The sequence below is a fragment of the Pseudomonas sp. GM48 genome, assembly GCF_000282335.1.
Lineage (GTDB): Bacteria > Pseudomonadota > Gammaproteobacteria > Pseudomonadales > Pseudomonadaceae > Aquipseudomonas.
Map to the genome: position 1 here is coordinate 55,935 of NZ_AKJM01000038.1, position 40,964 is coordinate 96,898.

Sequence of the window (40,964 nt, forward strand, 5' to 3'; positions counted from 1 at the left end):
AAGGGTTCGCCCAATCGCGCCAGAACGGCGGCCTCTATACCGCCGCCACTGTCACTGACGCACAGGCGCAGGTTGTTGCCGCGGGTGTAGAGGTGAATCTTGAGGCGCAATTGACTGGCACTGGCCTGAATGGCGTTTTCGATCAGATTGAGGATCGCGCCGACCAGCGTGTCGCGATTGCACAGCAACTCCCCCGAATGACTGTCGCACTGCCAGCGGATCGGCAGATCCTGCACGTGGGTCAGCGCTGCCGCTTGCAACGACTGCATCAATTGACCGGGTGTCACACGGTCGGTCAGCGGCAACTCGCCACGGGCGAAGACCAACATGTCGCGCACCTGGTGCTCCAGCTCGTGCAGGCGCTCCTTGAGGCGCCCGGCAAAACGCTGCTGGGTAGCGACCGGCAGCTCTTGCTCGGTCAAATGACTGGCGTACAGCAACGCGGCGGACAATGGCGTACGTATCTGATGAGCCAACGAAGCGACCATGCGCCCCAGCGACGACAGACGCTCATGGCGGGCCAGTTGATCCTGCAGATGGCGGGTTTCAGTCAGGTCGTTGAGCAACACCAACTGGCCGGGCTCGGCGTCCAGCGAGCGCGTGGCGATCGACAGACGCCGACCATCCTTGAGGGAGATTTCATGACCATCGTCTTCGCGAGGTGCAAAACAACGGGCAATGACGTGGCGCCACAATTCACCTTCGAGCGGCAGCCCCAGCAACTCGCACGCCGCCGGATTGGCTTCGCGCACGATGCCCTGGGCGTCAATGACGATGACACCGCCGGGTAACAGATCAAGGAGGTTTTGCAGGCGGTTGGCCAGGCGCTCTTTTTCCGCCAGCTCCTGCATGCGCTGGGCGCTGACCACCGCCAGTTCACCCTTGAGCTCGGTGACCCGGGCTTCAAGCATGCTGTAGGAGTCGGTCAACTGGCTCGACATCTGATTAAACAGTGCGAATGCCTGCTCAAGGCCAAGCCGGCTCGCCTGCTCTACGGACGCATCAGGGACAGGAGACATCTGGGCGGCTTGGGGCATCGTGCTCTCTCGCTTGGCTGACCGTCAGTTAAACGGAACGTTGCGAGGGACGTAGCAATACCCGTGCCTAAAAAAAGCTTCTTATAAATCAATGGATTGAAAAACAGGCGTCAATCATCCGCCTGCTCATCTCCATCTCGACGGCTCATGCCGTACTTGCGCATCTTTTCTACCAGCGTGGTACGACGGATACGAAGCCGCTCGGCCGCGCGCGCCACAATGCCATTGGCGTCATCCAGCGCCTGCTGAATCAACCCCTGCTCCAGACCGCCAAGGTAGTCCTTCAGGTCCAGGCCTTCCGGCGGCAACAGGGCATTGGCCGTGAAGTCTTGCGAATGACCGTTGATGGCCACGCGCTCTTCCAGATCACTGCGCAGACTGTCGACCATTTGCTCGTCTTCATCGTCGACGTAGCGGAACTTCTTCGGCAACTCGACCACGCCGATCACGCCGTACGGATGCATGATCGCCATGCGCTCCACCAGGTTGGCCAGTTCACGGACGTTGCCCGGCCAGCCATGGCGGCACAGCGACATGATCGCCGCCGAGTTGAAGCGAATTGAACCGCGCTTCTCGTGCTCCATGCGCGAGATCAGCTCGTTCATCAGCAGCGGAATGTCTTCGACGCGTTCACGCAGCGGCGCCATCTCGATCGGGAACACATTCAGGCGGTAGTACAAGTCTTCGCGGAACGTGCCGATCTCGATCATGCTTTCGAGATTCTTGTGGGTCGCCGCAATGATGCGCACGTCGACGCTCTGGGTCTTGTTGCTACCCACGCGCTCGAAGGTGCGCTCCTGCAACACGCGCAGCAGCTTGACCTGCATCGGCAGCGGCATGTCGCCGATTTCATCAAGGAACAGGGTGCCGCCATTGGCCAGTTCGAATCGACCTGCGCGGCTGGTGATTGCGCCGGTGAAGGCACCCTTCTCATGACCGAACAATTCGCTTTCCAGCAACTCGGCCGGGATCGCCCCGCAGTTGACCGGCACGAACGGCGCCTCGCGGCGCTTGGAATGGTAATGCAGGTTGCGCGCAACCACTTCCTTGCCAGTGCCGGACTCACCGAGGATCAGCACGCTGGCATCGGTGTCGGCTACTTGCTGCATCATTTGGCGAACGTGTTGAATCGCCCGACTGGTGCCGACAAGACTGCGGAAAAGATTGGGTTCGCGATGACGACCGCGCTCGCGGGCCTGGTCGTACATCTCGCGATAGACCTGGGCACGGTGCAGCGAGTCGAGCAATTTGCTGTAGCTGGGTGGCATTTCGAGAGTCGAAAGCACTCGACGACGCTGGTCTTCCGGCAAGTCAATGGAAAAATTATCACCCATTAACAAAACCGGAAGGAACTCATCCCAGGTCGAGAGTGTCTTTAACAAGCCCAGAAGTGCACCAGGAGCATTTACCGTCCCGATGAGGACACAGATTACTTCACGACTTGACGACAAAGAGCCGACAGCCTGCTGCCAGTCATGGCTACCGCAGGGTAAATTTTCTTCGCCGAGAAAATTCAAAATCACCGCCATGTCGCGGCGGCAGACGCTATCGTCATCAATAAGCAGAATTTTGGTTTCACGCCACATGCAATAGCAACTTCCCTAGTCAACTCAATGCCCAAAATGCTGGGGCAAGCTAGACGCTTGCAGACACGTTATGCCTGAAGACGACTGAAATCTGGAACCAGCCACTAGTTAAGTCAAAAAACCGTGCACAGTCAAATTTATGGCGCACATGTCTGGATTAACTTGAGGTTAATTATCCAAACAGATGGTAAACCTTTGCCGCGTTTCGCGCTTGCTGGATCTGAGACATTTCGTCGACTATCGCCTGCCTCTCACCCATCGCTACCTCAAGCAGCTGCTTGTAGACATACAGCAACTCCTCAAGGTTGTTGCGCAGTAACTCCTCGTCCAGCGAAGCCTCGCTCAAGACGTCTTCCATGCAGGAACGGCAATCCAGGTCCAATTGACCGATGGCTTCCCAGTTGCGCTCGGCCAGAGCACCGACCAGCGCTTCGCGAGTTTGTTCTATTCGCTGCAATACAAGACTCATGGCGATCTCCTTAGAACTGCGGACCTGGCTCAGCAATGCCGTCCCAGCCTTCTTTCACCGTGCGCAGCAAGCCTGCGACCTCATCGAGAATTTTCGGATCGCTGCTGACGTTCGCCTCGGCCAGGCGCTTCATCATGTAGATGTAAAGACTGTCGAGTTCGCCCACGGTATCGGCGCAGTTTTCAAGATCCAGACCTTCACGCAAGCCACCGATGATGCCAATCGCCTTGCTGATCGACAGGCACTTGCCGGGAATGTCCTTGCGCTCCAGGGCACCTTTGGCCTGGGCGATACGGTCCAGGCCACCTTCCATGAGCATTTGCACCAAACGATGCGGACTCGCTTCGGACGTCTGGGCGTGTGCGCCCACTTTCTGATACTGCCGAAGGGCTAACATTGGATTCATGTTCTACCTCATTACCACAATGACTCGTATGACCAGTGTATCGTCCGCGAACCAAGGAACTTTAGATCAAAAGACAAAAACCCGGCACACGCGAAAATGCGTAGCCGGGTTTTTGTCGTCAGCTCATGACTAGCTGTTGGACTTCTGGGCGTTCAAGGAAGTGAAGAACGAGGTAATGCTCGTCGCTGTCGCTTTCATTTGCCCGACCAAAAGGTCCATGGCGTTGTATTTGGCGGTCAACGTCTTGGTCATGTTGGCGACGCGCAAGTCCAGTGCAGACTGCTGATTTGAAAGGTTCTTGCTCACGCTCTGCAGGTTGGTATTGCGCTGATCGAGCAAGCCACCGGTCTGCACATAAGGTTTGATTGCAGTGCCCATGCGCGCCAGCAGGCCGTTGGTCGCGTTGGTTCCGCTGAACAACTGCTGCACCTGGCCACTCATACCGCCGACGGACATCGACTTGCCGAACGCGACAGTGTCGAACGCCAGATTTCCGGTTTTCTGGTCTGTCATCACACCAATCTGCGACAGCACGGCCAATGCCCCGCCCGCTCCGGGAGCCGTCAGCACGCCGCGGATATCGGAGATCAGCGCACGCGGCATCGAGTCACCGGTAAACGCCGCCTGAACCGTCAGATTGCCATCGGCATCCGCTGTCGCCTTGGACAGGGAATTAATGGTGTTCATCAGGGTGTTGTAGGAATCAACGAACGACTGGATCGACGTTTGCAAGCCGGTGGTGTTAGTCGCAACGGTGACGGTCGCCGCCGCCGGTGGCGTACCCGGGCTCACGGACGCCAGGTTCAGGGTCAAACCACTCACTGCACCGGTCACCGTATTGCTCTTGCTGGTCACCGCCAGACCATCGATGGTCAGCGACGCATCCACAGCAATCCCGTTGACAGCGCCCGAAGCGGACGCCGAAGGGTTAGCGCCCATCGGTTGGGTACCGTCGATTGCAAGGCCGGCGATACCGCTGACGGTCAGGTCGGAACCCGCACCGGTCTTGCTGGAACTGATCACCAGGCGCGACGCACCGCTGCTGTCGGTCACGATGTTGGCAGAAATACCATTACTCGCCTGCGCAGAGTTGATGGCATCCCGGGTGCTCTGCAAGGTCGCATTGGCTGGAATCGTGACATCGTAATCAGTGCCATTCTGACTGATTTTCAAAGTACCACTCGGAATGGCACTGGCGGCACCGCCGGCAAAAGAAGCACTGGCTACTTTCGAGCTGGTGGCCAGGTTGTTCACAACAACGCTGTAGGTACCGGCAACTGCGGTATTGTCGGAAGTTGCGCCCAGAATCGACGGGGTACCCGAAGTGGCGGTGAAACCCGCAAACGCTGGATTGGTCTTGCTACCGAGATTGGTCAGCGCCGTCTGAAAGGCCGTCAGTGCGCTTTTCAGGGAACCGACACCGGAAATCTTCAGCGTGTTGGTTTTGGTCTGAGTATCGATCTGCGTCTGTTTCGCCGACTTGTCGGCGTTGACCAGCGCAGTAACGATCGCACCGATATCCAGGCCAGAGCCTAAGCCCGTACCCGGTAAAATTGGACTTGCCATTTTGCGTCTCCCTTCAGGTTGCTGCCGCTCTTTTGACCAATACCTGCGCCAAAGAACGTACAAACACTATTCATGCCAGCTATCAGACTTTGGCGTCGAACAATACATGGCTCGCATTGCTCAGGCTTTCCGCCAGCTTGAGGGCCTCTGCGGAGGGAATCTGGCGCACGACTTCACCCGTTTCGCTTGCAATCACTTTGACGACGACCTTTCCGGACTGCTCATCTATCGAGAATTCCAGATTGCGCTTGATCGACTGTACAAACTTTTCGATCTGCTGCACCGCCTGTTTCAAATGGGTGTCATCCGCTTCCAGTTTTTTATCCGCCACTGGAGTCACGCTCTCGGTTTCAGGCTTTTCCGGCGCTTTATCCGAGACAGTGCTCGCTGGCTGGGGAGCCGGATAAGACACGCCAAGCTTTACGCTCATCTCCATGCCCATCACCTCTTAACGTAAAAAGCGAGAGAGCGTGACCAGCACACTCCCCCGCCTAAACTCATTCCGAAATTACTGAAGCAGTTTCAGTACAGCGGAAGGCAGTTGGTTGGCTTGAGCCAGAACCGAGGTAGAAGCCTGTTGCAGGGTTTGCTGCTTGGTCAGGTTCGCGGTTTCTGCGGCGAAGTCGGTGTCTTGTACGCGACCTTGTGCAGCAGTGGTGTTTTCCACAATGTTCTGCAGGTTGGAGATGGTGCTGGTCAGACGGTTCTGCGAAGCACCCAGGTTTGCGCGGGTGGCGTTGATTGTTGCCAGAGCAGCGTCGATCGCGGTGATCGCGTTGTCGATGTTGGCAGACAGGGTAGCGGAAGTCGCACCGGTCAGAACAACAGTACCGCTGCCTACGGACAGGGATACGGCGTCGAACTTGGAGCTCAGCACCAGGTCGATGCGGTTGGCCGAGCCAGTGTTGGCGCCGACCTGCAGTTGCATGGTACCAGCCGTACCGTCCAGCAGGTTTTTGCCGTTCAGGTTGGTGGAAGCAGAGATACGAGTGATCTCGTCAGACATCTGAGCGAATTCGGAGTTGGTAGCGGTCTGGTCAGCAGTGCTGTTGGTACCGTTACGTGCTTTAACAGCCAGTTCACGCATACGCTGCAGAATGTCGGTCGAAGCTTGCAGAGCGCCTTCAGCGGTCTGGGCAACGGAGATACCGTCGTTGGCGTTCTGCACTGCCTGATTGCCACCACGGATCTGTGCAGACATGCGAGTTGCGATCTGCAGGCCAGCGGCGTCGTCTTTGGCGCTGTTGATTTTCAGGCCGGAAGACAGGCGAGCCATCGAAGTCGACAGAGCGTCGGTAGCACGGTTCAGGTTTTTCTGAACGTTCAACGACGTGGTGTTGGTGTTTACTGTTAAAGCCATGACGAATTCCTCGTTGGTTGGGTACTGCGGCTTCCGGCCCTGGCAACCGCCGGGTATGGCCTAGAGAACCTTCGTAATAGTTATCGTCGGGTTGGCAGGTTGCTTGAGGGCTTTTTTGAAAAAAATTGCCATCACCCTGCCACCCCCGAGAAAACAAGGGTTTAGTGCCCCTCAACCGCGAAAAAATGACGCCATAAAACCGTCCAGCCCACAAACGCCTGTGCCAAAGCTGTTGCCGCCCCTCAGGCCGGCATGTTTTCGAGCAATTCGATCAACTCATACTCAATGAAGTCGGCGAGCCCCAGCCAATCCTGGCGCTCCTGACAGGCCAGCATTTGCCTGAGCATCAAGGCCCAGGCCTGCTGAACATCCTGAGGCGCCTGTGCAATCTGCCGTTGCGTCTCATCGAACAGATCAACCATGTTCAAAGCCGCTTCGACATCACGCCCCAGGCGAAACAGTCCTGCGCACTGTCGGCACTCGTCGACGCCTTTCACTAGAGGCTTCATTGCACGAAATCCTGATTGAACTGCGTACCGGCAATCATTGCCCCAGCCCGGCTGCTATTGAAAAAAAGCACCTCGGGATGCCTGGCAATGTAACGCTCCAGCTCGCACAGGTAACTGCGGAAATTCAATTGCGTCTTCACCTTCTGTCCATGACCATCGTGCACCCAGTGCCTGGCCTGGTTCACTGGCGGCCCCAGATCACCATCATTCCAACCGGTATGGGTCCTGTTCATTGGAAAGGAAAAATCCGCACCGAAAAGTGTGATGCGCTGTGCGCCCATCTTCACCGCCAGATCGACCGCTGGATGGATCACGCTACCGCTGACGTATAGCTGCGCACGCGGGTGTTGCTCACGCAACGCGGCATAGATCGGGCTGGCGGAGTAACCGCCATAACGCTTGCCTTTCCAGCCCTTCAACATGTGCGGATCGCTCAACGGCAAGTACACCAGCGGAATGCCTTCGGAGTCCTCGCCCGGCAAGTGCAGCACGCTGATGCGCTGATCGATGCTCACGACCAGGTCAGGTTTGATTCCGTGCTCGCGAAGGGGTCTGTAGGCGGTATCCACACTGATGAACAGCGGTCGCGGTGTTTGCTTGCGCATGGCTGCCAGACGCTCGAAACTCCCTTCAAGGCTGGGCCCTGTGCCGATCACATAGATTTCACGCTCAGAACAGGTGCCAAACAGCTGTGCCACATCATCATCGGCCAGCAGCACTTCGAGGGTGTCCTGCAAGCGCTGCTGAATGACCGGTGACTGCGGATCGAATTCCCGATTGTTGAAACTCAGGTGCACTTCGCTGACCAGGCGATCACGAATCTTCGCGCTGAAGTCGTCCGCCAGCAGCATTTCGGCCGGCAATGCAAAAAACGGTGTGCAGATGTCCGACATATCGCCGGCATACAGCAGTTGCACGCGCGGATCGCCCAGCCACTGACGCTGATCGATCAGTTGCAACACCAGTGCGAACAGCGCGCCGTTGAGAATGTGGACATAGAGTTTTTCAAGCCCGGCGCGCTCCAGCAAAACCGTTGGCAAATCGCCGAAGCCGGTGCCGTAAACGTGCAACTGTGGCTTGTCGAGCGGGAGGCTGGCGGCCTGCAAACGGGCCTCGTGGAGGCGATCATGGCGGCTGGTGAGCTGGATGCCCCCCACGCACAACGTCGAGTCCCTCCCCTCGATCAGGTCGACCTCGACGGCCAGGCGATCTTCCGTTTTCAATCGCGCATACAGCGACGGCCAGCGCCGCTGGATAACCTGAGCATTGTCTTCAAAGCATTCGCTCATGCTACCTCGCATTCCTTACAAGCAAAAAAGCGCTCAAGGTTAACCCTTGAACGCTTTTTTGTACCGGCCTTTTTATTAAAAAACTTTCACTCAAGGACGATAGATGATCGCCGAACCCCATGATAGCCCCACACCGAAACCGCTGAGCGCAACGCGCTTCCATTCGGAATCGAGAATATGTTTTTCCAGCAGCAATGGGATGCTCGACGACACCGTATTACCGGTCTCGACCATGTCCTTGATGAACTTCTCCGGGCATTCTTCGAAGCGCCGCGCGACCGCATCGACAATCGCCGCGCTGCCCTGGTGAATGCAGAACGCATCGATGTCACCAGCGCTCAGTTGCGACTCGTCCAGCAACTCATGCAAATGTGCCGGCACCTTGAGCAGTGCGAAGTTGAACACCTGGCGGCCGTTCATGAAGAACACGCCGTCGCTGACTTTCAAATGTGGAGCACCGGAACCGTCGGTGCCGAACTTGGCCTTGCCCAGTGCCCAGACCGGGTTTTCACCCATCCAGGTCGCGGTGGCGGCATCACCGAACAGCATGGTGGTATTACGGTCTTCCGGGTCGACGATCTTCGAATACGGGTCGGCGGTGATCAGCAGGCCGTTCTTCAGGCCCGCGGCCTCCATGAAGCCCTTGATCGCGTAGATGCCGTAGACGTAACCGGAACAGCCCAGGGAAATATCGAACGCGGCGACGTTGGTCGGCAGGCCGAGTTTGTCCTGCACGATGGCCGCAGTATGCGGCAGGCCTTCTTCGTCGCCGTTCTGGGTGACGACGATCAACGCATCGATGGATTCACGTTTCAGATCAGGGTTGCTGGCAAACAGCGCATTGGCCGCTTCAACGCACAGATCGGAAGTTTCCTGATCAACGCCTTTGCGCGGCAGGAAGGCCGAACCGATCTTGCCCAGGATGAACTCTTCATCCTTCTCGAATTTTGCACCTTGTGCGTAATTGTCCACGCCGGCTACAGGAACGTAGCTCGCAATGCTTTTTATGCCAATCATTACGGCTTCCCAATAATAAACAGCCCAATACCACCACTCGCAAGGAATCGAGGGGCGCCGACAAACCTGGATTTCCGTCACCCCAAGGCGACGGCCGGGAAGCGTAAAGGGCTATCACTGAACCCGATAAAGGGTCAGGCGCCATCTTCCCGGTCAATACAATACAGTGAAGATGCGCGTTATGACTCGTAGGTCACGCGATTTTGCCGAATCAGCCCGGCAATGGGTCATTCGACCAACGACCAATCCAGCGCTGTTCCACGCTTGATGGCCTGACGGGCACGGCGTCCCAGGAGGCTTTGCGCATGCCTGGGCGCCAGCCCGAGACCCGGACGGATGGCTCTCAGATTGGTCGCATCGAAGAGCTCGCCGGCCGCCATATCCTGGGTGACATATAACGATCGACGGTATACCAGGGATTGGCCCTCAGCCTCGGTGACGCCGTAATGCACCTGTCCCATGGCTTGCCAGGCGCGCTCGGTTTCAATCACCAGGCTGGCCAGTTCAGAGGGTTCCAGAGAGAAACTGGCGTCGACGCCACCCGCCGCACGCTCGAGGGTGAAATGTTTTTCCACCACCGTTGCGCCCAATGCCACCGCCGCCACGGACACACCAACGCCCATGGAGTGATCGGACAGCCCCACCTGGCAATCGAATAACTCGCGCAAATGCGGGATCGTGCGCACGTTGCTGTTCGCGGGTGATGCCGGATAGGTGCTGGTGCATTTGAGCAGCACCAGATCCTTGCACCCGGCCTCGCGGGCGGCGCGCACGGTTTCATCGAGTTCGGCGATGCTGGCCATGCCGGTGGAGATGATCAGCGGCTTGCCCGTCGCGGCTACCCGGCGTATCAGCGGCAGGTCGGTGTTTTCGAAACTGGCGATCTTGTAGGCCGGCACGTCGAGGCTTTCGAGAAAGTCCACGGCGCTGTCATCGAATGGCGTGGAGAACGCCAGCAGGCCCAGTTCTCTGGCGCGAGCGAAAATCGGCGCATGCCATTCCCACGGCGTGTGTGCCTTTTCGTACAGCGCGTACAACGAAGTACCGGCCCACAGGCTGTTCGGATCCTTGATGAAAAACTCGCCCTCGGCCAGGTCCAGGGTCATGGTGTCGGCGGTGTAGGTCTGCAACTTCAACGCATGGGCACCGGCCTTGGCCGCGGCCTCGACGATTTGCAGCGCCATGTCCAGGGACTGGTTATGGTTGCCGCTCATCTCGGCAATGATGAATGGCGGCGCATCGGCACCGATCAGGCGCTCGCCAATCTTGAAGCTAGTCATTTGCGTGATCCTTCAAAACGCGCGTGAACGCGCAGGCACTCTGGGTAAAACCGGCCTCGCGAAAGACGTTCAGCGACGGCTGATTAGCGGGCAAGACCTGGGCGGTGAGCGACTCCAGTTCCGGCCAGTGGGCCTTTACAAAAGTTTCTCCACGGGCCAACAGCGCCCTGCCCCAGCCCAGGCCGAACCGGCCTTCGAACAGATAAATCGACACCTCGGCGTTAAAACCACGCACGTCATAACGCAGCACACCGACCGGACCGTCATCGGCCTCGGCGATCAATAACAGCCGCCGGGGATTGCTCAGGCTCGCGGCCAGCCAGTTTTGATGCGCGGACCATTCGATCACGCCGGTTTCCAGCGACCAGCGGCGCACGGCCTCGGTGTTGCGCCCGTCGAACAACAGCTGCGCATCACCCAGGGTCGCCGGGCGCATCTTCAGCACCGCACCGGCCAGCGCAGCCGCAACCCGCTGCGCTCCCCGGCCATCGACAAGTTGTCGCGACTGCTGTGCCAGGCTCTGGCGCAAACCCTGGTTACCCGCGACAAAGCCGATGGCCAGGCGCAGTTGCTCGACACTGACGTGCTCGCGAGCCCCCATGAACACATGGGCACCCGCGGCCGCCATGACCTCGCCGTTGGCTTGCTGGTTGTTCGAGACGGCAATGCAAATCGTCGGCAGCCCCATGGCCGCCCGCTCCCAACTGGTACCGCCACCCGCCCCGACAAACAGGTCGGCTTGGGTCATCAATCGATAAAAGTCGCTGACAAAACTGTGCAGGCGCCAATGCGGGCGACTTGCCGCCAACGCCTGCATCTGCGTCCAGGCCGGATTACCCGCACCGGCGACAAAATCGACTTCCAGTTCAGGAAAATCCGCCAGCGCCAGCATCGCATGGTGGGTCTGCATGGCCGCGTCGAAACCACCAAAATTCACCAGCACTCGCCGGGCCTGAGGCTTGATTTCGATGGCCGGGCAACGGAACTCGTCGCGCAACATGGCAAACCGCGGACCGAACAAAGTCCGGCAGCCTGGCGCCAGCAACGAGGCATAAGCCTCTGGCGTACCCGAGAGATTCTGGTTCAGCAGCAAATCGGCGCTGTAGGTCCGCGTGGCGAGGTCATCCACCACGGCGATCCGCGGCGCCCAGCGCCGGGCGGCCGTTTGCCAGTGATGATCGAGGCCGTAGTGGTCGACAATGATCCAGTCAAACGCCGGCTGGTGTTCCAGCAACGGTCCGAGCGCGGCGATGTCCGCCTGCCATGGCAGCATGGATTCGATGGCCTGCTGCGGATCTTCATTGTTGTAGCGCTCGGGCAGCGCGAAGGTTTCGAAACCTTCGGCCCGCAGGGCCTCCAGTCGATGTCCCGGTAACTGGCGGCAGGCGAAAGCCACATGACTGCCCTGCCTGCGCAACACGCGGGCCAGGCACAGGCAGCGCGCGATGTGGCCACTGCCGATGGTCGGCGAAGCATCGGAGCGAATCAGCACTCTCATTGCAGCTCTCCCCCGGCCTTGAGCGCGGCATACAGGTATTCCGCGCGTTTCCAGTCCTCCGGTGTGTCGATGTCCTGCACCAGATGCCGCGGCAGGATGACCGGCAGGCTGTACGGTGAATACAACACCTCGCCCCGCAGCCAGGCATCGCTGCGGCCCCAGTAGAACTGTCCGGCATCCTGATAGGCGATCGATAAGTCCTGGGAGCGGGTATCACGATACTGCGGATACAGTGCCGTCAATGCACCCTGATCATCAAGAGTCAGGGCTCGCTGAACCGGAAAACCGAAGTCGCACACCGAGAATGCGAAAGACTTGTCGGGATGCCGCTCCAGCAGGCTCAGCCCTTGGGCAAGAAATCGCGATTGCAACAACGGCGCGGTCGCGTAAATGCAACAGGCGCGATCAAACTGGTCGCCCTGTTCGCGCAATGCTTGCAGGGCATGGGCGATCACCGCTGCGGTGCCCGTGAAGTCGTCGGCCAGTGCCGCCGGGCGCATGAAGGGCACCTGGGCACCACAATCGCGCGCCAGTCCGGCGATCTCCTCGTCGTCGGTGCTGACCACCACCCGGGAAAACAACCCGGATTCGAGAGCAACCTGAATCGAGCGGGCAATCATCGGCACGCCGGCGAACGACTTGAGGTTCTTGCGGGGTATGCGCTTGCTGCCTCCGCGGGCCGGTATGATGGCGACGTTGTTCAACGGCGTTTTTCCAGGACAAACCAGGTGATGTCATCCACCGGGAATTGCGGATCGCGGTGGTAGCCAAAACCGTAGTCGAGCAATTGCAGGTCGTCATAACGATCGAGCATTTCGCCAGCAAAATCGCGCTTGAACAATTTGCCGCTGTTGCCGCGATATGGAACCTCGACCGGTGCCGGATTGTAGTACTCGGCGATCAGTATGTAGCGCTGGCTCAACTCATACAGTTGCGCGTACGCGGCCGGCAGCAACTCCGGCGCCAGGTGAATCAGCACGCCTTTGCTCAGGGTCAGGTCGAAGGTGCGTTCGCGAGGAAAATCGAACAACGAACCGTGCCAGATCTGCGCAATACCCAACGCCTGGGCAGCGGCACAAGCACTGGCATTGATCTCCACGCCGAACAACTCGCAACGGGGCAGCAACTGACGCAGTGCCTGCAGGTTGTTGCCGGCATTGGTGCCCAGTTCCACCAGGCTGTCGATGCACCCGACCCGTGTCAGTGCCTTGGCAAACAGCGCCAGGTTTGCCGCCACCAGCGGCTGCCCGACATTGCGGTCAACGTACTGGTTACCGAATTCGCCCTGCCAGAATGTTTCCTGCTCGGTCAGTTCACGCATCACACATTTCCCACCCGGCGCAATGGCTGGATTATTTCGATCAGCTGCCGCATCTGCTCGACCACATAGTCCTGTTGTTCATCACTGAGCAACGGATACAGGGGCAGGCTGATGGCTTCGGCGTAGTAACGCTCGGCCTGCGGAAAATCACCCTCGACAAACCCGAGATCACGATAATAAGGCTGCAAATGCACGGGAATGTAGTGCAGGTTCACACCGACCCCGGCGGCTCGCAATCCCTCGAACACCTCGCGGTGAGTGAGATTGATCTGATCGAGTTGCAGCCGCACCACATACAGATGCCATGACGACTCGGCCTCAAATTGTGCACTGGGCAGGGTCAGCGGCAAATACGCCAGCAAGCGGTCATAACGAGCCGCCAGTTCACGCCGACGCTCGATAAACTCATCCAGTTTGTTCAACTGCGACAAACCAAGGGCTGCTTGCAGGTCGGTAATGCGGTAATTGAAACCCAGCTCCACCTGCTCGTAATACCATGGGCCGTGGCTGAGTCCGGTCATCTGCTGCGGATCCCGGGTCATGCCGTGGCTGCGCAAGCGTTGCAAACGCTCGGCAAGTTCCGGGCTGTTGGTCATCACCATGCCACCTTCGGCACTGGTGATGATCTTCACCGGATGAAAACTGAACACGGTCATCGCCGCGAACTCGCCGCAACCCACCGGGCGCCCGGCGTAGGACGCACCGGCGGCATGGGCCGCGTCTTCGATCACCGTAACGCCATATCGCCTGGCCAGTGCGGCAATCCTGCGCATGTCGCAGCTCTGCCCCGAGAACGCCACGGCCACGAGCACTTTCGGCAGCCTGCCTTCACGCTCGGCCCGTTCCAGTTTGACAGCCAGCGCAGCGGCATCGAGGTTCCAGGTCAGCGGGTCGATATCGACAAAATCCACCTCGGCACCGCAGTAGCGACCACAGTTTGCCGAGGCGAGAAAGGTGTTCGGTGTCGTCCATAGCCAATCGCCCGGACCGAGCCCCGCCGCCAGACAAGCGATGTGCAGGGCCGCCGTGGCATTGCACACCGCCACGGCAAAACCGGCCTCGCAGCGTTCGGCCATCGCGCGCTCGAAGCGTTCGATGGTCGGCCCCTGGGTCAGCCAGTCCGACTTCAATATCCCGACAACGGCGTCGATATCCGCCTGATCGAGGCTTTGCCGAGCGTAAGGAATCATGCTTGCAACCAGGCATGGGCGAGCGTGTCCCGCCTACGACGGACGAAATGACGCCCGAACGAACCGGTGCCGCCTGAGATGAAAATCGATTTTCCGTAGAGCATGCCTTGAATCCTTATACCTGTTCGCCGGGCCTAGCCGAGCAACTGCGCCCAGTTCACCGAAGCACTTTCGCCCAGGGCAAAGCCTTTGCCGCTCAAGGCCAGATTGGCGTTATAGGCCTGGTCTTGCGCAAAGGCTGGCGCCCACTTGTCACGCAGCGCATCGAGGACCTGGGGTGCCTGCGGCACTTCACCCGAATGAATGACCTGTACCAGCGGCGTCCACACGGTGAGGTAACCGGCCTGACCGACCCGCAGACACAGGTCGACGTCGCTCAAGCCGTCGGCGAAGGTCACGCTGTCCAGACCGTCCAGCTCGTCGAACAACGCTTTACGCACCATCAGGCACACCTTCGACACCGCCGAGTAGTTCTGCTCCAGCGCCAACCGGTGCAGGTAACCTTCGGCGTCGTGTTTTTCCCCGACAAAGGCTGAGCCCACACCACCGTTCATGCCGAGAATCAGGCCGGCCTGAGTGACCTTGCCATCGCGGTCGATCAACTTGGGACCGACCACCCCGACTTCCGGACGCTGGGCGTGATTGAGCAACGACTCCAGCCAGTTCGGGTTCACCACTTCACTGTCGGCAGCCAACAGCACCAGGTACTCGCCCTGCGCCTGCTGGCTGGCCGCGTTGTACAGCGCCGCCGGGTTCATAAGCTGATCGGCGCGCAGAACGGTGACTTTCGGATGCTGATAAGTGCCGAGCCAGTCATTGACCTCGGCCGACTGATGCTGATTGACCGCAATCAGGACTTCGTACTGGATGTAGCGGGTTCGCAGCAACACAGCTTGCAGGCACTGTTGCAATGCCGCCAGGTCATCCCCAGCCGGCAGGATGATCGACACCAGCGGGCGTTCGGTGTGGCGATAGTCGATCTGATAAGTGCCTGGCACCGTCGAAGTGATCTTGGCCTTGTAGCCACGATTGCCCAGGTGGCGCAACAACGCCAGGCGCTCATCGGCGTTTTCTTCCAGTGCCGGCGCCCGGGCGATCAGCAGCGGTTCATCCAGGTGGGCCAACCCGTTGAGGCCACCCTGCTCGATGATGCGCAGCAGCAAGTCGAATTCCAGGGCCTTGCTGAAATCGGGCTGGTAGCCACCGACTTCAATGAACACCTCTCGGCGGATCAACCAGTGACGCGCCATCAAGGCCGGCAGGCTTTGCAGCAAATCAAGATTGAAGCCTGGGCGGAACACGTCCACCAGTGCGCCTTCTGGGGTGCGCTGGATTTCGTCGGTGGCGACGGCGCGGCACTCTGCTGCAGACAGCAATTCCAGGCTGGCGCGCAACAGACCACCGGCGGTGAATTCGTCGCCGGCTTCAGCCAGCAGCAACCAATCGGCAGTCGACTGACGAGCACTCTGGTTCAGTTTGTCGACGTAGTTGCTTTGCGTGACCCGGACAAAATGCAGGGTGTTCTGCGCCGTCGTCGCCGCCGGTGCTTCACCGGTGGTGAAGACCACAATCCTGAACGCCTTGCTGTGACCTTCGAGCAGGCTATCGAGAGAGACTTGCAGCTTGTCGATATCGTTGTCCAGGTCCAGCAGGAAGATCCCGAACTGCGGACCACCGTCGTTGGCCGCCAGGTGTTGGGCGATCGACTCAGCCTCATGCGCATCGGGCTGACGCGGTGCAAGCCACTTGAGCAAGCGACCGGACAGCATCTTGTCGAACATCGCACGATTACCCTCGACCGACACCGCCTCAAGACGCACAGCCCAGTCTCGCAGGGTCTGTGCCTCTTCGTCTTCACCCAGCAGTTCCAGCTGAGCCACCAGACGCTTGACCACCGCGCGGTTGAAGACGTTGCTGTCGTGGGCTTGCCACAAACGGTCGACCACACTTTCCGGCGTGTCATTGTTACGCGCCAGCATCAGGCTTTGCTGACGGGTCCAGATGCCCTCCAGGCCTGCCAGTTGAACGCGTCCGGCCGGCATGGCGTGCAACAGGAATTCGAACTGGGTCAACTGATCGAAAAACACCTGGTTGTAGAACGGCATTTCGACATATTGCTTGGGGCCGAAACGGCGCACAGGGCCTTTTTCGACATCGGTCCAGGCGGACTCGATAATCAGCTCGGTCGTCAGTGCGCGACCGGTGCGCAAGCTATCGGCCAAGGCTTCAAAGCTTTGCAGTGCGAACTGCTGGCCTTGCTCCGGGTCGTCGCTTTGAACTTGAGTCGGCAGCCCGAAGAGGAAAGCGGCAAAGGCCTCGCGCTCGGCGACCGACTTGGCGTCCATATGAGCCAGCGTGTGAAAGATCTCGGTGTTGTGGTCCGAATACCCGTAGTTCATCTCACGCACGACATACGGGATCGGCAGAATCCGCGCCTTGCCCCGTGCCAGCATGTAATACGTGTGTCCGATTTCCTGCCATTGAAAGGACGTATCGTGAGGCATGACCTGATACCAGTCACGTACCAGGTCTGTGCGCTGTACGGCATAAAAAGGCGGGAGGTACTGGTGCATGTAATCCAGCACGCGCTCCTCGGCATGCTCGGACGAATAGTCTTCGCAGACCTTCTTGTCACGCCGCAAGTAGCTGACGCTGTTGGGTTGCGACAGGTACATCATGCTGTAACCGTGGCACAGGCCGTAGTCGGGGTTGGCATCCATGAATGCCACCGCTTCGCGCAAAGCATCATGCACATGGAAGTCATCGTCGGCGGCGAACACCATGAACGGCGTGGTCACTTGTTCCACGCCAAAGGCCAGCTTGGCGCGAACTCCCCAGTAGCCGAACTGCGGGACATGCTGGTAATCCACATTTTCAAACTGCCCGGCCAGGCCTGGCTGACCTTCGGCCGAAGAGTCCAGCACCAGAATCCTGCAAGGCAAGTCGCTGTAGAAACGTGCCGCCCTGCGCAAAAATGCCGGCCGCTCGTGAGACATCAGCACCACGGTCAACTGTTCGTTGAGTGCCAACCCGTGTTCAGAATTATTCTTGCCTTGCATACATTTCCCCACAACGGCGAATCGCCGAAAAACCCAACGATGTCTTGTCGATTACCGCACGCGACGCAGATAGCCATCCGGTGCGACGGTGATCAGCAACTTGCTGTGAATGGCCTGGTCGATTTCAAAATCACGGTTTTCTTCCAGGTAAGCCCATACCGCGGTTTTCGGGTTGTCGCCCTTGCCCCACGGGCGATCCGGGAAGGCGTCTTCCGGCATGTCTTCAACCACGGTATCCATCACCACGCAGTAGCTGCCCACCGAGGTCATCGGCGCATAGGCCCGCAGTTCTTCCAGTACGTGCTCATGGGTGTGGTTGGAGTCCAGAACCACCAGCACTCTCTTGCCTTCGACACGCTGGCGAACCTGATCGACGATCGCAGGGTCAACGCTCGATCCCTGGATCATCTGGATCCGCTTGCTCATCGGGTGTGCTTCGATCGCCTCACGGTTGTGCTGGCGGATGTCGATGTCGACACCCAGCACTTCGCCATGGCCGATCAGTTCCAGCATCGAGGCATAAAACACCAGCGAGCCGCCGTGGGCGATCCCGGTCTCGACAATGATGTCCGGGCGCAGTGACCAGATGATCTCCTGCATGGCAACCATGTCCTGGGGGAACTGAATGATCGGGCGGCCCATCCAGCTGAAGTTGTAGGTGTACTTATGCCTGGCGGTCGTGCCAACCCAGTCCAGCGACGTGGCTTGCAACGCTTTGTCTTGCTGCAGGCCTTCGATGTTCTCTTTTACTTCTTCACGAAACTGCTCATGAGGATTCATTACAGACTCTCCGGAAATTAGTCGCGGGGGTTACTTGAAAACCCGACCGTCTTGAAAGGAAGCAGGATTGGTCTTGATGGTCCTGGCGGGATTGCCCACCACAACCGCATAGTCTGGAACGTCCTTGGTCACCACGGCGCCCGCACCGATGGTGACCCAACGGCCGATGCGCAACCGCGGCAGGATCGTGGCGTTGGTGCCGATGAAGGTGCCGTCACCGATCTCGACACAACCGGCAATGCAGACACCCGGCGCCATGAACACCGAATGGCCGATCTGCCCCTCATGCCCGACGACGCTGCCGGCGCTGATGCTGGTGTTATCACCCAGGCTGACTTGCGCCTGCATGATCACGCCCTCTTGCAGATAGGTGCCGACGCCCATCGTGATCATCGTCAGATCGACGCCCGGATGGATGAAGTTACCCAGCGTGCCACCGGCCTCGACGATCTCGCAGGTGGTCCGGTAACGCAGCGCCGTGCTGCCAGTGATCAAATTGACAAAGCGTGCGTCGGGGCCTTTCAGCTCGGGCACCTTGTCGGTACCACCCACCACCGGCACGCCATAAAACAGCGTGCCTTGCTTCGCCGGGTCGTTATCGAGAAAGGCGAATTGCACGTGCGGCTGGCTGCGTTGCAGGGTGAGGATCATCCGTACCGCTTCAGGATTGGCCGCCCCCAGCAGGTAAACCTTCATAGCCGGGTCCTTTTGAGTACCAGCGCTCGCAGCACCTCGATGACCCGACGCTGATCGTCATCGGTCATGTCGTGGTAGCTCGGCAGATTGATCGCCCGCTCCGGCAGCGCATGCGCCACGGGCGAGTCGGCCGTCAGTTCGCTGAACATCGGCAAGGACGACAGCGGCCAGAAGAACACCCGTGCGTCGATATCGGCGGCCTGGAAGGCTGCTATCAACATGTCCCGCGTGATCCCCAGCTCGCGGTCAAAGACGACGGTGGGCATCCAGTAACCGTTACGCGAATGTTCCGGTTCGGGGTTCATGGACAACCCCGGCAACGATGACAAGGCGTCGGCGTAGTGGGCGAATATCGCTCGCTTGCGCTGGATAAGCTCGTCGATCCGTTCAACCTGCGCGCAACCGACGGCGGCTTGCAGGTTGCTCATCTTGTATTTGAAGCCAAGGAGGTCCGGCCAGAACTGTTTGCTGCTGCCCGCCACCCGGCCATGGTTGGACAGGGTCAGTACGCGGTCAAACAGGGCCTTGTCCGACGTTACGAAGATGCCGCCTTCGCCGGTGGTCATGGTCTTGGTGCCGTGAAAGGAAAATGCGCCGAACGCCCCCAGCGAACCGGCCGCCTGACCACGCCACTGCGAGCCGATCGCCTCGGCTGCGTCTTCGATGACCGGCAGGCCAAACTCGCGACCGATGGCCAGCAACGCATCCATGTCGCAGAGATTGCCGTAGAGATGCACCGCCAGAATCGCTTTGGTTCTTGGGGTAATCGCCCGTCGAACCTGCTGCGGGTCGAGGCACCAACTGTCTGCCAGCACGTCGACGAACACCGGCGTCGCACCCAGATAGGTGATGGGCGCGGCCGAGGCGATCCAGTTGGTATCGGCGAGGATCACCTCATCGCCGACACCGATGCCCAGCGCCGCCATACCCATGTGCAGCGCGCCGGTGCAACTGGACGTTGCAATCGCGTACGTCGTCCCCACATGCTCGGCAAAGGACTTTTCGAAGCGTGTCAGGTACTCGTAGCAGCGCTCTCCCCAACCATGGCGGACGGCATCGAGTACATAGTCAGCTTCCAGCTCACCGACACTGGGCTTGGTGTAATGAATTCGGCTCATCGAATGATCAACTCGGGAATGGCAATGACAAAACGACCGTCCCATGCACGAATGCCGGCAAAGGCCTGGGTGATCTCATCCAGCAGGTTCCACGGCAGTACCAGCACGTAGTCCGGTTTTTCGAGGTCGATCTGTGCTGGCGACACGATCGGAATGCGGCTACCGGGCAGGTACTTGCCTTGCTTGTGCGGGTTGGCATCGGCAACCCAGGCCAGCAGATCCGGCTTGACCCCGGCGTAGTTGAGCAGGGTGTTGCCCTTGGCGGCTGCGCCGTAGCCGACTACGCGCTTGCCATCGGCCCTGGCCTGCAACAAAAAACGCAGCAGGTCATGCTTGATGCGCTCGGCGGCGGGCGCCAGGGTCGCGTAGTACTCCGGGGTTTTCACCCCGGCGGCGAGTTCGGCCTGCAGCTGTTGCTGAACCGCCGGTTGCACGTTGCGACGTTCGCCGTCCAGCCGCTGAACGAACACCCGCAGCGAACCGCCATGGGTTGTGAGCTGACTGACGTCGAACACTTGCAGGCCATTGCGCTCGCACAACGTCTGCACAGCGGTCAGCGACAGGTAGGAATAATGCTCGTGGTACAGCGTGTCGAACTGCTGGCCGGCCATCAGGGCCAGCAACTGCGGGAATTCGAAAGTCGCCACGCCCGCCGGTTTGAGCAACGTCGCGAAACCGCCAAGGAAATCGTTGATATCCGGGACGTGGGCCAACACGTTGTTGGCGGCCATCAGGTCGGCGCCCCAGCCTTCGCTTTTCAACTGCGCGGCGGTGTCGCGACCGAAAAACAGCTCACGAATCTCCAGGCCTTTTTCCCGCGCCGCTTGCGCGGTACTGCGGGTCGGCTCGACACCCAGGCAAGGGATGCCGCGCCTGGCTACGTACTGCAACAGGTAACCATCGTTGGCAGCCACTTCCACTACGCGGCTGTCGGTGGTCAGGCCGAAGCGCTCGACCATCTCACCAACATACTGCTCGGCATGGGCCAGCCAGGTACTGGAGAACGAACTGAAATAGGCGTACTCGGCATCGAACAGGCTGTCGGCACTGGTGTAGTCCTCGGTTTGCACCAGCCAGCACTGCTGGCACACGGCAACCTTCAACGGCACCCAGTGTTCGGCCTGCTCCAACTGATCGACACGCACGTAGGCGTTGGACGGCGGCGAGGTGCCCAGGTCGATCAGCGGCAGGGTCAACGCAGCGGCGCAACCACGGCAGTTCATAGACGCACTCCGGCGAAGTGTTCATCGAGCGCTGGATGACTGGCATCGCGCACCGACAGATTATTGACAGGCAACGGCCAGGCAATCGCCAGCCGTGGATCGAGCACCGACAACCCGCCCTCATGCTCCGGCGTGTAGTCATTGCTGTGCAGGTAAAGCAGCTCGGCATCGGCGCTCAGGGTCTGGAAACCATGGGCGAATCCGGCCGGAATCAACAGACTGCGGCCATCGCCGGCACGCAGATGTTCGGCGTGCCAATGCAGAAAGGTCTCGGAGTCGGGACGCAAATCCACCGCGACATCCCAAACTTCACCGCGCAGGCAGGTGATCAATTTGGCTTCCGGCGCTTGGGCATTCTGGTAATGCAGGCCACGCACGCTGCCGCGTTCGCGGGTGCAGGAGTGATTGATCTGGCGAATATGAAACGCCTGGCCAAACGCACTGAGACTGCCTTCGCAAAACAACCGGGAAAAGTGCCCGCGCTCGTCCTCGAAGCGTTTGTGCTGGACGCTGAACAACCCGTTCAACGGCAGCGCCTTCAACAGAAATTCGCTCACAACGCGCCTCGGTACAGGTTCAATTGCGCCAGGCTGATGGCGCGCATGTCATCGCCGTTCTGCCACGCCAGATGCCAATCCAGGGTCTGGGTCAGGCACTGCCGCAACGACCAGCGTGGTTGCCAACCCAGCAATTGACGGGCGCGGCTGCTGTCCAGGCGCAACAGGCCGGCCTCATGCATATCGCTCGGTTCGATGCGTAGGCCGCGCGCTTGCGGCCAGCGACCGGCGAGCAACTCGACCACTTCGCCGACGCTGCACATGTCCGCTTCACCGGGACCGAAATTCCACGCCCCGGCGAATTTCGGGCCTTGCTCATACAGCCCGGCAGCCAGTTGCAGATACCCGGCCAACGGTTCCAGGGCGTGCTGCCATGGGCGCACCGCCTGCGGATAGCGCAAGGTCACGGGCTCATCCGCCGACCACGCCCGCAGCACGTCGGGAATCAACCGCTCCGGAGCGAAATCGCCGCCGCCAAGCACGTTGCCGGCACGGGCCGTGGCCAACGCCAGGCCATGCTCGACGTACTTTTCAGGCGCAAAGAACGAAGCGGCATAGGATTGCGCCAGCAGTTCGCAGCAGGCCTTGCTGCTGCTGTAAGGATCGTGACCGCCCAACGCTTCGTTTTCGCGGTACGGCCACAGCCATTCCTGATTGGCGTAGACCTTGTCGGTTGTCACCAGCACACAGGCACGCACACCACCGACCTGCCGGATCGCCTCGAGCAGGTTGAGCGTGCCCATGACGTTGCTGGAGTAGGTGCCCAACGGGTCGCGGTAACCTTCGCGCACCAACGGCTGGGCCGCCAGGTGCAGGACGATTTCCGGTCGGGTTTCAGCGATCAGTTCCAGCAAGGCCCCCAGGTCACGCAGGTCACCGCGCTGATCATTGATGCCCTCATGCACCCGCGCCAGTTCGAACAGGCTCGGTTCGGTGGACGGATCGAGGGAAAACCCGCTGACCTCGGCACCCATACTTTGCAGCCACAACGTCAGCCAACTGCCCTTGAAACCCGTATGGCCGGTGACCAGCACCCGCTTGCCGCGCCAGAATTGCGGGCTCAGTCCCATTGCTTCCATGGGGCCTCCCCGCTCTGCCACAACGCTTCCAGATGATTTTTGTCCCGCAGGGTATCCATCGGTTGCCAGAAACCGTCGTGCTGGAACGCCATGAGTTCGCCGCGCTCGGCCAGGCCATCCAGCGGGCCGGATTCCCAAGAGGTCTCGTCGCCGTCGATCAACGGCAGCACCTTGGGCGACAGGACAAAGAACCCGCCGTTGATCCAGCCACCATCGCCACGAGGTTTTTCAGTGAAGCCCAGGACATTGTCGCCATCGCGATTGAGCGCGCCGTAGCGGCCTGGCGGTTGTACCGCGGTGACGGTCGCCAGTTTTCCGTGCTTGAGATGAAAATCAACCAACGCACCGATGTTGAGGTCCGACACGCCGTCGCCATAGGTGAAGCAGAACGCCTGTTCGTCTTCGAGGTAGCGGCGGGCACGGCGCAACCGGCCGCCGGTCATGGTCTCTTCGCCGGTGTCGATCAGCGTGACGCGCCATGGCTCGCTGTAGTTCTGGTGAACATCCATACGGTTGTTGCACATGTCGAACGTGACGTCGGAGGTGTGCAGGAAATAGTTGGCGAAGAAGTCCTTGATCGCATAGCCCTTGTAGCCAAGGCAGATCACGAAATCGTGGATTCCATGAGCGGAATACTGTTTCATGATGTGCCAGAGAATTGGCTTGCCGCCGACCTCGATCATCGGCTTGGGCTTGAGGTGCGACTCCTCGCTGATCCGCGTACCCAGGCCACCCGCCAAAATAACTGCCTTCATCCCTTCCCCTCTTGTTCGTCACAGGGCTCAGCCAAGCTGTATCAAGCTTTTGCGGGCCATCTGGGTTAAACCTGCCGCCGTTCAGGGCGCATCCGGACTCACCGGAAGTGCTCGTTTTATGGCGATATAAGGGGGACTTGCAGGAAACGCGCCAGCTCTTTCAATCCGCTACCGGGCAAAGCCTGGCGGGTATCTTCAACGGTGATTGCAAAGTCTGGCGGCAAAAAAAAGGCAGGCGACTCATCGTCGCCTGCCGGGTCGGGATCAATGTGCGACGGTCAGTCCGCCAGCCAGCCATTCTCCCAATAACGCAAATTGTCGCCGCGCAACACGTAGTCACGCAGCACGATCTCACGCAACTCATCGCCCATGCGATAGCTGGCGTCCGGATCGGTCAGGTGCATGCGGATCGCCTGCAGCCATTCATCCGTAGAGTTGGTTTTGATCCGGGTGCACGGCAGGTAGCCGCGATAGGCCTCGGTGTCGGTGCAGATCACCGGGTACCCGCAAGCGCCATACTCCAGCAGACGCAGGTTGCTCTTGCAATCGTTGAAGATGTGGAACTCCAACGGCGCCAATGCCAGATCCAGGTTCAGGCTGGCCAGTTTGGCCGGGTAGACATCCAGCCCGATCACCCCGTGAAACTCATGCATGTACGGGCGCAAGTCGTCCGGGCACATGCCGAAGAATACCCAGTCGACTTCATTGGCCAATTCGCGGACCACATCGGCAATGACCGCCAGGTCACCATGATGGCTGGTGCCGCCCCCCCAGCCGACCCGAGGCTTTTTCGACGTGCGGCGCTGACTACGCAGGTCGGTCCACAAGTGCGACGCCAACATGTTGGGCACCACGCGAATGTCGTGATGCATGTCCGACAGCGCGTTACCCAGCGGCTCGGTGGAGACCACCACGCGATCGCACATGCCGATGGCGCGCCGCACCAGCTTCTCCATTTCGTCCTTGCCCGGCATGTTGCGGATATGCGCATTGCGGTGTGGAACGTTGATCACAAAGTCATCCAGCTCATAGATACGTCGTGCGCTGGAGTATTTTTGCAGGCTCGGGATTTCGTTGATCGGCCCTTCGGAATAGCGCCCCTGCAAGATGATCACGTCAGGCGAATGGCGCTCGACTTCGATGATGGTCGGCAGATTGTAATGAATGCGCCCCTGCGCCCTGCCGGCCGCCTCCAGCTCAATCAGCGGTTGCGTGACCCGGTAATGGCCGATGGCGGATGCGTTGACCGGCAACGCGAGAATCTTCGGCAACTGAGCCTTGGAAAACGGAGTCCAGCCGGAGCGCAAACCCGGCTCGAGACTGAAGCTTGCCCCGCCCAATCCCTGTAACGCCAGGTTGGTGTTGTAGGCCGGATCACGGGCCACGATCGGCAGCCAGCGTTTATAGAAAACCTCCTGCTCCTGTTCGCTCCGGGTCTGGTCACCTTCTTGCGCAACCACCGCCGGTTGCGCACCCAATGCCAGTTGGGCGTGAGGCGTCCAGACCACCAGATAACCTTCCTGGCCGACGCGCAGGCACAAGTCCACCTCATTGAGGGACTGCGCCAGGCCCTGCTCATCCAGGCCACCGACTGCATCAAAGACCGCCTTGCGCACCATCAGGCAATCGCCGCCGACGGCACTGAAATTGTGGGCGACCTGCAAGCGGTACATGTAGCCTGCTGCGTGCAGCATCTCGCCATGGAACGGCACGCCGGCCGGCCCTTGCAACCCGAGAATCAGGCCGGCATGCAGCACGCGGCCATCGGGGTTGAACAGCTTGGCCCCCACCACGCCGACTTCAGGACGTTGTGCATGGTTGAGCAATTCGCCCAGCCATTCAGCCTGAGTAATCACCGTGTAAGGATTGAGCATCAGGACGTAATCGCCAGCAGACTGCCGCACGGCGAAATTGCGCACCGCCGCCGCATTGCCTTGCAACGCACAGCGCAACACCCGGATTCGGTCGCTGCCCATCTGCGCCATACCGGCGAACCACTCAAGCGCTTCGACGCTCTCGCTGCCGTTGTCCACCAACAGCAACTCGTATTCGCCGTAGGCCGTTTTCTCCAGCAGGCTCTCGACACAGCGTTGCAGTGCCAGGGTCTGATCTTTACTGACGATAACGATCGACACCAGCGGCCGATCACCATGGTGATAGTCGATCCGATTGAGCAGCGCCGAACTGCCCTGGCGAATGTCGTGGGCAACACCCAGGCGATGCAAATGCGCCTCAAGCAGGCGCGGATTGGTGTCCACCACTTCCGGCAGCGACAGCCATTTGGTCAGGTCGAACGCCGACTCCAGCAGCACCTCCGAAATGTGCCCGACCACGTGCGTGCCGCTACGCTCGACCATGCGCCACAACACATCGTGTGGCGCCAGTTCGCCGTATACCGAATCGAATCCGCCCAGCGCCAGGAACTGCTCGCGCTCGAATGCCAACGCTCGCCCCACATAGGGGTAGCTGCGCATGAGGTCCAGGTTGAAGTCCGGCTTGAATGCAGGCTCGGCCGACTCCCCCTGATGCAGCCCACCTTCGTCGCTGTACAGGCAGCTCAGCGTGCGTGACAGTGCGATTCGCTCGGCCATGATCAGCAAGGCCGGCGCCACCAGACGATCACCGGCACGCAGCAGATAGAACCAGCCAATACCTTCCAGTTGCGGTAACAGGGCGTTGATCTGCTGCTGCCAGTCGTCCTGCAATGGCAAGCGGAAAACACGTTCGTCCAGCTCGGCTTGCGTACAGGATGCCGACAGCACCAGCGTCAATTCAGGGGCGTAATCCTGATCCGCCAGCGATTGCAGCGTGAGCTCCAGCGCCGAACGGCTGCCTTGCTCATCGATGATGATCGGAACGATTTTGGGTCTGGTCGGCCAGGCTTCAAGCGTGTCCGCCAGCAGCTCGCGCTGACCGTCGGTGAGCGTGCGGCACGCCAGCCATTGGGCATACAGTTGCGCAAAACTGACACTGGCGATGCCGACATGCCAGTCCTGGGTGGTCTGTTTTGTACCCAGGGTCCGGCTCAGCGGCAACTCCTCCCAAACCCGCGGCGACTCGTCCACCCGGGTCAGTGGCAGATAACGTACCCAGCCCTGCGCCGGCGCAGATTCGCCACTACGCGCCTTGAGCATCTGCGACAGCCATTGCCGCTCGGTTTCGGCCGCATCTTTCATCGACTGCTGGCCGCTCAAACGCTCCGGGTACAGGCGCTCGACCCCGAGCACGTGATTGGACACCGCCAGATTGCCGCGCCGCATCAGGCAGATGTACAAGGCGAAATCGAGGGTCGCGACAAAGCAATGGCCGGGCTGAGTCAATGCCGGGAACAGTTCGAGCACGTCAGCCCGACGGAACATCGCGTTACTGAAGCCACCGAGGATGTTGACCGGGAAGTTTTCGAAAATCGCCAGCAGGTCCTCGCCCTTGAACACCCCGCCCACCGGGGAAAGCGGGGTGTTTTCGAGGCGCGAAGGCAGCGGCATGTCGTCGGCATCCCAGAGCAGCCGCTGGGCTACGACCAGATTGACGTCAGCGCATTCGATAAGCGCCTGGGCCTGGCGCTCGATGCAGGCCGAAAACAACTGGTCATCATCACAAAGAAACTTGATGTACTCGCCTTGCGCCTGCTCCAGGCAGGCCTGCAGGTTACCCACCAGCCCCAGGGTTCGCGGATTTCGCACATAACGTACGGTCACGCCCTGCTCGACCACCGACGCAACGATGTCCTCGATCTCGTGACCGCGACTGTCATCGCAAACGATGATCTCCAGATTGCCGTAGCTCTGACTCACAGCCGTGTGCAAGGCACGACCGAAGAAGCGCGGATTGAAGGCAGGAATGACCAGGCTGACAAGCGGGAGTGAATTCACGGCGGGCTCACAGGCGGCGCGAGCCCGCCCTGAAAAGCGAGCCCTTTGTTACCGCAAAAAAGACGATAAATACTGAAGGGGCAAGGCAATCGGGCGCCTGCGCGCCCGACCAGCGTCAGATCTTGTTGAACAGGCCCAACTGGGAAATCTTGCTGAACGCCAGCTGCGCGGCCTGCAACATGGTCTGCTGCAAGGTCAGGCGAGTCATGACTTCGGCCGGGTCCGAATCGCGAATCGACGACTGGCTCGCACTGTTCGCCAGGGTCAGGCTTTCGTTGGTCGCGGTCTGGTTGTCCAGTGCCTGACCGCGTGCACCAATCGTGGTGATGGCCGAGCCGATCTGGTCGGCCGCGCTGTCGATGTTGCCCATTCCCGACTCCATGGCGCCCAGAAACTTCTGCTTGGCCGCTGGATCGCTGTCGATCGGCGTGTTCAGAGCGGTGATCATCTGGCCCAGGGTGTCGAGCACGTTCTGGGTCTGATGGTTGTTGGACTGAATCACGAACTGGTCGCCGGACGCCGGCGCGCCGCCGCCCAAGGCAAACGTCACGCCCGCAGCAGTGGCGTTGCCGCCCGAGACCGTGCCCGACGACACCGGCTGGCTGTCGGCGGTGATCGGGGCCGCATACAGATCGAAATTGGTGGCGCTGGTGAACTTGAGAATCGCCCCGCCCGACGGAAAGGCGTTGGTGTACGCCGTCGGGTTGGTCACGCTGGAACCGGTGATGACCGCGGTCGACGCGTTACCAGCGCTGCGCGATGTGTTGAAGGTATCCGGGGTGGAAGACAGATTGAAACTGTGACCGGCGATCACCGCATCCGGGTTGGTATCACCGGACTTGAGGTTGATGTTCAGCTTCAGGTCGACACCACGGAAACTGACCGTCTGGTTGGCACCGTTGGCGTTGCTGACGACGCCATTCTGGCTGGCTTCGGCAGTCACGTCGTTACCCAGCGAGTCGGTGATCTTCAGCTGGGTACTGCTGAGGAAACTGACGGTGTACGGCTGGCCGCCCGTGAACTTCGCGTTGTAGGTAGAGCTGGTGCCAACCGTACCGTTGGACAGCACCACGCGACCGTCATCCACCGCCGGAGCGGTCATGGTGGTCTGGGTGCGACCAGTATTGATCGTCTGCTGGAACGCATCCCAGCCAGTGGTGTTGGTCCCGACCGTCATGCCATCGCCAATGCCAAGGTCGATGGTGCTCTGGTCACCGTTGTAGCTGTAGGTGCCGTCCGAGTTCTGCGAGTAAGGCGCGGTGTCGGTTTTCGAACCGGAGAACAGGTAGTTGCCGTTCGCGTCCTTGGAGTTCATCAGGCCCAGCACTTGTTGCTGGATCTGGCCCAACTCCGACGCATAAGCCTTGCGGTCCGCGTCGGTGGCAATGCCGTTGCTGGCGGCGAGGGCCAGCTCCTTGGCGCGCTGCAAAGCGGTACCGATGGAGCTGAGCGTCGTTTCCTGCAGGCCCAAGGCACTCTTGGTGCTCTGGATGTTGGTACCGTACTGTTCAAGCATCGCGCTCTGCTGACCCAGCTGCAGCAAACGACCGGCACCGATCGGATCATCGGCGGCGGTGTTGATGCGGGTCAGGCTGCTGGCTTCGTTGCTGGTCGCGATGGCCTTGTTGAAGTTGCGCTGGTAGTTGGCAGCGGTGATTTCGTAATACTGGGCGGTGGAAATGCGCATGAATTACGACTCCTTAAAGGCTGTTGATCAGCGTGGTGAAAATTTCCTGCGCAGCCTTGATGATCTGCGAAGACGCGGTGTAGTACTGCTGGTACTTGACCAGGTTGCCGGTTTCTTCATCCAGGTCGACCCCGGAGTTCGAATCCCGTGCACCTTTGGCGTTGGCCAGGATCGCCGTGGTGGCGTCGCTGTCGGACTTGCCCTGGGCAGCCTTGGCGCCGACGTTGGTCACCAGCTTGTTGTAGGCATCGGTCAGGCTGATGCCCTTGCTCGCCGTGCCGGTGTCTACGGTCTGTTTGGTTTGCAGGCCCACCAGCGCCTGAGCGTTGCGGTTGTCCGAGGACGCCGCACCGGTCAGGTTGATGGTGAAGCTTTCGCCGCTGGCTGGCGTGGCGCCGACCGTGGTCTGCACCGTGAATGTCTTTTGCACGGCCGGCGTGACGCTGGTGTCCATGACCGGAGCACCGCTGGCATCGACCATGCCCACCTTCAGGTTCAGGGTGTTGCTCTGGCCGGGAACGATGGTGCCGGTGCCGATCGAGTTGCCCTTGGCATCGACCATGTTGTAGTTCTGGCTACCGCCGCTGGCCGCCCCGAACACCAGTTTGACCGGCGTCGAGTACTTGAGCGCGGTCTGCATTTCCGCCTGGGCCGCCGGGTTGTAGATATCGATGGTGCTGGTCAGTGTCGGCTGGGTGTAAGTGCCGGTATTGTTGGCATTGGTCACGCCGGTCAACGGTGCTGCCGCCGCGATTTTTTTCGGGTCGGTGAGCACAGCCTGGATGCTGGCCGCTGCGCCACGGGTCGGCGTCACCTTGAACGAGTCGCCGGCGCTCAGTGCACCACCGTTGAGGTTCAGGCTGAAGCCGTCGATCACCGGAGCCGGGGTCGTCGTGGTGCTGAACGCGCCCATGTCGGTGCCATCGGAGCGCTTGACGGTGTAGTTGGTCGCGCTGGTGAACGTCACCTGATAGTCGCTGCTGGTCAGCTTGCCGGTGTCCTTGATGGTGACATCCAGGTTGCCGGAGCCGGCACTGTTGCCCGCCGCCGCAATGCTGCGCTGGCTGACCAGGGCGGCACTGTTGATGTTGTTGAAGATCGCCGCGCCGAAATCACCGTTCTTGTCGATGCCCTGCGCCTGCTGGCTGTTGATCTGGTCAGCAACCACCAGTGCCACGCGCCCCAGCTCATTGAGCGAAGGGTCGAGCACTTCCTTGCGGTAAGTCAGCAGACCACCGATTTCACCGCCGCTGATCACCGAGGTCACGTCGATGGTGCTGGAGCCACGGTTCAGCTGCAGCGCCATGCGCGATGGATCATCCTTGCCCGGTACGGTTTGCAGCGTATTGGTGGTGTTGCCGACCACCAGTGGCTGACCGCTGCCGATGTAGATGTCGTAGCTGTTGCCCCGTTCGACTACCTGGGTACCGACCAGCCCGGAGAGTTGGCGCACGGCTTCGTTGCGCGAATCGAGCAGATCGTTTGGCTGGTTAGTGCCGGTGGAGAGTTCGGAAATCTTCTGGTTGAGCGTGGCAATCGTGGAGGACAGTTTGTTCACCTGGTCCGCCATGTCCCCCAGGCTGCCGTTCAGGTTGGTGTTCTGGTCGTTCAACTGCTTGGCAATCGAATTGAAGCGACTGGACAGGGCCTGGGCACCGGTCAGCACTGACTGGCGGGACGTGTCGTCGGTGGCCGAAGTCGCAACGCCTTGCATCGATGTGAAGAACTTTTGCAGCACACCGGTCAGCCCGGTGTTGGTATCGGAAAGCGTGGCGTCCAGCGGAGTGGCCTGAGCGTTGTACGACGCTGCTTCACTGTTGAGCGAAGTGGCGGTACGCAGCTGCGAATCGAGGTAGGCGTTATACACGCGACGCACATCGGCCAGCGTCGTGCCGGTGCCGATGAACACGTTGCCGTACTGAATCGAGCCCTTGGTGCTCTGCACAGATTGCTGGCGCGAGTACCCGGCGGTGTCGACGTTGGCAATGTTGTTGCCGGTCGTCACCAACGAGTTATGGCCAGCACTCAGCCCCGACATCCCGATATTGAGCAAACTCATGATTCAGACCTTATACCTTGTGCCTATAAAGGCGTGGTGGAAACGCCCGCCGCAGCGTAGTTCTGGTAACTCGTCATCTGCTTGGCTATCTGCGAAATCTTGCTTGCGTAGTCCGGGTCGGTTGCGTAACCGGCCTTCTGCAACTCGCGTACAAACTGTTCTGGGTTATCGGCCGACTTCACGACATCTTGATAGCGATTATTGGTCTGCAGCAAAGTCACAAGGTCATGGAAACTGTCCTTGTAGGAGTCGTAGGAACGGAACTCGGCCGTCTCCTTGACCATCTGCCCGTTCCTGAATTCGCTGGTGATCGCCCGCGTCGAATTACCCTGCCAACTGCTGCCGGCCTTGATGCCGAACAGGTTGTGGCTGCTGCTGCCGTCCTGCTGGCGCATGACCGATTTGCCCCAACCGGTTTCCAAGGCCGCCTGGGCCACCAGGTAACGCGGATCGACACCAATCCGCGCCGCCGCTTCCTTGGCCATCGGCAACATGGTGTTGACGAACTGGTCGGCGGAACTGAAGACTTTCTTCGCTGGCGCCAGCGGAATCTGTGCCATGGCGCGACCGTAAATCTGCATGCCCGGGGAGGAAGCCTGCTGCGCGTTCGCCAGCCAGTCGCCGTTGTACAGCGGCCCCGAGCCGGTGCGCGTCGTGCGCTCTGGCAACGGTGTTTTGTTGATCGTCGTGGCAGCGGTCGTCGCCGAAGGCACCAGCCCGGCCAACAGTCGATCAGCCAGCTTCGGCGGCAATGCCAGGCGTCGCTGGTTGATCAGCGCCATGTCATTGCGATGACCACCCTCACCCGCCTCTTGCGGCGCATGGACCGAGCGCGAAGCCCACAACGGACGCTGCCCATTGACCCGCGACAGCGGTCCGTTGATTGCCGCCGTGCCTGCCGCCACCGGCGTTTGCACGGCAGCCTTGGCGGCCTCTTGTTTGGCGAGCGACGCGGCGGCGGCTTCACCCGGCGCCAGCGGTTTGTTCTTCGACATCTGGCGCATCAGCACGTCAGCCAGGCCGATACCACCGCCCTCGCGGGACATGGAAACGGCCAACTGCTGGTCGTACATTTCCTGGTACTGCTTGGCCGCTGGCGTGTTCATCGGATTGTCCTGCCCCAGCGCTTCAGTGGCCGAGCGCATCGACTTGAGCATCTCCCCGAGGAACAGCGATTCGAACTCCTGCGCCACCTTGCGCATGTTGCCATCGCTGTTCTTGTCGCCGACCTTCAGCTGATTCAGACGATTGAGGTCCGAGTAGGAGCCCGAATCGCTGCTGCTGACCAGACCGCTCTTGCGCATATCCACGATGGCCGTCCTCAGATCACGATCAGGTCGGCTTGCAGGGCGCCGGCCTGCTTCAACGCTTCGAGGATGGCCATCAAGTCACCCGGTGCCGCGCCGACCTGGTTCACCGCACGCACGATCTCGTCGAGGGTGGTGCCCGGGCCGAACTTGAACATCGGCTTGGCTTCCTGCTGGGCATTGACTTTCGAACGTGGCACCACCGCCGTCGTGCCATTGGACAGAGGGCCCGGCTGGCTGACGATCGGGTCTTCGGTGATGGTCACGGTCAGGCTGCCGTGGGTGACAGCGGCCGGGGAAACCTTGACGTTCTGGCCGATCACGATGGTGCCGGTCCGGGAGTTGATGATGACTTTCGCCACTGCCTGGCCCGGATCGATTTCGAGGTTTTCGAGGATCGACAGATAGTCGACCCGCTGGCTCGGATCGAGCGGCGCGGTAACGCGAATCGAACCGCCGTCGATGGCCTGGGCCACACCAGGGCCGAGCATGTCGTTGATCTTGTCGACGATGCGCTTGGCGGTGGTGAAGTCGGAACGGTTGAGGTTCAGCGTCAGGCTGTTGCCCTGGTTGAAACCGCTCGGAACCGCACGCTCCACCGATGCACCACCAGGGATGCGACCGGCCGACGGAACGTTGACGGTGATCTTCGAGCCGTCGCGACCTTCGGCATCGAAACCACCAACCACCAGGTTGCCCTGGGCGACCGCGTAGACGTTGCCATCGATACCCTTGAGTGGCGTCAGCAGCAAGGTGCCACCGCGCAAACTCTTGGAGTTGCCGATGGACGAAACGGTGATGTCGACCTGCTGACCCGGCTTGGCGAACGCTGGCAAATCGGCACTGATCGACACCGCCGCAACGTTCTTCAACTGCACGTTGCCCGAACCCGGCGGCACCTTGATGCCGAACTGCGAGAGCATGTTGTTGAAGGTCTGCAGGGTGAACGGGGTTTGCGTCGTCTGGTCACCGGTGCCGTTAAGCCCGACCACCAGGCCGTAACCGATCAGTTGGTTGGAGCGCACGCCGGAAATGCTGGCGATGTCCTTCAGGCGCTCGGCTTGAGCACCAAGCGAAAAGGACATCAACAGCGCAGCTGCGATCAGGTGCTTGAAGTTCAACTTGCTCACCAAAAAAGCCACCTAGAAAGGGAACAGCGGGCTGAGGAAGAAACGGTCGAACCAGCCTGGCTGACTCGCATCGGCAAACGAACCGGTGCCCGAGTAGGTGATGCGCGCATCGGCGACACGGGTCGACGACACGGTGTTATCGGTGGCGATGTCATCGGCGCGAACGAGGCCGGCAATCCGTACCAGCTCGTCACCGGTGTTTAGGGTCATCCACTTCTCGCCGCGCACCGCGATGATGCCGTTGGGCAACACATCGGCGACGGTCACGGTGATCGAGCCGGTCAGGGTGTTGCCCTGCGCCGCCTTGCTGTCGCCCTTGGTGGCGCGGTCGCCTTCGTAGCTGGCGTCAATACTCAGATCGCCACTGCCAAACGGGTTGTTGGTGTTTGGGGTGGAGCCGAACAGCGAAGTCAGGCCGATGCTGGTCTTGCTGTTCTTGCCAATTTGCGAGTTGGCGTTTTTGCTGGCCTGGGTCTTTTCGTTCAAGGTGATGGTGATGATGTCACCGACCCGGAACGCCTTGCGGTCACTGTAGAGGTTCTGTTCGAAACCGGCCTGGTAGATCGAGCCATTGTTCGCGGCCGCCGGCAACGGCGTGCGCGGCAACACCGGAGCGTAGTAAGGGTCATTGGGCTTGGGCGTCGCAGGCACGCAACCTGCGAGCGCGGCGATCCCACTCAGTGCCAGAACAGATACATAGCGATTCATGACCCTACCTCACGGTGTTGCAGGCAGCCTCATGGCCGCCTCATAGACTTGATTACAGATTCTGCGTTACGAACGAGAGCATCTGGTCGGCGGTGGAGATCACCTTGGAGTTCATCTCGTAGGCGCGCTGGGTGGTGATCATGTTGACCATCTCCTCAACGGTGCTGACGTTGGACGTTTCCAGGGTGTTCTGCAGGGTGGTGCCGAAACCGTTCAGGCCCGGCGTACCCACTTGCGGCGCGCCACTGGCGGCGGTTTCCAGGAACAGGTTGTTGCCCACTGCCTGCAGGCCCGCCGGGTTGATGAAGTCAGCGGTTTGCAGGTTGCCGATCACCTGGGCTGCCGGGTTGCCGGCAACGGTGATGGACACGGTGCCGTCGCGACCGACCGTGAAGGTCTGCGCATCGTTCGGAATGACAATCGCCGGCTCCAGGGCAAAGCCGCTGGCATTCACGATCTGGCCGTTGGAGTCCAGGTGGAACGTACCGTCGCGGGTGTAGGACGTAGTGCCGTCCGGTTGCAGGATCTGGAAGAAACCACGACCGTCGATGGCCATGTCCAGTGGCTGCTCGGTGGTTTGCAGACTGCCGGCGGTGAAGTTTTTCTGGGTGCCGACGATGCGCACACCGGTACCCAGTTGCAGACCCGACGGCAGTTCGCTGTCCTGGGTCGACTGGGCGCCTGGCTGACGCTTGATCTGGTAGAGCAGGTCCTGGAACTCGGCGCGGTCACGTTTGAAACCCGTGGTCGACACGTTGGCCAGGTTGTTGGAAATGGTGGTCAGGTTGGTGTCCTGGGCGGACAGACCTGTTTTGGCAACCCATAGAGCCGGAAGCATTCGATTCTCCTCGTGCGCCTGTTTTACGGCGCGACGTTCTGGTAATTAGCTGATCTGCAAGACCCGAGCCATGGCCTGGTCATCGTCTTTGGCGGTGTTCATCATTTTGATGTGCAGCTCGAACTGCTTGGACAAGGCCAGTACCGAGGTCATCTCTTCCACGGCATTGACGTTGCTCGACTCGAGGAACCCGGACACCAGCTTGACGTTGGCATCGGCCTGCGCCGGCTTGCCGTCCTTGGTATGGATCGAACCATCCAGGCCCTTGGTCATGTTCTTCAGGTCCGGGTTGACCAGCTTGATGCGGTCGACCTCAGCCATCACCCGGGGACCTTCGCCCATCGCACGGATGCTGATGGTGCCGTCCTCACCGACTTCGATCTGCTGCTCGGGCGGCACGGCAATCGGCCCGCCATTGCCCATGACCGGCATGCCGTTGCCGGCACGCAGCACGCCCAGGGCGTCAACGTTCAGGCTGCCGGTGCGCACATAGCTTTCACCGCCATCGGGCGTCTGCACGGCAATCCAGCCACCACCTTGAACTGCAACGTCGAGGTCGCGGCCGGTTTCCACCAGCGAGCCAGGGGAGAAGTCGGTGGCCGGGCGTTCGGACATGGCAAACGCACGCGCCGGAAAGCTGTCACCGAACACCGGCATCGAACGGGCCTGCTCCAGGTCTTTCTGGAAGCCGTTGGTGGAGATGTTCGCGAGGTTGTTGGCATGAGCCTTTTGCGCCAGTGCATTCTGGCTGGCGCCGGTCATTGCCACATAAAGGTACTTGTCCACACTCTTTCCTCTGCCTGCCGGACGTTTGCCGCCCACTGCTGTACTGCTGAGCCATAAGCAATTTGCAGACCAACTTGTTTTTGGCGGCGCGAGGCCCGGCAAACAGGGGACTTTGAGGATTCAGGGGGGATTTGTGATTTGTATCAGAGACGAAAAACCGGCGGTGTCATGCCGGTGGGTGGCAAGAGTTCACCTCATTATTCTGTGGCGAGAGGGCTTGCCCCCGTTCGGTCGCGTAGCGGCCGCAAATCCATTTGACGCGTTTTACCTGACAGAAATTGATTGCATGACTTGGGGCTGCTTCGCAGCCCAACGGGGGCAAGCCCCCTCGCCACAAAAGCTCGCTCGCCAGAGACTCAGATGTTGTCTTTGCCCACCTCATAATCGCGCAACTTGTTGGCAATGGTGGTATGCGAAACCCCCAGGCGCTTGCCCAGTTGTCGACTGCTCGGATGCTCGGAATACAGCCGCTCAAGCACGGCTTTTTCGAAACGCCCGACGATTTCGTCCAGCCCACCCTCCAGCGAAAAATCGCCAAGGGGCTGACGCACGCCGTAATCCGGCAGACGAATGTGTTCGGCCTTGACCGTACCGCCGTCACACAGGGAAACCGCCTGGAACAGTACGTTCTCCAATTGCCGCACGTTACCCGGCCAATGGTAATGACTGAGTCGCTCCATGGCCGCCGGAGCGAGTTTGGGCAGCGGACAACCGATCTGCCGGCTGGCCTGATCGAGGAAGTGCTCCACCAGCGGCGTCAAACCGTCGAGGCATTCGCGCAACGGCGGGATGTGCAGCGACAACACATTCAAGCGGTGGTACAGATCCTGGCGAAACTCGCCGCGCGCACAAAGCTCGGACAGGTCGACCTGGGTCGCGCAAATGACCCGCACATCGAGATAGACCTCTTCATCGCTGCCCACACGACGGAAGCAACCGTCCTGCAGGAAGCGCAGCAATTTCACCTGCAAGCGCGGGCTCATTTCCCCGACGCCATCGAGAAACAGCGTACCGCCCGCCGTCAGCTCCAGCAGCCCGAGCTTGCCTTCGGCCCGCGCTCCTTCGAAGGCACCCGGGCCATAACCGAACAATTCCGTCTCGGCCATGGACTCCGGCAGACCGGCGCAATTGAGCGCCATCAATGGCGACTGCCCGCGAGGACTGGCCAAATGGCAGGCCCGCGCCAGCAACTCTTTGCCGGTGCCGGTTTCCCCTTCTATCAATAGCGGCGCATCCAGCGGCGCCATGCGTCGCGCTTCGCGCACCACGGCGGCCATCACTTTAGAACTCTGGAAGATGCTGTCGAAGCCACGCAATTCCTGCTTGCGCACGTTATAGATGCGTTCGCCCACCCGGTCGGCGCGATGCAATGTCAGCACCGCACCGGCCATGGCCTCACTGTCGTCATGTTCCGACTGCAGCGGCGCGATGTCGGCCAGGAACACGTCCCCCTTGACCTTGACCCGCAGCCCGTTGATCCGCGACTTGTTGGCGCGCACCAGTTCCGGCAGATCGAAATCTTCGGCGTACCGCGACAGGGGAATCCCCGGCACCTCGTCGACCCGCACACCCAACAACTGCGCCGCCGCACGGTTGGCTGCAACAATGGAACCGCCCATGTCGATCGACAGCACCGGAAACTCCAGCGCACCGAGCAGTGCATTGAGCTCCATGTGCCGACGCTCGCTAGGCATCAGCCCTACACGCTTGACGCCAAAAACCCCGGCAATCGCTTCGAATTTCGGTCGCAAGGCCTGGAACTGAATATTGATCAGGTTCGGGCAATGCAGGTAGATGGCATTGCCATGCTCACCGCCCACCTCGCCGCGGGCCACGTTGATCCCGTACTCCACCAGCAGGTTGAGAATGTCGCGCAGGATGCCGATGCGATTCTGGCAGTGGACTTTGATACGCATAAAAAAGGCCCGAAAAAGCAGTGATTGAGGTTGATGCCCTGCCCACGAAAGGTGGGAGCGGGCTTGCTCGCGAAGGCGTCTGCACAGCCAACATTGATGTATCAGACAGACCGCTTTCGCGAGCAAGCCCGCTCCCACAGGGGTATTGCGGTGCGCGCTCGATCGCATTTTTCTTTCGAGGCGCTCAGATAGTCGTCAAGATTATGTGACAGGCAAAGGGTTTTTCAAACCGGTAAATCTCAATAGCTGCGCGACCACGCCCAATTCGTAACGAAAACTTTACGATTATCGAGGAGTTTTCCTCCCGGTGACGCCGAACACCTGCTGCAACAGTGCAATCCATGGGGTATTTCTAGGTCCATAGCAGTACATAACAAGAACGAAATCCCCTAGCAGGAGAGCAGCATGAAGCAGACGCAATACGTGGCTCGCGAGCCCGATGCGCAAGGTTTTATCGACTACCCCGCCGAAGAACACGCGGTGTGGAACACGCTGATCACTCGCCAACTGAAAGTGATCGAAGGGCGTGCGTGCCAGGAGTACCTGGACGGTATCGAAAAACTCGGTCTGCCCCACGACCGCATTCCTCAACTCGGCGAAATCAACAAAGTCCTCGGTGAAACCACCGGCTGGCAGGTTGCCCGGGTTCCCGCACTGATTCCCTTCCAGACCTTTTTCGAATTGCTGGCCAGCAAGCAGTTTCCGGTGGCGACCTTTATTCGTACCCGCGAAGAACTGGACTACCTGCAAGAGCCGGACATTTTCCACGAGATCTTCGGTCACTGCCCGCTGCTGACCAACCCGTGGTTCGCCGAATTCACCCACACCTACGGCAAACTCGGCCTCAAGGCGTCCAAGGAAGAACGCGTGTACCTGGCGCGCCTGTACTGGATGACCATCGAGTTCGGCCTGGTCGATACCCCGCAAGGCCAGCGCATCTACGGCGGCGGCATTCTGTCTTCACCCAAGGAAACCGTTTACAGCCTGTCGAACGAGCCTGAACACCAAGCCTTCGACCCGCTGGAATGCATGCGCACGCCTTACCGCATCGACATCCTGCAACCCCTGTATTTCGTTCTGCCGAACCTCAAGCGCCTGTTCGACCTGGCCCACGAAGACATCATGGGCATGGTCAAGCAAGCGATGCAGATGGGTCTGCACACACCGAAATTTCCGCCAAAGGCTGCGTGATCCGCGACTTTTGCTGACAAGTGAGTCTGTCAGTCACCGTCGCTTTGGTTTAGCGTGACGGTACTGTCGACCGATATAAAAACACTCGATTACGGGAAACACACCATGTCCACTTTGAACCAAGCCCATTGCGAAGCCTGCCGCGCCGACGCCCCACAAGTCAGCGATGAAGAACTGCCGATCCTGATCAAGCAGATCCCGGACTGGAACATCGAAGTACGCGACAGCATCATGCAGCTGGAAAAGGTCTTCCTGTTCAAGAACTTCAAACATGCACTGGCCTTCACCAACGCCGTTGGTGAAATCTCCGAAGCTGAAGGCCATCACCCAGGCCTGCTGACCGAGTGGGGCAAAGTCACCGTGACCTGGTGGAGCCACTCGATCAAGGGCCTGCACCGCAACGACTTCATCATGGCCGCGCGCACCGACGAAGTGGCCAAGGACGCCGAGGGACGCAAGTAATGCATTTCGACGCCATCGGTCGAGTGCCTGGCGACCCGATCCTCGGCCTGATGGAGGCCTATGCGCAGGACCCGAACCCGCGCAAGTTCGATTTGGGCGTGGGTGTCTACAAAGACGCCCAGGGCCTGACGCCGATTCTCGAATCGGTGAAGCTTGCCGAGCAGCGCCTGGTGGATCGTCAGTCCACCAAGACCTACATCGGTGGTCACGGCGAGCCGGCGTTCGGCAAGGCAATCAATGAATTAGTGCTGGGTGCCGACTCGACACTGATCGGCGCACAACGCGCCGGCGCCACCCAGACACCGGGTGGCACGGGTGCTTTGCGTCTGAGCGCGGACTTCATCGCCCAATGCCTGCCGGGGCGTGGCGTGTGGTTGAGCAACCCGACCTGGCCAATCCATGAAAGCATTTTCGCGGCAGCCAAGGTCAAGGTCAGTCACTATCCTTACGTCGGCAGTGATAACCGTCTCGACGTCGACGGTATGCTGGCAGCGCTCAATGAAGCGCCCAAGGGTGACGTGGTTTTGCTGCACGCCTGCTGCCACAACCCGACCGGTTTCGACCTGTCCCGGGATGACTGGCAGAGGGTGCTGGAGGTCGTACGCAAGCGCGAACTGCTGCCACTGATCGACTTCGCGTATCAAGGATTCGGCGATGGTCTGGAACAGGATGCCTGGTCGACCCGGCTGTTCGCCGCCGAGTTGCCGGAACTGCTGATCACCAGTTCGTGCTCGAAGAACTTCGGCCTGTACCGCGACCGTACCGGCGCGCTGATTGTCTGCGCGAAAACCGCCGACAAGCTGACCGACATCCGCAGCCAACTGGCCAACATCGCCCGCAACCTGTGGTCGACGCCGCCGGATCACGGTGCGGCCGTGGTCGCGACCATCCTCGGCGATCCGGAGCTGAAAAACCTCTGGGCTGACGAAGTGGAAGCCATGCGCCTGCGTATTGCCCAACTGCGCAGCGGTCTGGTCGAAGCGCTGGAGCCTCACGGTTTGCGTGAGCGCTTTGCGCACATCGGCGTGCAACGCGGGATGTTTTCCTACACCGGCTTGACGCCGGAACAGGTCAAGCAACTGCGCGAGCATCACAGCGTGTACATGGTCAACTCCGGCCGCGCTAACGTGGCCGGTATCGACGCCACACGCCTGGATTTGCTGGCCGAGGCAATCGCCAAAGTCTGCAAGTAACCCCCTGTGGGAGCGGGCTT

The 40,964-nt window shown here is 60.1% G+C and carries 35 protein-coding genes (1 of these 35 only partly in view); 3 read left to right on the forward strand and 32 right to left on the reverse strand.

Annotated elements, in window-relative coordinates; all coding sequences use genetic code 11:
• The 32 genes from PMI28_RS23225 to PMI28_RS23070 all read right to left on the reverse strand — a co-directional run.
• On the reverse strand, positions 1-1,037 hold the 5' portion of the coding sequence (locus tag PMI28_RS23225) for a sensor histidine kinase (RefSeq protein ID WP_007983398.1). It extends 160 nt beyond the left edge of the window; only the first 1,037 of its 1,197 coding nucleotides appear in the window; the start codon lies at positions 1,035-1,037; its stop codon lies off the left edge, out of view.
• A gap of 110 nt (positions 1,038-1,147) precedes the next feature.
• Complete coding sequence (locus PMI28_RS23220; RefSeq protein WP_007983400.1) at positions 1,148-2,623, reverse strand: sigma-54 dependent transcriptional regulator; 1,476 nt, start codon at positions 2,621-2,623, stop codon at positions 1,148-1,150.
• A 172-nt stretch (positions 2,624-2,795) separates the two neighbouring features.
• A complete protein-coding gene (locus PMI28_RS23215; protein ID WP_007983402.1) occupies positions 2,796-3,092 on the reverse strand; it encodes a hypothetical protein in 297 nt (98 codons plus the stop codon).
• A gap of 10 nt (positions 3,093-3,102) precedes the next feature.
• Positions 3,103-3,498 (reverse strand): flagellar export chaperone FliS, encoded by a 396-nt coding sequence (gene fliS, locus PMI28_RS23210; RefSeq protein ID WP_007983404.1) that lies wholly within the window; start codon positions 3,496-3,498, stop codon positions 3,103-3,105.
• Between the two features lie 129 nt (positions 3,499-3,627).
• On the reverse strand, positions 3,628-5,064 hold the full coding sequence (gene fliD / locus PMI28_RS23205; RefSeq protein WP_007983407.1) for a flagellar filament capping protein FliD: 1,437 nt from the start codon (positions 5,062-5,064) through the stop codon (positions 3,628-3,630).
• An 82-nt stretch (positions 5,065-5,146) separates the two neighbouring features.
• Complete coding sequence (locus tag PMI28_RS23200; RefSeq protein WP_007983408.1) at positions 5,147-5,500, reverse strand: flagellar protein FlaG; 354 nt, start codon at positions 5,498-5,500, stop codon at positions 5,147-5,149.
• A 72-nt stretch (positions 5,501-5,572) separates the two neighbouring features.
• Complete coding sequence (locus PMI28_RS23195; protein ID WP_007983410.1) at positions 5,573-6,424, reverse strand: flagellin domain-containing protein; 852 nt, start codon at positions 6,422-6,424, stop codon at positions 5,573-5,575.
• Between the two features lie 242 nt (positions 6,425-6,666).
• Positions 6,667-6,933 (reverse strand): hypothetical protein, encoded by a 267-nt coding sequence (locus PMI28_RS23190; RefSeq protein ID WP_007983412.1) that lies wholly within the window; start codon positions 6,931-6,933, stop codon positions 6,667-6,669.
• On the reverse strand, positions 6,930-8,222 hold the full coding sequence (locus tag PMI28_RS23185; protein WP_007983414.1) for a motility associated factor glycosyltransferase family protein: 1,293 nt from the start codon (positions 8,220-8,222) through the stop codon (positions 6,930-6,932). Before PMI28_RS23185 ends, PMI28_RS23190 begins: the two co-directional genes overlap by 4 nt.
• Before the next feature lie 90 nt (positions 8,223-8,312).
• A complete protein-coding gene (locus PMI28_RS23180) occupies positions 8,313-9,239 on the reverse strand; it encodes a ketoacyl-ACP synthase III (RefSeq protein ID WP_007983415.1) in 927 nt (308 codons plus the stop codon).
• 227 nt (positions 9,240-9,466) lie between these two features.
• Positions 9,467-10,519: a pseudaminic acid synthase gene (gene pseI / locus PMI28_RS23175; protein ID WP_007983416.1), complete on the reverse strand. Its 1,053-nt coding sequence runs from the start codon at positions 10,517-10,519 to the stop codon at positions 9,467-9,469.
• The gene (gene pseG / locus PMI28_RS23170; protein WP_007983417.1) at positions 10,512-12,017 is read right to left on the reverse strand and encodes a UDP-2,4-diacetamido-2,4,6-trideoxy-beta-L-altropyranose hydrolase; all 1,506 of its coding nucleotides are present in this window, start codon (positions 12,015-12,017) and stop codon (positions 10,512-10,514) included. The genes pseI and pseG overlap by 8 nt, the downstream gene beginning before the upstream one ends.
• A complete protein-coding gene (pseF, locus tag PMI28_RS23165; protein WP_007983418.1) occupies positions 12,014-12,721 on the reverse strand; it encodes a pseudaminic acid cytidylyltransferase in 708 nt (235 codons plus the stop codon). The genes pseG and pseF overlap by 4 nt, the downstream gene beginning before the upstream one ends.
• On the reverse strand, positions 12,718-13,338 hold the full coding sequence (locus PMI28_RS23160) for a pseudaminic acid biosynthesis-associated methylase (protein ID WP_007983419.1): 621 nt from the start codon (positions 13,336-13,338) through the stop codon (positions 12,718-12,720). The genes pseF and PMI28_RS23160 overlap by 4 nt, the downstream gene beginning before the upstream one ends.
• On the reverse strand, positions 13,338-14,528 hold the full coding sequence (pseC, locus tag PMI28_RS23155; RefSeq protein ID WP_007983420.1) for a UDP-4-amino-4,6-dideoxy-N-acetyl-beta-L-altrosamine transaminase: 1,191 nt from the start codon (positions 14,526-14,528) through the stop codon (positions 13,338-13,340). Before pseC ends, PMI28_RS23160 begins: the two co-directional genes overlap by 1 nt.
• A gap of 134 nt (positions 14,529-14,662) precedes the next feature.
• Positions 14,663-17,587 (reverse strand): glycosyltransferase family 2 protein, encoded by a 2,925-nt coding sequence (locus PMI28_RS23150; protein ID WP_007983421.1) that lies wholly within the window; start codon positions 17,585-17,587, stop codon positions 14,663-14,665.
• Between the two features lie 51 nt (positions 17,588-17,638).
• A complete protein-coding gene (locus tag PMI28_RS23145; protein WP_007983422.1) occupies positions 17,639-18,367 on the reverse strand; it encodes a cephalosporin hydroxylase family protein in 729 nt (242 codons plus the stop codon).
• Positions 18,368-18,397: 30 nt separating this feature from the next.
• Entirely contained in the window at positions 18,398-19,063 is a 666-nt protein-coding gene (locus tag PMI28_RS23140; RefSeq protein ID WP_007983423.1) for a NeuD/PglB/VioB family sugar acetyltransferase, read from the reverse strand.
• Positions 19,060-20,181, reverse strand: coding sequence for a DegT/DnrJ/EryC1/StrS family aminotransferase (locus PMI28_RS23135; RefSeq protein WP_007983424.1), 1,122 nt, complete (start codon positions 20,179-20,181; stop codon positions 19,060-19,062). The genes PMI28_RS23140 and PMI28_RS23135 overlap by 4 nt, the downstream gene beginning before the upstream one ends.
• Positions 20,178-21,404: a class I SAM-dependent methyltransferase gene (locus tag PMI28_RS23130; protein ID WP_007983425.1), complete on the reverse strand. Its 1,227-nt coding sequence runs from the start codon at positions 21,402-21,404 to the stop codon at positions 20,178-20,180. Before PMI28_RS23130 ends, PMI28_RS23135 begins: the two co-directional genes overlap by 4 nt.
• Positions 21,401-21,961: a dTDP-4-dehydrorhamnose 3,5-epimerase family protein gene (locus PMI28_RS23125; RefSeq protein ID WP_007983426.1), complete on the reverse strand. Its 561-nt coding sequence runs from the start codon at positions 21,959-21,961 to the stop codon at positions 21,401-21,403. Before PMI28_RS23125 ends, PMI28_RS23130 begins: the two co-directional genes overlap by 4 nt.
• A complete protein-coding gene (gene rfbG, locus PMI28_RS23120) occupies positions 21,958-23,040 on the reverse strand; it encodes a CDP-glucose 4,6-dehydratase (protein WP_007983427.1) in 1,083 nt (360 codons plus the stop codon). Before rfbG ends, PMI28_RS23125 begins: the two co-directional genes overlap by 4 nt.
• Positions 23,022-23,795: a glucose-1-phosphate cytidylyltransferase gene (rfbF, locus tag PMI28_RS23115; protein WP_007983428.1), complete on the reverse strand. Its 774-nt coding sequence runs from the start codon at positions 23,793-23,795 to the stop codon at positions 23,022-23,024. The genes rfbG and rfbF overlap by 19 nt, the downstream gene beginning before the upstream one ends.
• Before the next feature lie 278 nt (positions 23,796-24,073).
• Positions 24,074-27,667 carry a glycosyltransferase gene (locus PMI28_RS23110; protein WP_007983430.1) on the reverse strand — a complete coding sequence of 1,198 codons (3,594 nt, stop codon included), beginning with the start codon at positions 27,665-27,667 and terminating at the stop codon, positions 24,074-24,076.
• Between the two features lie 115 nt (positions 27,668-27,782).
• Positions 27,783-29,354, reverse strand: a complete 1,572-nt coding sequence (locus PMI28_RS23105; protein WP_007983433.1) for a flagellar hook-associated protein 3 — start codon at positions 29,352-29,354, stop codon at positions 27,783-27,785.
• 13 nt (positions 29,355-29,367) lie between these two features.
• Positions 29,368-31,413: a flagellar hook-associated protein FlgK gene (flgK, locus tag PMI28_RS23100; protein WP_007983435.1), complete on the reverse strand. Its 2,046-nt coding sequence runs from the start codon at positions 31,411-31,413 to the stop codon at positions 29,368-29,370.
• A gap of 23 nt (positions 31,414-31,436) precedes the next feature.
• Positions 31,437-32,723: a flagellar assembly peptidoglycan hydrolase FlgJ gene (gene flgJ / locus PMI28_RS23095; RefSeq protein WP_007983437.1), complete on the reverse strand. Its 1,287-nt coding sequence runs from the start codon at positions 32,721-32,723 to the stop codon at positions 31,437-31,439.
• A gap of 11 nt (positions 32,724-32,734) precedes the next feature.
• A complete protein-coding gene (locus tag PMI28_RS23090; protein ID WP_050548682.1) occupies positions 32,735-33,805 on the reverse strand; it encodes a flagellar basal body P-ring protein FlgI in 1,071 nt (356 codons plus the stop codon).
• 57 nt (positions 33,806-33,862) lie between these two features.
• Positions 33,863-34,558 (reverse strand): flagellar basal body L-ring protein FlgH, encoded by a 696-nt coding sequence (gene flgH / locus PMI28_RS23085; protein ID WP_007983440.1) that lies wholly within the window; start codon positions 34,556-34,558, stop codon positions 33,863-33,865.
• A gap of 52 nt (positions 34,559-34,610) precedes the next feature.
• Positions 34,611-35,396 (reverse strand): flagellar basal-body rod protein FlgG, encoded by a 786-nt coding sequence (gene flgG / locus PMI28_RS23080; RefSeq protein WP_007975316.1) that lies wholly within the window; start codon positions 35,394-35,396, stop codon positions 34,611-34,613.
• A gap of 45 nt (positions 35,397-35,441) precedes the next feature.
• Positions 35,442-36,182: a flagellar basal body rod protein FlgF gene (locus PMI28_RS23075; protein ID WP_007983443.1), complete on the reverse strand. Its 741-nt coding sequence runs from the start codon at positions 36,180-36,182 to the stop codon at positions 35,442-35,444.
• Between the two features lie 356 nt (positions 36,183-36,538).
• Positions 36,539-38,098 (reverse strand): sigma-54-dependent phenylalanine hydroxylase transcriptional regulator PhhR, encoded by a 1,560-nt coding sequence (locus PMI28_RS23070; RefSeq protein WP_007983445.1) that lies wholly within the window; start codon positions 38,096-38,098, stop codon positions 36,539-36,541.
• A 405-nt stretch (positions 38,099-38,503) separates the two neighbouring features.
• Here PMI28_RS23070 and phhA point away from each other — a divergent pair, with 405 nt between their 5' ends.
• The 3 genes from phhA (at position 38,504) to PMI28_RS23055 (ending at position 40,944) form a co-directional block, all read left to right on the forward strand.
• On the forward strand, positions 38,504-39,289 hold the full coding sequence (gene phhA, locus PMI28_RS23065) for a phenylalanine 4-monooxygenase (protein ID WP_007983447.1): 786 nt from the start codon (positions 38,504-38,506) through the stop codon (positions 39,287-39,289).
• A gap of 105 nt (positions 39,290-39,394) precedes the next feature.
• Positions 39,395-39,751 carry a 4a-hydroxytetrahydrobiopterin dehydratase gene (locus PMI28_RS23060; protein WP_007975310.1) on the forward strand — a complete coding sequence of 119 codons (357 nt, stop codon included), beginning with the start codon at positions 39,395-39,397 and terminating at the stop codon, positions 39,749-39,751.
• Positions 39,751-40,944, forward strand: coding sequence for an amino acid aminotransferase (locus PMI28_RS23055; protein WP_007983449.1), 1,194 nt, complete (start codon positions 39,751-39,753; stop codon positions 40,942-40,944). The genes PMI28_RS23060 and PMI28_RS23055 overlap by 1 nt, the downstream gene beginning before the upstream one ends.
• The last annotated feature ends 20 nt before the right edge of the window (positions 40,945-40,964 follow it).

Coding starts and splice junctions, on each gene's coding strand:
- PMI28_RS23220 (WP_007983400.1), bottom strand. CDS start 2,623: ATGTGGCGTGAAACCAAAATTCTGCTTATTGATGACGATAGCGTCTGC.
- PMI28_RS23215 (WP_007983402.1), bottom strand. CDS start 3,092: ATGAGTCTTGTATTGCAGCGAATAGAACAAACTCGCGAAGCGCTGGTC.
- fliS (WP_007983404.1), bottom strand. CDS start 3,498: ATGAATCCAATGTTAGCCCTTCGGCAGTATCAGAAAGTGGGCGCACAC.
- fliD (WP_007983407.1), bottom strand. CDS start 5,064: ATGGCAAGTCCAATTTTACCGGGTACGGGCTTAGGCTCTGGCCTGGAT.
- PMI28_RS23200 (WP_007983408.1), bottom strand. CDS start 5,500: ATGGAGATGAGCGTAAAGCTTGGCGTGTCTTATCCGGCTCCCCAGCCA.
- PMI28_RS23195 (WP_007983410.1), bottom strand. CDS start 6,424: ATGGCTTTAACAGTAAACACCAACACCACGTCGTTGAACGTTCAGAAA.
- PMI28_RS23190 (WP_007983412.1), bottom strand. CDS start 6,933: ATGAAGCCTCTAGTGAAAGGCGTCGACGAGTGCCGACAGTGCGCAGGA.
- PMI28_RS23185 (WP_007983414.1), bottom strand. CDS start 8,222: ATGAGCGAATGCTTTGAAGACAATGCTCAGGTTATCCAGCGGCGCTGG.
- PMI28_RS23180 (WP_007983415.1), bottom strand. CDS start 9,239: ATGATTGGCATAAAAAGCATTGCGAGCTACGTTCCTGTAGCCGGCGTG.
- pseI (WP_007983416.1), bottom strand. CDS start 10,519: ATGACTAGCTTCAAGATTGGCGAGCGCCTGATCGGTGCCGATGCGCCG.
- pseG (WP_007983417.1), bottom strand. CDS start 12,017: ATGAGAGTGCTGATTCGCTCCGATGCTTCGCCGACCATCGGCAGTGGC.
- PMI28_RS23160 (WP_007983419.1), bottom strand. CDS start 13,338: ATGCGTGAACTGACCGAGCAGGAAACATTCTGGCAGGGCGAATTCGGT.
- pseC (WP_007983420.1), bottom strand. CDS start 14,528: ATGATTCCTTACGCTCGGCAAAGCCTCGATCAGGCGGATATCGACGCC.
- PMI28_RS23150 (WP_007983421.1), bottom strand. CDS start 17,587: ATGCAAGGCAAGAATAATTCTGAACACGGGTTGGCACTCAACGAACAG.
- PMI28_RS23145 (WP_007983422.1), bottom strand. CDS start 18,367: ATGAATCCTCATGAGCAGTTTCGTGAAGAAGTAAAAGAGAACATCGAA.
- PMI28_RS23140 (WP_007983423.1), bottom strand. CDS start 19,063: ATGAAGGTTTACCTGCTGGGGGCGGCCAATCCTGAAGCGGTACGGATG.
- PMI28_RS23135 (WP_007983424.1), bottom strand. CDS start 20,181: ATGAGCCGAATTCATTACACCAAGCCCAGTGTCGGTGAGCTGGAAGCT.
- PMI28_RS23130 (WP_007983425.1), bottom strand. CDS start 21,404: ATGAACTGCCGTGGTTGCGCCGCTGCGTTGACCCTGCCGCTGATCGAC.
- rfbG (WP_007983427.1), bottom strand. CDS start 23,040: ATGGAAGCAATGGGACTGAGCCCGCAATTCTGGCGCGGCAAGCGGGTG.
- rfbF (WP_007983428.1), bottom strand. CDS start 23,795: ATGAAGGCAGTTATTTTGGCGGGTGGCCTGGGTACGCGGATCAGCGAG.
- PMI28_RS23105 (WP_007983433.1), bottom strand. CDS start 29,354: ATGCGCATTTCCACCGCCCAGTATTACGAAATCACCGCTGCCAACTAC.
- flgK (WP_007983435.1), bottom strand. CDS start 31,413: ATGAGTTTGCTCAATATCGGGATGTCGGGGCTGAGTGCTGGCCATAAC.
- PMI28_RS23090 (WP_050548682.1), bottom strand. CDS start 33,805: ATGTCCTTTTCGCTTGGTGCTCAAGCCGAGCGCCTGAAGGACATCGCC.
- flgH (WP_007983440.1), bottom strand. CDS start 34,558: ATGAATCGCTATGTATCTGTTCTGGCACTGAGTGGGATCGCCGCGCTC.
- flgG (WP_007975316.1), bottom strand. CDS start 35,396: ATGCTTCCGGCTCTATGGGTTGCCAAAACAGGTCTGTCCGCCCAGGAC.
- PMI28_RS23070 (WP_007983445.1), bottom strand. CDS start 38,098: ATGCGTATCAAAGTCCACTGCCAGAATCGCATCGGCATCCTGCGCGAC.
- phhA (WP_007983447.1), top strand. CDS start 38,504: ATGAAGCAGACGCAATACGTGGCTCGCGAGCCCGATGCGCAAGGTTTT.
- PMI28_RS23060 (WP_007975310.1), top strand. CDS start 39,395: ATGTCCACTTTGAACCAAGCCCATTGCGAAGCCTGCCGCGCCGACGCC.
- PMI28_RS23055 (WP_007983449.1), top strand. CDS start 39,751: ATGCATTTCGACGCCATCGGTCGAGTGCCTGGCGACCCGATCCTCGGC.